General features: G+C 62.2%; 45 protein-coding genes and 1 pseudogene (2 of these 46 cut by a window edge). 9 read left to right on the forward strand and 37 right to left on the reverse strand.

Annotated features, from left to right (window positions below; all coding sequences use genetic code 11):
- The 3 genes from JMN22_RS08510 to JMN22_RS08520 all read left to right on the forward strand — a co-directional run.
- Positions 1–331: the end of an MFS transporter gene (locus tag JMN22_RS08510; protein ID WP_030140595.1), read on the forward strand. It extends 866 nt beyond the left edge of the window; only the last 331 of its 1,197 coding nucleotides appear in the window; its start codon lies off the left edge, out of view; the stop codon is at positions 329–331.
- A 75-nt stretch (positions 332–406) separates the two neighbouring features.
- Positions 407–1,108: a hypothetical protein gene (locus JMN22_RS08515; protein WP_030140594.1), complete on the forward strand. Its 702-nt coding sequence runs from the start codon at positions 407–409 to the stop codon at positions 1,106–1,108.
- A 98-nt stretch (positions 1,109–1,206) separates the two neighbouring features.
- On the forward strand, positions 1,207–1,479 hold the full coding sequence (locus tag JMN22_RS08520; RefSeq protein ID WP_198796796.1) for a YceK/YidQ family lipoprotein: 273 nt from the start codon (positions 1,207–1,209) through the stop codon (positions 1,477–1,479).
- Between the two features lie 134 nt (positions 1,480–1,613).
- Here JMN22_RS08520 and JMN22_RS08525 read toward each other — a convergent pair whose 3' ends face one another.
- The gene (locus JMN22_RS08525; RefSeq protein WP_198796795.1) at positions 1,614–2,468 is read right to left on the reverse strand and encodes a LysR family transcriptional regulator; all 855 of its coding nucleotides are present in this window, start codon (positions 2,466–2,468) and stop codon (positions 1,614–1,616) included.
- Between the two features lie 74 nt (positions 2,469–2,542).
- Here JMN22_RS08525 and JMN22_RS08530 point away from each other — a divergent pair, with 74 nt between their 5' ends.
- A complete protein-coding gene (locus JMN22_RS08530; RefSeq protein ID WP_198796794.1) occupies positions 2,543–3,514 on the forward strand; it encodes a DMT family transporter in 972 nt (323 codons plus the stop codon).
- On the opposite strand, the gene JMN22_RS08535 is transcribed toward JMN22_RS08530, so the two are convergent.
- Both JMN22_RS08535 and JMN22_RS08540 read right to left on the reverse strand, forming a co-directional pair.
- Complete coding sequence (locus JMN22_RS08535) at positions 3,478–4,032, reverse strand: DUF488 domain-containing protein (protein ID WP_030140591.1); 555 nt, start codon at positions 4,030–4,032, stop codon at positions 3,478–3,480. The genes JMN22_RS08530 and JMN22_RS08535 overlap by 37 nt on opposite strands.
- 348 nt (positions 4,033–4,380) lie before the next feature.
- Positions 4,381–4,728 carry a carboxymuconolactone decarboxylase family protein gene (locus JMN22_RS08540; RefSeq protein WP_030140590.1) on the reverse strand — a complete coding sequence of 116 codons (348 nt, stop codon included), beginning with the start codon at positions 4,726–4,728 and terminating at the stop codon, positions 4,381–4,383.
- Positions 4,729–4,838: 110 nt separating this feature from the next.
- On the opposite strand from JMN22_RS08540, the gene JMN22_RS08545 reads away from it, so the two are divergent.
- Entirely contained in the window at positions 4,839–5,744 is a 906-nt protein-coding gene (locus JMN22_RS08545; protein WP_198796793.1) for an AraC family transcriptional regulator, read from the forward strand.
- A gap of 19 nt (positions 5,745–5,763) precedes the next feature.
- Here JMN22_RS08545 and JMN22_RS08550 read toward each other — a convergent pair whose 3' ends face one another.
- Both JMN22_RS08550 and JMN22_RS08555 read right to left on the reverse strand, forming a co-directional pair.
- On the reverse strand, positions 5,764–7,818 hold the full coding sequence (locus JMN22_RS08550; protein WP_198796792.1) for a 2Fe-2S iron-sulfur cluster-binding protein: 2,055 nt from the start codon (positions 7,816–7,818) through the stop codon (positions 5,764–5,766).
- Positions 7,819–8,020: 202 nt separating this feature from the next.
- Positions 8,021–9,628 carry an ATP-binding response regulator gene (locus tag JMN22_RS08555; RefSeq protein ID WP_030140588.1) on the reverse strand — a complete coding sequence of 536 codons (1,608 nt, stop codon included), beginning with the start codon at positions 9,626–9,628 and terminating at the stop codon, positions 8,021–8,023.
- Positions 9,629–9,732: 104 nt separating this feature from the next.
- Between JMN22_RS08555 and JMN22_RS08560 the strand changes: the two genes are divergently transcribed.
- Positions 9,733–10,383, forward strand: a complete 651-nt coding sequence (locus tag JMN22_RS08560; RefSeq protein WP_030140587.1) for a response regulator — start codon at positions 9,733–9,735, stop codon at positions 10,381–10,383.
- Positions 10,384–10,726: 343 nt separating this feature from the next.
- A complete protein-coding gene (locus JMN22_RS08565; RefSeq protein WP_080628567.1) occupies positions 10,727–11,179 on the forward strand; it encodes a hypothetical protein in 453 nt (150 codons plus the stop codon).
- 68 nt (positions 11,180–11,247) lie between these two features.
- Here the strand turns inward: JMN22_RS08565 and JMN22_RS26810 are convergent, their stop codons facing one another.
- From JMN22_RS26810 to JMN22_RS08575, 3 genes and pseudogenes are all read right to left on the reverse strand, one after another.
- The gene (locus JMN22_RS26810) at positions 11,248–11,832 is read right to left on the reverse strand and encodes a methyl-accepting chemotaxis protein (RefSeq protein ID WP_408636545.1); all 585 of its coding nucleotides are present in this window, start codon (positions 11,830–11,832) and stop codon (positions 11,248–11,250) included.
- Positions 11,833–11,835: 3 nt separating this feature from the next.
- Positions 11,836–12,603, reverse strand: a pseudogene (locus tag JMN22_RS26815) (PAS domain-containing protein); the annotation flags it as partial.
- 179 nt (positions 12,604–12,782) lie between these two features.
- Positions 12,783–13,541, reverse strand: a complete 759-nt coding sequence (locus JMN22_RS08575) for a hypothetical protein (protein WP_309475695.1) — start codon at positions 13,539–13,541, stop codon at positions 12,783–12,785.
- 155 nt (positions 13,542–13,696) lie between these two features.
- Here JMN22_RS08575 and yghU point away from each other — a divergent pair, with 155 nt between their 5' ends.
- Positions 13,697–14,536, forward strand: coding sequence for a glutathione-dependent disulfide-bond oxidoreductase (yghU, locus tag JMN22_RS08580; protein WP_198796791.1), 840 nt, complete (start codon positions 13,697–13,699; stop codon positions 14,534–14,536).
- Positions 14,537–14,575: 39 nt separating this feature from the next.
- Here the strand turns inward: yghU and JMN22_RS08585 are convergent, their stop codons facing one another.
- From JMN22_RS08585 to JMN22_RS08630, 10 genes are all read right to left on the reverse strand, one after another.
- Positions 14,576–15,337: an ABC transporter ATP-binding protein gene (locus JMN22_RS08585; protein ID WP_030140582.1), complete on the reverse strand. Its 762-nt coding sequence runs from the start codon at positions 15,335–15,337 to the stop codon at positions 14,576–14,578.
- Positions 15,338–15,392: 55 nt separating this feature from the next.
- Positions 15,393–16,103 (reverse strand): ABC transporter permease, encoded by a 711-nt coding sequence (locus JMN22_RS08590; RefSeq protein WP_030140581.1) that lies wholly within the window; start codon positions 16,101–16,103, stop codon positions 15,393–15,395.
- Entirely contained in the window at positions 16,100–16,828 is a 729-nt protein-coding gene (locus JMN22_RS08595; RefSeq protein WP_198796790.1) for an ABC transporter permease, read from the reverse strand. The genes JMN22_RS08590 and JMN22_RS08595 overlap by 4 nt, the downstream gene beginning before the upstream one ends.
- Before the next feature lie 54 nt (positions 16,829–16,882).
- Positions 16,883–17,665 carry a transporter substrate-binding domain-containing protein gene (locus JMN22_RS08600; RefSeq protein WP_051065989.1) on the reverse strand — a complete coding sequence of 261 codons (783 nt, stop codon included), beginning with the start codon at positions 17,663–17,665 and terminating at the stop codon, positions 16,883–16,885.
- A 155-nt stretch (positions 17,666–17,820) separates the two neighbouring features.
- Positions 17,821–18,138, reverse strand: a complete 318-nt coding sequence (locus JMN22_RS08605; protein WP_030140578.1) for a DMT family transporter — start codon at positions 18,136–18,138, stop codon at positions 17,821–17,823.
- A 153-nt stretch (positions 18,139–18,291) separates the two neighbouring features.
- Positions 18,292–19,494 (reverse strand): trans-sulfuration enzyme family protein, encoded by a 1,203-nt coding sequence (locus tag JMN22_RS08610; RefSeq protein WP_198796789.1) that lies wholly within the window; start codon positions 19,492–19,494, stop codon positions 18,292–18,294.
- A gap of 10 nt (positions 19,495–19,504) precedes the next feature.
- Positions 19,505–20,962: an aldehyde dehydrogenase family protein gene (locus tag JMN22_RS08615; protein ID WP_198796788.1), complete on the reverse strand. Its 1,458-nt coding sequence runs from the start codon at positions 20,960–20,962 to the stop codon at positions 19,505–19,507.
- Positions 20,963–21,140: 178 nt separating this feature from the next.
- A complete protein-coding gene (locus JMN22_RS08620) occupies positions 21,141–21,578 on the reverse strand; it encodes an Lrp/AsnC family transcriptional regulator (RefSeq protein ID WP_030140575.1) in 438 nt (145 codons plus the stop codon).
- 14 nt (positions 21,579–21,592) lie between these two features.
- A complete protein-coding gene (thrC, locus tag JMN22_RS08625) occupies positions 21,593–22,954 on the reverse strand; it encodes a threonine synthase (protein WP_198796787.1) in 1,362 nt (453 codons plus the stop codon).
- 41 nt (positions 22,955–22,995) lie between these two features.
- Positions 22,996–23,691, reverse strand: a complete 696-nt coding sequence (locus JMN22_RS08630; RefSeq protein WP_030140573.1) for a B3/B4 domain-containing protein — start codon at positions 23,689–23,691, stop codon at positions 22,996–22,998.
- Between the two features lie 161 nt (positions 23,692–23,852).
- Between JMN22_RS08630 and JMN22_RS08635 the strand changes: the two genes are divergently transcribed.
- Positions 23,853–24,455, forward strand: coding sequence for a helix-turn-helix domain-containing protein (locus tag JMN22_RS08635; RefSeq protein ID WP_198796786.1), 603 nt, complete (start codon positions 23,853–23,855; stop codon positions 24,453–24,455).
- 48 nt (positions 24,456–24,503) lie between these two features.
- Here the strand turns inward: JMN22_RS08635 and JMN22_RS08640 are convergent, their stop codons facing one another.
- From JMN22_RS08640 to gspL, 19 genes are all read right to left on the reverse strand, one after another.
- Positions 24,504–25,430 (reverse strand): Gfo/Idh/MocA family protein, encoded by a 927-nt coding sequence (locus tag JMN22_RS08640; RefSeq protein ID WP_198796785.1) that lies wholly within the window; start codon positions 25,428–25,430, stop codon positions 24,504–24,506.
- A gap of 91 nt (positions 25,431–25,521) precedes the next feature.
- Positions 25,522–26,307, reverse strand: coding sequence for a DeoR/GlpR family DNA-binding transcription regulator (locus JMN22_RS08645; RefSeq protein ID WP_198796784.1), 786 nt, complete (start codon positions 26,305–26,307; stop codon positions 25,522–25,524).
- 114 nt (positions 26,308–26,421) lie between these two features.
- Positions 26,422–27,411: a LysR family transcriptional regulator gene (locus JMN22_RS08650; RefSeq protein ID WP_198796783.1), complete on the reverse strand. Its 990-nt coding sequence runs from the start codon at positions 27,409–27,411 to the stop codon at positions 26,422–26,424.
- 40 nt (positions 27,412–27,451) lie between these two features.
- Complete coding sequence (locus JMN22_RS08655; RefSeq protein ID WP_198796782.1) at positions 27,452–28,417, reverse strand: peptidylprolyl isomerase; 966 nt, start codon at positions 28,415–28,417, stop codon at positions 27,452–27,454.
- A 5-nt stretch (positions 28,418–28,422) separates the two neighbouring features.
- On the reverse strand, positions 28,423–28,905 hold the full coding sequence (locus tag JMN22_RS08660) for a YbjN domain-containing protein (protein ID WP_198796781.1): 483 nt from the start codon (positions 28,903–28,905) through the stop codon (positions 28,423–28,425).
- Positions 28,906–28,939: 34 nt separating this feature from the next.
- The gene (locus JMN22_RS08665; protein WP_198796780.1) at positions 28,940–29,587 is read right to left on the reverse strand and encodes a DNA repair protein; all 648 of its coding nucleotides are present in this window, start codon (positions 29,585–29,587) and stop codon (positions 28,940–28,942) included.
- Positions 29,588–29,603: 16 nt separating this feature from the next.
- Positions 29,604–31,295: a putative porin gene (locus tag JMN22_RS08670; RefSeq protein ID WP_198796779.1), complete on the reverse strand. Its 1,692-nt coding sequence runs from the start codon at positions 31,293–31,295 to the stop codon at positions 29,604–29,606.
- Between the two features lie 35 nt (positions 31,296–31,330).
- Positions 31,331–32,053, reverse strand: coding sequence for an energy transducer TonB family protein (locus tag JMN22_RS08675; RefSeq protein WP_198796778.1), 723 nt, complete (start codon positions 32,051–32,053; stop codon positions 31,331–31,333).
- A 3-nt stretch (positions 32,054–32,056) separates the two neighbouring features.
- A complete protein-coding gene (locus JMN22_RS08680) occupies positions 32,057–32,482 on the reverse strand; it encodes an ExbD/TolR family protein (protein ID WP_181289694.1) in 426 nt (141 codons plus the stop codon).
- Positions 32,483–32,492: 10 nt separating this feature from the next.
- Positions 32,493–34,319, reverse strand: coding sequence for a DUF2341 domain-containing protein (locus JMN22_RS08685; RefSeq protein WP_198796777.1), 1,827 nt, complete (start codon positions 34,317–34,319; stop codon positions 32,493–32,495).
- Positions 34,320–34,351: 32 nt separating this feature from the next.
- Entirely contained in the window at positions 34,352–36,013 is a 1,662-nt protein-coding gene (locus JMN22_RS08690; RefSeq protein ID WP_198796776.1) for a ShlB/FhaC/HecB family hemolysin secretion/activation protein, read from the reverse strand.
- Positions 36,014–36,094: 81 nt separating this feature from the next.
- Positions 36,095–36,685 (reverse strand): transposase, encoded by a 591-nt coding sequence (locus JMN22_RS26700; RefSeq protein ID WP_198796775.1) that lies wholly within the window; start codon positions 36,683–36,685, stop codon positions 36,095–36,097.
- Between the two features lie 253 nt (positions 36,686–36,938).
- The gene (locus JMN22_RS08700; protein ID WP_198796774.1) at positions 36,939–49,451 is read right to left on the reverse strand and encodes a filamentous haemagglutinin family protein; all 12,513 of its coding nucleotides are present in this window, start codon (positions 49,449–49,451) and stop codon (positions 36,939–36,941) included.
- Positions 49,452–49,653: 202 nt separating this feature from the next.
- Positions 49,654–50,886: a substrate-binding domain-containing protein gene (locus tag JMN22_RS08705; RefSeq protein ID WP_198796773.1), complete on the reverse strand. Its 1,233-nt coding sequence runs from the start codon at positions 50,884–50,886 to the stop codon at positions 49,654–49,656.
- Positions 50,887–51,225: 339 nt separating this feature from the next.
- On the reverse strand, positions 51,226–52,437 hold the full coding sequence (gene gspF, locus JMN22_RS08710) for a type II secretion system inner membrane protein GspF (protein WP_198796772.1): 1,212 nt from the start codon (positions 52,435–52,437) through the stop codon (positions 51,226–51,228).
- Positions 52,437–53,879, reverse strand: coding sequence for a type II secretion system ATPase GspE (gene gspE, locus JMN22_RS08715; protein ID WP_198796771.1), 1,443 nt, complete (start codon positions 53,877–53,879; stop codon positions 52,437–52,439). The genes gspF and gspE overlap by 1 nt, the downstream gene beginning before the upstream one ends.
- The gene (gene gspD / locus JMN22_RS08720; protein WP_198796770.1) at positions 53,876–56,242 is read right to left on the reverse strand and encodes a type II secretion system secretin GspD; all 2,367 of its coding nucleotides are present in this window, start codon (positions 56,240–56,242) and stop codon (positions 53,876–53,878) included. The genes gspE and gspD overlap by 4 nt, the downstream gene beginning before the upstream one ends.
- Complete coding sequence (gene gspM, locus JMN22_RS08725) at positions 56,239–56,793, reverse strand: type II secretion system protein GspM (protein ID WP_198796769.1); 555 nt, start codon at positions 56,791–56,793, stop codon at positions 56,239–56,241. The genes gspD and gspM overlap by 4 nt, the downstream gene beginning before the upstream one ends.
- Positions 56,786–57,671, reverse strand: the 3' portion of a protein-coding gene (gene gspL, locus JMN22_RS08730) for a type II secretion system protein GspL (RefSeq protein ID WP_198796768.1). Its footprint extends 278 nt past the window's final position; only the last 886 of its 1,164 coding nucleotides appear in the window; the start codon falls outside the window, past its right edge; the stop codon is at positions 56,786–56,788. The genes gspM and gspL overlap by 8 nt, the downstream gene beginning before the upstream one ends.

A 57,671-nucleotide genomic window follows, 5' to 3' on the forward strand; every position in this document is an offset into this window, starting at 1 on the left:
GCTCCTGGTGCTCGCATGGCTGCCCATCTCATTCGCCGAAAGCTCCCTGATCGCCCTGGTCTGCGGCGTGGTCCTGCTCGACTTCGCCGTGCAAGCCGTGCACGTCACCAACCAGAGCCTCCTTTTCGCCGCGCGCCCCGACGCGCAAAGCCGCATGGTCGGTGCCTACATGTGCTTCTACTCGATGGGCAGCGCCCTCGGAGCCGTCGCAGCGACCCAGGTCTATGCGCTCTGGGGCTGGGTCGCGGTCAGTTGGCTGGGTGGGTTGATCAGTGCGGTGGCGTTGTTGCTTTGGTGCGCTTCGACTCGTCTGGCAGCGTGCGGCGAATAAAAAACGGTATGAACAATTGGCCATACGGTAATCTTCACCGCCAATTTCAGTGTTGATCCAAGGAGCCCTCGATCAATGTCGCTTAGTTTTCGCAGCTACGCCCTGCTGACGTGCCTGTTGTCTGAGCTGTGCATGGCCAAGACGTTGCCTATAGACCCACGCGGTGAAACGCTTTATCAGCGGGCCGTCCCATATCTAGTAGAAGCGAACAGCAAGCTCGAGGCAGTTACAGCCGAGACGCCAACTACCGGAGCGCAGGAAAAGGAGCGCTCCCTGAACCTGGCCGGAGAAGCTGGGTTATTGCTCAAGCACGCAATGCCCCTCCTGGAACAAGCAGCAGCCCTTGATCATCCGGTCGCCCAATATCGTCTCGGGCTGATTTACGTGATGCTTTCTCCAAGCGAAGTGATAAAAGAAAAAGCCTGCCCTCTGTTTGAACAAAGCCTCGCTCAAGGCTTCGCTCCGCCGGCTTTGGAAATCTCATCCTGGTGCATCGCATTTACCGAAACGCCCGAGTACCAGGCTGCATTGCAAGCCATGGAAACCAGCATTCCGCTCTACGAACAATACTTTCCACAGCCTGTCGTCAGGCTTGAATGCAGGAAAGAGGAACCTGTGGGATTCGCCATGCAATGGGGCAGCGGTCGTGACTTCCAGGCGGAGATCTATCGAATACAGGGAAACATCAACCGCGCTCGACGCTTGGAGTATTACCAGAAAGCCATCGACGTCAACGACTGCTACAGGGCCAAGAAGCGCATGGAGATTTTTAAATAGTCGCAGGCGCGATGAGACTGCAAAGCACATTGTTCGATCTAGATGCAGGTCCGCCTGGTACAAATGCTACAGTCGCGCACCAACAACGAGGGAACGCCATGCGCATCATTGGAACAGCTCTGACCATCGCACTGCTGACAGGATGCGCGACGGCCAACGAAACCTTTGGCAACGGGGGGCTCTGCGGCGTCCAACCTTACTGCGGGGTGTACTTCGATTACCAGATCCTCAAGGAAGCGGTGACGGAGGATAACGCGACGTACGCCAGTGCGTTTGCGCCGTTGGCGGCCATCGACCTGCCCCTGAGTTTCGTCGCCGATACGCTGATCCTGCCCTACACCATTTTTCAGATAAGGCCGTCCGAAGAATAAACCCCGCGTCCACGGCCTGCGCCGCCTAGGCGTTGAAACGCTGCTCCAGCTCCTCGCCATGATCGACCCAAATTGTATGGGCGCGAAACGTTCGGTCGCCTGCCCCTCTCCGCCAGGAAATACCCGACCTCTGCCTACAGCCGAAAACGCTGTTGCATGGCCTCGCCAAGCAGATCAATCGCTTCTTCCGCGTATGACGTTTCGGATCGCATGAACACCACTTTGTGGTCGGCAATCACCGGCAGGCCATCAAGGATGCGCATGTTTTCGGTCACACGGGCGCGGTCGATCAGGCTGATCGCCAACCCGGCCTCGACACAGGCCTTGATGGCTTGGTTGGACGGGCTTTCCAGGACGATGCGCAAACGCCGGCCACTGTCCTTGAGCGCTTGCATCATCGCCTGGCGATACGGGCATTGGGTGGCATGCACCGCGAGCGCGAGCGGCGCTGTCGAGCTGGCTGTCGTGTGGATTGCCCCGACCCAAACGGGCGTCGTGGTAGTCAGGACCTGTGCGCCTGTCGAAGGCTGGTCCATCGGCTGGGTGAGCACGGCCGCGTGGAGCTTGCCGCGCTGCACCTGTTCGCGCAGGGCGTAGCTGGGTGCCGTCTTGAGTTCCAGGATCACGTTGGGCCAGGCAGCCGTGAAGGTCGGAAGGATGTCGCGGATGACATGGTCGGCGTATTCGTCCGGCACGCCCAAACTGATGCGCCCCGCCAGCCGTGTGCCTTGGAGGTCAGCCAGCACCCGGTCGTGGGTCGCGAGCAGCTCGGTGGTGGAAACGAGCAAACGCCTGCCCAGCGCAGTCAGGGCGACTGATTGATTGTCCCGGTCAAGCAGACGACCGCCGGCGACCGCTTCCAGGCGCTGGATGTGCACGCTCACCGCCGCCGGGCTTTTATGCAGCTGTTGCGCTGCCGCGCTGAACTTGCCGATTCGCGCAACCGCATGAAAGGTCCGGATCAGTTCGATATCCAGTATGGCTGTCATGATTCAATCTTCGTGAACGAGTACTGCAGGAAATTTTGATTTATTAGATTAGTCGGCTTTCGTAGCTTGTGACCATGAACTCGCCCAAATCGATCACTTGCGCCTCGTCCCCCAGTTGCTACTGGCTGATCCCTTTGCCGCTGCTCGAAGCGGCGTTGCTGGTGGCGTGGAGCTCCGGCTTCGTCGGTGCGCGATTCTCCATCGATTACGCGCCGCCGTTGCTCGTGGTGTTCTGGCGCTGCGTCCTGGTCACGCTCTTGCTGTTCCCATTTGTCGCCAGGCAACTGCGGCAGACTTCATGGGTCGCGCTGCTGAAAAATGCCGGTATCGGCTTGCTCGCCATGGCCGGCTATCTCGCCGGCATTACCCAAGGCATTGCCCTGGGCGTGCCGGCGGGGCTGGCGGCCTTGTTCGCCGACTTGTTGCCGTTGGGCCTCGCGCTGCTGGCCGCCGGTGTGCTCGGCCAACGTCTGACGTCGCGGATCTGGGCTGGCTTGCTCGTCGGCGTGGCCGGCGTCGCCCTCGGCACCCATGGCGCATTGGCGTGGGGCAGCGCGCCCTTGTGGGTTTACGGCCTGCCGTTGCTGGGCATGCTGTCGCTCGCCGCCGCGACGCTGTGGCAAAAGCAACTCCCGGCCTCGCAGTCCATGGACCTGTTGCCCAACCTCTGGCTGCAATGCTGCGTCTCGGGCCTGGCGTTCGCCCTGATCGAAGGCATGCAGGGCGGCCTGGCGCCGATAGCCAATACCGGGTTCGTATTGAGCGTCTTATGGACGGCGGGGTTGTCGACGATGGGCGGATACGGGCTCTACTGGTTGTGCCTGCGCCGAGCCTCGGCGACCCGTGTCGCCAGCATCCTGTACCTGAGTCCGCCCATTACGATGCTTTGGGCCTGGGCAATGTTCGATGAACCATTGTCATGGCAGATGGCGCTGGGGATGGCGCTGTCTGCGGTCGGGATCTGGCTGGTCGTGCGCGAGGAAACGCGTGACGCGCGACGTAAACAACCTCACGGAACGGCTGCCGGGTCGGAGACTGCCGGATAGGTCAGTTTCAGTCCGGACCGCCGTGCCGCCGGATTCAAGACCGCTTGGGTCGCCTTGTCTTTGTCCATGATATGGAAGACGTCGACGTCGCGAAGCAACAGGTAGTCGGTAATGATCCGGCGATGACAGCGCCACCAGACCGCTTCCGCGCACATGATGGCGCACCGTCGCGTCCGGCTGAGCGCCCGGAGGCGATCCAGGCCCGCCTCGAATTCGTCCGACAACGCGTAATCCGCGTAATTATGGAAGCTACGGTTTTCCCAGAATCCATTGACGTCATCGGGAACCGTCACGGACTTTTTTCGCAAGCCGCCCAGCTCTCGGATCTGCTCATGCTGCAACCCGAGGGGCGCCAGCAATCCAGGCAGCGTATCGAGGTTGTATTGAGGATTGGTCCGCGACCTTGGAACCGTCCTGACGTCGACGATCATCTCGACCTCGAAGCTTCTTACGATCTCCACGAATTGCTCGAGCGTCCGGGTCGAGTGACCGATCGTGTACAGGCTGGTTCTTTCCATGGGGGATCCGAATTCAACGATGTGCCTTCACTAGGAGCCACCCTGCGACGGGTTAGTTTCCTCATAATGTGTATTGCACATCGGCGTCTGGTTCTCCCGGTCGACCTCCGATCCAACTGTGGGAGATTGCTCGCAAAGACGGCGGTACAGCCAACATCCCCATCAACCGAACCATCGCTATCGCGAGCAAGCTCGCTCCCACACTGGATTTCGCTTCATCACGAGTCCGGCATACACACCGATCCCTGTGGGAGCGAGCTTGCTCGCGATGGCGGCCTTACAGTCGATGAAACAACCACAAAAAAGCCCGGCCACATTAACGTGCACCGGGCTTGGCAAAGCGCAGGATCAGGCTGGTTGCTTGAGCGTGTCGTACGCCTCCAGCGAGCGTAGCGAGTAGATATACGCCGCACCGGCATTCAACGAGATGGCGGTTGCCAAGGCGGCGGCGACTTCCTCGCGGCTGGCACCGGCCTTGATGGCGGCGTCGGTGTGGACCCCGATGCATCCGTCGCAGTGGGTGGTGATTGCCACCGCCAGGGAAATCAGCTCGCGGGTCTTGGCGTCGAGTACGTTGTTTTCGCTGGCGGCTTCTCCAAGGGCCATATAGGCCTTGACCATTTTCGGGTTGCTGCGGCCCAGGGCACCAAAGGCTTTCTGGATGGTGGGCAACAATTCGGACCAATTATTGAACATGGCATTAACTCCTGAGTGGGTTGGGTGTACTGTTTCAACGCCCTCAGTTTTCCACTTGGGTGCGGGTCAGGTTTGTTCGATCCGCTCAGCTTTTGTCGCGAAACGCTCAAATGAATGCCATCGATAAACTCATCAGCCTGGCCAACGTCCGCGGCAGCCTGGACCTGCGTTGTCAGTTCCAGGGTGACTGGGCCCTGGACCACGAACAGCAGACACTCGGCAACGCGCCCTACCACATCGTGCTGGCAGGGGAATGCCGTGTTGAGTTTCCCGACGGCCAGCGCTTGCCCATGCGTGCCGGCGACATCCTGTTATTACCTCGCGGCGCCCCGCATGTCATGCACAGCCCCGGAAAAACCGTGGCGCCGACCTCGCCGAAGGTCATCAGCGGCGCCACACTGCCGATCCATCGCATCGGCGGTGCCAGCCCGGAACTGGACATGCTCTGTGGTGGATTCCACTTCAATCGCGCCTCGCTGCTGTTTGCGTCGCTGCCTGAATACCTGGTGATCCCCAGCGGTGCGCTGCCGGCCAACGGGCCGTTGCCGGCACTGGTCGATGTGATTCGTGCCGAAGCGGACGCGAACAAAGTCGGCGCGCGCTTCCTCCTTGATGCGCTGTCCCAGGCGCTGTTCACCTTGATCCTGCGGGCCCACCTGGCGAACCACGGCCAGGACAGCGGATCGCTGGCGCTGCTGGGCGATAAACGCCTGGGCCGCGCCTGGCAATCCATGTTGGACGACCCGGCCCACGAATGGACCATTCAAAGCCTGGCGGACCTGGCGAGCATGTCCCGGGCCAACTTCATGCGGGCGTTCGTCAAAGTGGCCGGCGTCTCGCCGTGGGTGCTGCTGACGCAGGTGCGCATGGAGCTGGCGTTCAGCCTGCTGAGCCACTCCCATCTGGGCCTGAGTGATATTGCCGTGCAGGTTGGCTACCAATCCCAGGCGGCGTTCAGCAAGAAATTCAAGGAACTCTATGGCGAGGCGCCGGGACGCGTGAGGCGGACGATCTAATCCGCCTGCATCGCCGGTTTCAGGCCTCCAGCACCAAAGGCTCGCTGCCCTGGGCCGGTACCGCGCAACAGATCAGCACTTCGCCATCGGCCACCGGCTCGGCGGGTTGGGTCAGGTAATGCACCTGGCCTTGGGTCATGCGGGTTTTGCAGGTGCCGCAGGAACCGCCGCGACAACTGAACTCCGGGTTCAGCCCGCGGGCCTCGGCCAGCTCCAGCAACGTCCCGCTGCCCGGTTCCCAGCGCGCCTCCTTGGCCGAGCTGGAGAACAGCACTTTCACCGGCTCACTCGCCGCCGGCACCTGTTCGGCCGCCGGTACGCTGACCTCGATATCGCGCACCAACGTGGACGGGCCGAAGGTCTCCGCGTGGATGCGATCATCCGGGATGCGCAGCTTGCGCAGGCCGTCGTACAGCGCCTGGGTAAAGGTACCCGGGCCGCACAAGTAAAAATCGTAGTCGTCCAGGGGCAACAGTTGCTTGAGCAACGCCACATCGATCCGGCCGGCCACGTCATAGCCCTGCCCGGCCTTGCCGTCGGTAGGCGGTTGGCTGATCAGGCGCAGCACCTTCAGCTTGTCACCGGCCCGCGCCACCAACTCATCGATTTCTTCGCGAAAAGCCAGGTCGGCCACGTGCCGGGCACTCTGCACCAGCCAGACCGGGCGCATGCGGCTGATGCGTTTCCCTTGGTAGACGACCTCGCGCAGCATCGACAACAGCGGCGTGATACCGACCCCCGCCGCCAGCAGCACCAACGGGCGGCGCTCGGTGGGATTCACGGTGAAGTGCCCTTGTGGCGCCCGGGCCTCGATGTCATGGCTCGCCTGGATCTGCTCATGCAGATGCGACGACACCACGCCATCGCGCTTGACGCTGATGCGCAGGAAATCGTCCGATGGCGCGCTGGACACGCTGTAGGTGCGGATCGACGGTGCCTTCTGTCCTTCCAACAACACCCGCACAGGCAGATGCTGCCCGGCTTCGAACCGGGGCAAGCCGGCACCGTCGGTGGTCTGCAAGTAGAACGAGCGGATGTTGTGGCTTTCGTCCACCACGCGGGTGACCTGCAGCGCACGCCAGTGGGTCCGCAGCGCTTCGGCCTGCAAACGCTCGGCGGTCTGCTCCCAACTGCCGGTCATCAGTGAATTGGGCGAGTCGCCTTCGGCCTGATCCTTCCAGCGCAACGGTATCGCCGCCGGACGGTAGACAATGCGCTGCGGGGTAAACCGCAACAGCCGCTCGGCGCCCTGGAACGCGGCGATCTGCGGGTCGTCCAGCAACACCTGCGCCGAACCGCTCATTTGCAGCAGATCGCCGGTCTGGAAATCGACGAAGACCAAGCCTGCGCGAGGGTTCAGCAGGATATTGCCCAGGGTGTTGAAAAACAGGTTTCCGGAAAAATCCGGGACAGTCAGCGTCCCGTCCTCGTCCATGCGCACGAAACCGGGCTTGCCACCGCGATGGGAAGCATCGACCTGGCGCTCGCCGTCGCGCACCACGTAGGTGGCGACATAGAACGAATCGGCCGCCGTGACCAGCCGACGAACCAGCGGATCCGCCACCGCCAGTTCCCGGGACACGGCTGGCTGCTCATCGACAAAGCTGTATTGCCGCAGATTGATGTAGCGCGGGCAGTTGCCGTAGGCCTGGCTCACCGAAATCTCCAGGCCATGGTCGAGCTGGCGGCGCACCACGCCATTCATGCGATTGCGCCGACGGGTGTGCAACTCGATACCCAACATCCCGATGGCATCGCCCTCGCCCATGCCCGCCTGGGCCGGGTCCTCGGGCTGCGGATCGAAATGGATATCCAGCGTTTCAGGATCCGGCGAATTCATGAAACCGGGCTGGCCGGAGCGCAGGGTCGCCCAGACATCGCCCTGGCGATCTACGGCCCCCAGCACCACGAACGGCAGTTGCGCATAGAACTCACGGTGCTGGTCCGGCATCCAGGTGCGCGCCAGTTGCCGCTGACCGACACCGGCCATCATCTCCACCGCCCCGACGGAGCGCTGCAAGGTCAACTCACCTTCATGCCAGGGCGAAGGTTGTGCTTTCGTGGCTTCGTTCATCAGCTACTCCTTGCGCCCCCGGCTGTGCAACGGGGTGAATGCGCTGTGGTCAGGGAGGTCCAATCACACCGTTGGCGAACGGTGTGTGCGGTGGAGCCATCTTCTGCCCAAAGCGCCGGCGCAGGAATACGCACGGATTGAAATCCACTGTTGCACGAAATGGAATGACCAGCGGCGCTGGCGGCCTGGAAGTACGTTGACGCTAGACCCGCCAGGCAAAGTGCTTGGTCAGCTCCAGCAAGGTCGCCCGCAATTCCGGCGGCCGCACCGGTTTGGCCAGGATCGAAATGTTCATGTGGTGCAGCGCGTGGCGAATGCGCTCGATCTCATGCCCGGTCATGATCATCGCCGGCACCTCCCAGCCTCGCTGCTCACGGATCGCCGCAATGCATTCGGCGCCGGAGACCTTCGTGCCCAAGTCGAAATCGGCAATGATGATGTCGCAGTCGCTGGTCACGCCAACCCCGTCGCTGTGGGTCTCGACGACACATCCCCATTTCTCCAGCAGTGCCGACGTTGCCATCAGCACGTTGGAGTCGTCTTCCACCAGGCACACCCGCAATCCCTGAAGACGATTTTGAGCGGCGACCGGCCTGTCTACAGGGGTTCTCGGCGCGATCATTTCCAAGCCTTGGATCATCGCGCGGGTGCCTTTCCCAAGCCTGGAATCCAAACGGATATCCAGGTTGATCAGGTGGCTGATGCGCTTGACGATCGACAACCCCAGGCCCAACCCCTCGACATCCTTGTCCCGCACGTGACGCACCCGGTAGAACTCCTTGAACACCTCGGGCAGATGCTCGGCGGCAATGCCTCGTCCCTTGTCATAGATGACGATCGCCAGGCCATCGCCTTTCGGACGCACGCCAATCAGCACTGGTTGCCCGGAGGCGTATTTCAGCGTGTTGGAGACGAGGTTCTGCACCATGGTCGCCAGCAAGCCGGCATTGACCTGCACCCAATGCCGGCAGGGCCGCAAGCGCAACTCGACGCCGGCCCAACGGGCGGCCTCGGTGTTCTGCTTGACCACATCCTGCAGCAACGCCCCGAGGTTTACCGGTTCGGCCTGTGGTTCGAGCTGGCCGTTGTCGAGGGTGTAGATGTCGAGGATCGAACGAAACAGTTGCGACACGATGTGCAGCGAGCGGTCGATGTTGTCCACCAACCGTAGCTCCTCTCGACCGAGCCTGGCATCGCGCAGGCAGGCGGTGAACAGGCCGATGGAGTGGATCGGCTGGCGCAGGTCATGGCTGGCCTGGGCCAGGAACCGGGATTTTTCCTGATTTGCCGCAATCGCCTCCTCCGAAGCGATGCGGGTGCGTGTCAACAGGATGTGCGCGTAAGCGGGCACCACAATCGTCGTGACGATCAGGGTCAGGAACAGGAACGGCTGGCCGCGCCAGAACGGCGTTAACAGGAAAATCGCCACCAGTGTCGCCAACGCAATCAACGTCGCGATCATCAGGTAGCGCGTGCCGAAGCGCATGCCGTTGCCCAGCGTGACCCACAGCACCGCCGCGTAAAGCGGCAGTGCGCCCTCTCCGCCGACGATCAGGGCAAAGGCCAGGCTCACGTAGTCGAGCGTCATGGCGAACAGCCGACGCAGGAAAAAATGCCCCGGCCAACGCTTGATTGCCATGCGCAACGGAATCGCGACGCTGAAGAAAAAAGTCATGTACCACATGATCGGTACATAAGTCGCGAAGTCGCTGGTCGAGAGGCTCGCCACGACGAAGATATACAGCGAGGCACAGGCACCGACGGTCAATCGCAACGTGGCCTGGTCCAACTCGCTATTCTTTTCAGTCATATTCAAACGAATCTCCCGTCCTAAAAGTCTGTTTCAACATTGAAACCCAGCGCCATTGTTTAAGGTACGATGCCCAGGACTTGAAGATCAGGAGGATCTTTCGCATGACCTGCAGAGTAATCGTGGCGGATGACCATCCCTTGTTTCGCGAAGGTATGCTGAGAACGATTGAAAGGCTCTTGCCGACCGCCGTCATCGAACAAGCGGGTAATCTGGACGAAGTATTGGCGCTTGCCCGAACAGGCGCGGAAATTGATTCACTGGTACTCGATTTGCGTTTCCCGGGCATCAAGTCCCTGGACGTCATCAGCCAATTGCGCAATGAATTCAAACGCACTTCCATCATCGTGGTGTCCATGGTCGAGGACATCGACGTCATCGACCAGGTCATTGCGTTGGGCGCAGACGGTTTCATCGGCAAGAACATCGACCCGGCCGGCATCGCCGAAGCCTTCATGGCGATTCGCGAAGGCGAAGTGGTGGTGAGATACCATGCGGAGAACTCGATCCTGGGCGATGTCGAAACAACGGCGTTGTCCCAATTGACGACACGGCAACGGGAAGTACTTGGCCTGGTCGCCGCCGGCAAGACCAATAAGGAAATCGCCAAGGCATTGGGGATTTCACCCTTTACGGTTCGTATCCATGTTTCAAGCTTGCTCAAGGCGCTGGATGTCCCTACCCGCGCGGCGGCTGCCGCTCAATTTTCCAATTATCCGACCGCAAGCCAATGGCCTGGCAAACAGCAGACTTGAAGCATCGGATAACCATAAGTTTCCCTTAGTGTTTATCCGTCCTGCGCCCCATCGAAGCCATAGCACACTTGTACTATAGCTTGCGTCATTGCCCTCCCCCTAAGCTGTCAGCGCGCCATTAAAGGCCAACACCCCGGTATATAACTTTTCACGCAACACGGCGTGCAGCCCTGCACGTTCCGACGTTTCGTGGATGGCGCTGCGTGCGGCATTGAATTGAATGATTCGCTGGCGTGCGCTGTTGGGTCAACTTCGCGCCTGGCTGGGTGAAATGGAACGGTCCTGAACATTACTCAAGGTGAGTCTTATGTCTTTCAAGTATGGAAAAACACTTAAAAACGGAATGGCACTGTGCTTGCTGGCGGGCGTCCTGGGGGGTTGTACAAACACGGGGGACTTGATGAATTCGCTGAACGCCGGCGCACAGAAATACAACGTCGGTTACCTGAAGCAAACCATCATTCCGGGCAAGACCACCAAGAGCCAGATCACCCAGATGTTTGGCGCACCGGCGAGCGAGGAGCTCAATTCGACCAGCACCAGCAATGAGTCGAACTGGACTTATGACAAAAGGGAAGAAGGCCTGGATAAATACATGAAGCTGGCTCACAAGTATGTCTCCACCGAGACGAGCCTGAAGATGTACGACACCTCCGCGCAAATTTCCAAAGCCCAGGGTGTTGCCAATGACGTCGGTAGCGTCACCGGCCAGAAAACCGGCCAGAGCCAGACCCAGGGCACCGTCTTGACCATTTATTTCGTGGATGACGTGGTGAAATATTACCGGGTCTATTGAGGCACCCGTTTTATTGAACCGTCTGGGGAGCGGTCCCTCTTGGACTCCCCCCAGACGCAGCCGTCAACCTAGCCGACCCAGCCAATCGCCGTTTTAGGAATCACTTCCGACTCGTCGAGCTTGGACGCAAACATGCTCACCGCCTCCAGCGCATCGGTGGTCCCGGCCCTGATCTGCACGATGACCGATCCCGCCTGGTCCGCCAGGGTAACGCCGCGCAGCGCGCCCTCGTGGGTCACGCTCATGCTGGCCACCGCATCGCGGGTTTCGGAGAGAATCATGCCGATCATCTCGGCGATTTCCGAGGTCGAGCGGCTGGTGCGCCCGGCCAGTTGCCGGACTTCATCGGCCACGACCGCAAAGCCCCTGCCCTGGTCGCCGGCCCGCGCGGCCTCGATGGCGGCGTTGAGCGCCAGCAGGTTGGTCTGGTCGGCGATACCGCGAATGGTGTTGACGATGGCGGTGATCTCTTCCGAACGCGCGCCCAGTTGCCCGACCAGGCGCGCGGAGGCGCCGATGTTTTCGGCGATCTGGCGCATCTCCTTGGCGGTTTGCTGGATCACCTGGGCGCCCTGTTCGGCGACTCTCTCTGTCTCGGAAGAAATGTGGTACGCACGGGAAGCACCGCGTGAATCTTCTTCGAACTTTTCCACCCGTTCGGTGATGTCACTGGCGAACTTGACGACCTTGCTCAGTTTGCCTTCCGCGTCATAGACCGGGTTATAGCTGGCTTCCAGCCAAACCACCTTGCCATGTTTGCCGAGGCGCTTGAATTGACCGCTGAAGAACTCGCCGGCATTGAGACGACGCCAGAAGTCGCTGTATTCGGAAGAGTTGACCAGGCTCGTCTCGCAGAACAAGCGATGGTGCTTGCCCTTGATCTCCGCCAGCGAGTAATTCATGGTCTGGAGGAAGTTTTCATTGGCGGTCAGGATATTGCCGCCCAAGTCAAATTCGATCACCGCCATGGCCCGATCCAGTGCCACCAGCCGGCCACGGATTTCCGCATCGCTGGCCACCCGAGCGGTGACGTCCAGTGCGTACTTGACCACTTTCGCGACTTTGCCCTGCTCATCCAGGACGGGGTTGTAACTGGCCTCCAGCCAGACATTGCGGCCTTGGCCACTGATCCGCTGGAACGTCCCGGAAACGAATTGACCGGACCGTAGCCGGTCCCAGAACTCGCGGTATTCGGCACTGCCGGCCAATGCAGGGGTACAGAAATTGCGGTGCGACAAGCCCGCCAATTGATCTTCGCGATAACCCATGGTGTTGAGAAAGTTCTGGTTGGCCCGAAGCACTTTTCCATCCGGGCTGAACTCGATCACGGCCATGGACCGTTCCAGCGCACCGACCAGTCCCTTATAGGTTGCCAAGTCGGCCGTCCTGGCCGTCAGTTCATTTTTTAGTGTTGTGTTAAACATGACGTACCCTCGACGAACCCAAGAAATTCACCGGACCTCAAAGGGCTATCGGCGAATAACTCAAGGACTGAAATGGTTCGAAGGAATTATCTTTTGACGTCAAGAAAGACTATATCGGCGCACTTACTGGACTATCGCCAAAGGAAATATAGCGACCGTACCCAGGTCTGAAAAAACGCTTATCGCGTGGAATATTTCATATTGATGATTTCACTGATTCTTTCCGGGACACCGTTGAACGCAGGCGTGACCGAGCGAATCGACTGGCCACGATAAGGCCCGTCCACCGGGAACCAGTTATGCACCACGACGACCTGCCTGGCGGCGCCGCCCGTGGTGATTTCGTTGGTGAACTTGCAGGTATCGAATGTTCCTAGCGCGGTCGTGAGGGTTTCCCGGCCGTTGTAGGTCAGCTTCTCGGAAATATCGAACTCCACCGTCCCGCCGGCACTCTGCGCCTTGTTCTTGTAGTTGACGGTGACCGTCTGGCCAGGCTGCAGATCGATCGGCGTGGCGGGCGGCGGGCTGTATGTCGAAGTCACCAGCGACGCCCCATCGCCATGCCGGTCGCCGTAGCGAATCAGTTGGCCATCCTTGATTTCCGCATAGGTCTTGGTGAGGTAAAACGGCACTTTGTTCAGATACGACGTGTGCAGTGATACCACCGGATCGGCGCCGGCAAAGGTTTCACGGGCCAGGGTCTCGGTTTTACTGCGACTGGTGGTTGGCGAAAGATTGTCGCGACTTTCCGACATCACCACGGTGCCGGGCTGGAAATCGGTCTCGCGGGTGCAGGGAGCGGACGACACGTCTGCCGCGTATGCCGCCGACACAGCGGTCATGACGGTCCATGTGCAGGCGGCAAGGGCGAGCCCCCCGGCGACACGCTTGCGATCATCGGTGTTCACGTCTGGATGGCTTGACGGTGTGTTATTCAAAAGCAGCTCCCTGTCGATTCGACTCATTTGCCCACTGCCCTTGTCTGCCTGACAGAGCGCCCATAGATTAGAGTCCATGTCTCGACGCGTGCCATAGCGCAAATGTGCTATGGCTTCGTCCCGGAACACATGCATTCAACGATAAGGTACGTTTCATGAGCCAAGCGTCTTACGTTCCACCCAAAGTCTGGAAACATGAGGCCCCCTCGGGTGGCCAGTTCGCCAGCATCAACCGGCCTGTCGCCGGGCCGACCCATGAGAAGCCGTTGCCGGTGGGCAAGCACCCGCTGCAACTCTATTCATTGGCAACGCCCAATGGCGTGAAAGTCACGATCATGCTCGAAGAGCTGATGGCCCTCGGGCATGCCGGCGCGGAATACGACGCCTGGCTGATTCGCATCGGCGAAGGCGACCAGTTCTCCAGCGGCTTCGTCGAGGTCAATCCGAACTCCAAGATCCCGGCCCTGCTGGATCGCAGCGTCGAGCCGCCGCTCCGTGTGTTCGAGTCCGGTTCGATCCTGCTGTACCTGGCGGAAAAATTCGGCGCCTTGCTGCCCAGCGATCCGGCCGGCCGTACTGAAACCCTGAACTGGCTGTTCTGGCAGATGGGCTCGGCGCCTTACCTGGGCGGCGGTTTCGGCCATTTCTACGCCTACGCGCCAGAAAAAATGGAATACCCCATCAACCGCTTCACCATGGAAGCCAAGCGCCAACTGGATGTACTGGACCGTCGCCTGGCCGAAAACAGGTACCTGGCCGGCGACCAGTACACCATCGCCGACATCGCGGTCTGGCCCTGGTACGGCCAACTGGTGCGGAACAACGTGTACTCGGCGGCCGAGTTCCTGTCGGCCCACGAATACACCCACGTGCAGCGCTGGGCCGAGGAAATCGCCAATCGGCCCGCGGTCAAGCGAGGACAGCGTGTCAACCGGACCTGGGGCGATGAGGCGAGTCAGGTGCCGGAGCGGCATCGGGCTGAGGATCTGGAGTAGCCGTGACCTGACGCGTCGTCATCGGCTCCCCCGGCTGCTTCACTTCAACCCATTGGACAGGAATTGCTGCAGGCGCTCGCTGCGCGGGTTGTCGAGGATCTCGGCCCCGCCCTGCTCCTCGACCTGACCCTGATGAAGAAACAGTAGTTGGCTCGATACCTTGCGGGCGAAGCTCATTTCATGCGTCACCATGATCATGGTCCGACCTTCCTCCGCAAGTCCCTGAATGACCTTGAGTACCTCTCCCACCAACTCAGGGTCCAAGGCAGAGGTCGGCTCGTCGAAGAGCATGACTTCGGGCTCCATTGCCAGCGCGCGGGCAATGGCGACCCGTTGCTGCTGGCCACCCGACAGAAAGGCCGGAAATTGCTCGGCCACCCGCGCCGGCAACCCGACCTTTTCCAGGTAATGCCGGGCCCGCTCCTCAGCTTCTTTCTTACCGACACCCAGCACCCGGCGCGGCGCAAGGCTGATGTTGTCGAGCACCGTCATGTGCCCCCACAGATTGAAATGCTGGAATACCATCGCCAAGCGCGTGCGCAGGCGCTGCAACTCACTGGCGTCGGCCACGTGCAACCCCAGATGATCCTTGACCATGCGAATCGGCTTGCCGTCCAGGCTCATGGCGCCATCGTTGGGGGTTTCGAGAAAATTGATACAGCGCAGGAAGGTACTTTTACCGGAGCCGCTGGCCCCAATCAGGCTGATGACATCGCCGGTACAGGCTTTGAGCGACACGCCCTTGAGCACTTCGTGGTTGCCGTAGCTTTTGTGCAAATCTTCAACGGTCAGTTTGTACATGTCGCAATCTTCTTCTTTAAGCGGATCGGGATGGACAACGTTCAGGCAGGCATGACTAATGAGCCGGGCCGAGGAAAGCCAGCCAGCGACGCTCGGCGAGGCGGAACAGGCCGACGAGTGCGAACGTCACCGCCAGGTAGATCAGCGCTGCTATGCCAAACGATTGGAAGGTCAGGAAGGTCGCGGAGTTGGCGTCCCGGGCCACTTTCAAGATGTCCGGTACCGTCGCGGTGAAGGCCACCGTCGTGGAATGCAGCATCAGGATGACTTCGTTGCTGTAGTACGGCAGCGAACGGCGCAGCGCGGAAGGCATTATCACGAAGGCGTAGAGCTTCCAACCGGACAGGCCATAGGCTTTGGCCGCCTCGACTTCACCATGGGCCATGCTGCGAATGGCCCCGGCGAAAATCTCTGTGGTGTAGGCGCAAGTGTTGAGGGCAAACGCCAGGATCGTGCAGTTCATCGCATCGCGAAAGAACGCATCCAGCAACGGCTGCGCCCGTACCGCCGCCAGGCTGTAGATGCCGGTGTAACAGATCAGCAACTGGATATAGAGCGGCGTCCCGCGAAACAGGTAGGTGTAGAACTGCACCGGCCAGCGCACCAGGCAACGGGACGAGACACGGGCAATGGACAGCGGGATCGACACGATGAAGCCGACGAAAAGGGAGGCGCTGAGCAGCCAAAGCGTCATCGCCAGGCCCGTGATCTGCTGCCCATCGCTGTAGAAAAACGGCTCCCCGTACATCTTCAGGAGTTCGATCATCGCACGGCCTCCCGGCAACCCGTTGCATAACGCCGTTCCAGGTGACGCAGGGCAACGTTGGAGACGCTGGTGATGACCAGATAGGCCAACGCCGCCAGCATCAGGAAAAAGAACAGTTGGTAGGTACTCTTGCCCGCGTCCTGGGCGGCCTTTACCAGGTCAGCCAGCCCGATGATCGAGACCAGCGCAGTGGCCTTGAGGATGACCATCCAGTTGTTGCCCAGCCCCGGCAGGGCAAAGCGCATCATCTGCGGAAAAACCACCAGGCGAAAGCGTTGCGCCCGGCTCAAGCCATACGCAGTGGCGGCTTCCAATTGCCCACGGGGAACGGCGAGCATCGCGCCGCGAAAGGTCTCGGTGAAATAGGCACCATAGATGAATCCGAGGGTGAGGATCCCGGCCGCGAACGGGTTGATCTCGATGTAGTCCCATCCCAGCGCGATCGTGATCATCGTCAGCCAGGTTTGCAGGCTGTAGAAAATCAGCAGCATCAGCACCAGGTCCGGTACGCCGCGAATAAGCGTGGTGTAGAGCTGCGCCGGCATGCGAAGCCAGTGCTTGCCGGAGAGCTTGGCGCTGGCCCCGGCAAGTCCCAACAGCACACTGAGCAGCAGCGAAGCGACGGACAATTTGACGGTCATCCAGGCACCGTTCAGCAACAGCGGCCCGAAGCCCTTCAGGCTGAACCCTGCGAGCTCCAACGCGTTTGATAGTGTGTCGATCATGGTCAGCAACCTCAGGCGAAAAGATGCCCATCCCCGCGGACGAGCGTCGGAGGGTCATTTGCCGCTGTAGAGATTCAGATCGCCGAAATATTGCTTCTGGATCGAATCGTAGGTGCCATCGTCATGGAGCGCCTGGATGGCCTTGTTCAACAGGGCCTTCAAGTCGGCGTTGCCCTTGGCAATGCCGATGGCCGTCTTGGCCGGCAGGTAGGGGCTGTCCACGGTGTTGCTGAGTTCATAACCGGCACTTTGAGGCGACGCCATGAAACCCAGTTTCGCTTGCAGCGTGTCCTGGATGGAGGCGTCCAGGCGCCCCGCCACCAGGTCGTAATAAACCTGATCCTGATTCTGGTAGGACTGGGTTTTCACACCCGCTTTCTCCAGGACAGATTTTGCGTAGGCCTCCTGGATGCTGCCCTGGAAATAACCGACGGTCTTGCCCTTGAGCGAAGCCACCTCCTCGCTCAGCCCCGAGCCTTTCTTGAACACGTAGGAGGTAGGACCGGAAAAGAGTTCGTCCGAAAAGTCGATGGCTTTTTCGCGTGTGGGGGTCACGGTCATGGAAGACAGGATGCCGTCGAACTTGCCAGCCCTCAGACCAGGAATAAGACCGTCGAAATCGCTCTCGACCCAGACGCACTTGACTTGCAGCCTGGCGCAAATAGCGTTGCCCAGATCGATATCAAACCCTTTGAGGCTGCCATCGGCCGATTTGGATTCGAAGGGCGCGTAGTTGGCATCGACACCAAAGCGCAGTGTCGTGTAGTCCTTGGCCGAAGCCACGCCCACACATAACGGTAACAGCAGGACCGCACACAACTTTCTCAACGAAATCATAAATACATCCCTAACTATTGTAATTGGATTAAGGGCAATCGATGTCGGGCACTGGTGTTCCACGAGCGCAACGATTTCGACTTGAACATTACCGGAGCGTCGCGGTTTTACGAATATGGCAAAGTGAACGATATTACGAGCAAACCGCTCGCCTTTCAGGCAGAAACCAACTTCATCATCAACAAACCACTGACAATCAGGACCGCAGCCACGACCCGCGACAGGCTGGCCGGCTCGCCCAGGAAAATGATGCCTGCCGCGAACGCTCCCACCGCGCCAATGCCTGTCCAGATGGTATAGGCGGTGCCGAGCGGCAAACTTTTCATTGAATAGGACAGCAAGGCAAAACTGGCAATGACCGTTATCAGGGTAATCACCGTCGGGCCGACCCGAGTTAATCCATCGGACTGTTTCATCGAAAACGCCCAAACCACTTCAAGTAATCCAGCAATTATTAAACTCAGCCAAGCCACAATCCAACTCCATTAAATACATGGGCAATTATCCAGGGGCACTCAGCAATGACTGAATGAGATAATTGCTCATAATCTTATTAAAAGAACCCCCGCTGGTACGGGGGCAAAGACGGGTTGACCAAACCCTGTTGCGCGACCTGATCAGCCAAGTTACTTGAATGTTTCATCCAGCGCGGCGGTGATGTCGCTGATCAGATCTTCGGGATCTTCCAAACCGACCGAAAAGCGCAAATGCCCGTACTGGCGGAATTCTTCAGGGTACTTGTCGAAACCGCCCCGGCCCTCCGCGCCGACGTGCACGATCAGCGACTCATCATGCCCCAGTGATACCGCTGACGTGATGATGCGCAGGTTCGAGACAAAGCGGTTTTGCGTGTCCGGATCGCCTTTCACCGCAAACGCCATCATGGCTCCGTACCCCTTGCCGGCGAACTGTCGGCGCGCCAATTCATGCTGGGGATGAGACGCCAGCCCGGGGTAATAGACGTAGGCGATGCGATCGTCGGAGTCGAGAAATTCAGCGATTTTCCCGGCGCTGCTCAATAGCTGGTTCAGGCGCAGCGGCAGCGTGACCGAGCCGCGCATGATCATCCAGGCGTTGAACGGCGAGATGGTCGCGCCGAGGTCGACGAGCGCATCGTTCTTGATCTTGTCGATCATCCGTTGGGTGCCGATCACCACGCCCCCCATGGCATCGCCGTGGCCGTTGATGTATTTGGTCAACGAGTGCACGACAAAATCGACGCCCTGTTGGCTGGCGCGGAAAAATGGCGGGGGCGTGAACGTCGCGTCCACGCTGATCAACGCGCCATGGGCATGGGCAATTTCAGTCAGCGCTCCGATGTCCGCCACCTTGGTGGTCGGGTTGGCGATCACTTCGGTGTGGATCAGCCGGGTATTGGGCCGTAGGGCCTGGCGCACCGAATCCAGGTCACCCACGTCGACGAACGTCGCTTCGATGCCGTAGCGCTCAGGCAGCAGTTCCGCAAAGAGCCGCCAGACCGCCTGATAGGTAATATCGCTGACGATGACGTGATCGCCGCTTTTCAGGAATGAGAAAAACACCGAATGCAACGCCGCCACGCCGGTGGCGAATACCACAGCCGCTTCACAACCTTCGAGTGCGGCGAGTTTTTTCTCCAGGCACACCTGGTTATGACCTTGGTTGCGCGTGTACACCAGCCCGTCCGGACTCGACCAGTCCATGGTGGCCGGGTCTTCAGGCAGCAGATAAGAGTTGGCCATCACCAGGGGCGTGCGAACCGCGCCACTGGTGGCGTCGGCAACGTTGCCGCCATGCACCGCCAGGGTGGCCGCAGACAGCGAGGACAGGTTCTTTTTATCAGGACGCATGGGTATTTCCTCAGAAGGATGTTGTTGTCTTGCCGGGTGAAATCACGCTTGCACCGGTGCCTGTATGGTTAAGGCAGACGACCTTGGGCTGGGTCATCTCCTCGTAGGCAAAACGCACGCCTTCGCGGCCCATGCTTCCGTATTTGAAGCCGCCGAAAGGCATCGCATCAAAACGGAAATCCGACGAATCGTTGATCATCACACCACCCGCCTCCAGCCGTTTGGCGGCGCTCAGGGCAACGTTCAGGTCTCGGGTGAAAATGCCGGCGTGCAGGCTGTATTGCAGCTCATTGGCCAGCGTCAACGCCTCTTCCAGCGAGCCCACCGATTGCAGCATCACCACCGGGCTGAAGACTTCCTCGTACCAGAGCGGACAATCGCAGCCGACGTTTTCCAGGACCGTTGGCGAATACAGCGAGCCCACGCGCAGGTTGCCGAACAGCAACGTGGCGCCGTGATCAACCGCTTCGTTGACCAACGCTTCAGCGCGCTTGGCCGCCGCTTCGCTGATCATGGGGCCGACGTCCGTGCGCTCGTCCGCAGGATCGCCGACGACCAGTGCGCGGGTCTTTTCGACAAAGCCTTTTTTGAAGGCGTCAAAGGCCGGCGCCTCGATCAAGATGCGTTGAGTGCCAATGCAGTTCTGCCCCGCTGCCCAGAACGCACCCGACACGCAGGCGTCAATGGCAGCGGCAAGGTCGCTGTCGGCCATGACGATTACCGGCGCATTGCCGCCCAAGTCCATTGCCAGCTTCTTCAGGCCGGCGATACGGGAAATCTGCTCACCGGTGACGAAGCCCCCGGTGAACGAAACCATGCGCACCGCGCGGTGCGCGACCAGGGCCTTGCCCAACGCAGCGCCACCTGTCGCAACGCTGACCACGCCGGGCGGCAAGCCGGCGTCGATCAGACAACCCACCAGTTTGATCGCCGACAGCGGCGTCAACTCGGAAGGCTTGAGCACGACCGCGTTGCCACCTGCGATGGCCGGTCCGAGCTTATGGGCCACCAGATTCAGCGGATCGTTATAAGGCGTGATGGCGACAATGACGCCGAGCGGCTCGCGGGTGTACCAGCCCTGGCGGGACTCCGACCCGGCGTAGGCATCGAACGGGATCATCTCGCCGGCATTGCGCCTGGCTTCCTCAGCGGAGAGTTTCAAGGTGTTGATGCAGCGCGAGACTTCCTTCCTTGCTTGCTTCAAGGTTTTCCCGGACTCGGCCACGATAAGCCGGGCAAACGCATCCCTGTCGGCTTCGACACCTGACGCGGTGGCTTCCAATATCCGCGCCCGTTCATGTCGCGGCAGCTCCCTGGCAACCAGGGCCCCCAGCAGTGCCGTGTCAATCAGCGGGGTCGCTGATGAAGCGGGCATGTCCATCACCTCACCCACTGGAGAACCGTCAAAGGGGTTGCTAACAACCATCGCCTTATAATCAGCCGCGAGCGAGAGACTCAAATTATTCATAATGATGGACCTGTTGTTTCAATACCAAACAGGTAACTGCACAGTCAGCCACGGCACGTTCTCGTTGTTATAGTTAGGTACTGACGATGATAATTCCGCCATTGATGTTTACGAAGATGGCAAACAGCGCGTTATTACGAGCAATTTGCTCGCGCATCGGCACACTTCGCTTTTCGGTTTACTTAGTGCAAGACAAGACGAAAGACGTGACGGTATTCAATACACCCGGCAACGCCGAGATCTCGCTCCAGACTTTGTGGATGCGATCCGAATTCAGCGCCTCTACGGTCAAGACGATGTCGAGATCACCGCTCATCACGTTGCAGGACGTGACTTCGGGAATGGTGGCCACTGACCGGACCACCTCGGCATCGCGCATCCGGTCCTTTCGATAGACAAAGACCAGCGCCCTGATAGGCCCTGCTTCCGCCGCCGGCGTGCCCTTGACGATGGTATATCCCCGGATATAACCATCGCGTTCCAATCGCTCAATCCTGAGTCGCACGGCATTGCGCGACAAATTGACTTTCAATCCGATTTCATTATGGGCAAGCCGTGCATGACGGGTCAGCTCATCCAGTATTTTTTCATCAACTTTATCGAGAACACGTTTCATCGCTGACTCCGGTTTTATAACGAGCGAGACTCCGTGTCTTTGGACAAGTCATCAATAAACTGCACCAGCGCGGCTATATCATTGGGTATTGAAATACAACTTCGGTCGGACAAACGCTGCAGCCCGGCATCACTGATCGATGGATGGGTGGTCGCCAGGCAAATCATCGGAATCAGCAAGCTGCGCCGGCTGACACGCGCCGCACGCAAGCCTATGGCCGTGGGTGGACTGATCAGGTAACCGCTCTGCACGAAAACCTCATGGATGCTATTGAAGGCATCCGCATCCTCCACAGCGAGGGAGTCGAACAATTTGCGCGCTTGCAGCCATTCGTCCTGTTCCAATTGGATCCGCCCGTCTTCCTCCAGCCGCTCCATGTTCCTGGCGACTTTGTTCCCGCAACCATTGAGCACACTCCATTGCAACCGCTCGAAGTTCGAAGCCACGGAGACGTTCATGCACGGCGTCTGGGTGGCGCGGATTTCATGGCGGCGGTAGAGGTTGTTCTGCAGGAATTCGTGCAGGCCCGCATTGGCGTTCGTGGCCACGATCAATTGCCTGATGGGCAAGCCCATTTCCCTGGCCACATACCCTGCGTACAGCGCACCGAAGTTGCCGGTGGGCACGCTGAAGGCCACCTCCCTCTTTGGTGCCCCGAGTTGAAGCGCCGAATAGAAAAAGAACGACAGGTGCGCCAGTACCCTTACCCAATTCACCGAATTGAAGGAGATGAGCGATTTGCGGGTTCGGTGGCTGCCCTTGAGGAACTTCTCGCATAACCGATGGCAATCGGCGTAGTCCCCGTCGACTTCGATGTTGATGACGTTGGCTTGCCCGGTGCTCAACAAACGCCGTCGATGCGCCTGCGTCATGCCCCGTGACGGGTGCAGTACGACCAGTGTCACGCCTTGCACGCCGTTAAAAGCCTTGATCGCCGCCGCACCGGTGTCGCCGCCGGTGCAGCCCACCACCAAGGCCTCCTTGCCACTCTTGGACAACGTGTACTCAATCAGACGGGCCATCAGCTGTAGGCCGAAGTCCTGATAGACGTTGGCAGGCCCGTGAAACAACTCCAGCACCCACTCGTTAGTCGCCGTCTGGTAAAGCGGCGCGACCGCCCTGCTCTTGAAGCCGCAATAAGCCTGCTCGACGATTCGGAACAACTGCTCCCGAGGTATCCAGTCGCCCAGGAAAGGACCGATCACCTCGCAGGCCAGCTCATGGAAAGGCAGCCACTCCAGCCGGGAAAGCGCCTGATCCGTAAACCGAGGCACCTTGCCAGGAACGAACAATCCGCCATCCGGGGCATACGCGCCCATGAGCACTTCGCTGAATGCGTAGGTCTTGCCGGGTGTCCGCGTGCTGACGTAGTTCATGAATGAGACACCCTCTTGCCCTCTGCGGGACAACCTGTTGTTCAGTGAGCGCCAGGACCGACCAATGCACTCTCGATCTGTACACCCGGCATCATCGCCTGCAACCCTTCGATCAGCCTGTCGCCCGCCTCGGTCAACGCTTCGAGCGGCATCGCCGGCAGGCTTTCGAGGATGAACCACATGTGCCTGGCGTCCGCATCGAGGCGTGTCCTGACGCCCTGACGCCAGTTCCAGCGACGGCACGTCACGCCCTGGTCGTCGCGCCAGACCACTTCGCCGGCGTCTGGAAATTCATGGGCGGGCGCGCCTTCTTTCATGGTGTCGAACGGTTCGGAGCCGTCGGCGATCACGAGCCGCGGCGAGCCCACGTAGGCTTCGATGTTTTCGCCGCCGACGGGGATCGCGTACTCGATGCTGATGGCGTTGTAGAGATCGACGACGGGATCCAGGCTCGGCAAGCCGCCGTCCCGCAGCACGCGCTTGCGCAGGGCCTCTGCCGAGCATGGCGTGCGTTGTGGCTTGGCGCCGAACTGTCGAAACGTGTCGGCCCATTGCTGCAGGTGGGCCTCACCCCAGGCGGGACCGCCGGCGAGCACCGATTGGCAGGCACGATCCAGGGCCGTGCGGGCGACGTCCGGTTGGGTCAGCGGCGCAGCCTGCACCACGATGCTCAGGGCCCTGAACCCGGGCGCCAGCTCGGCAACGGCTTGGTCGATCAACGGCAGTACTGACAGCATCAAGGTTCTCCAGCGATCCAAATTGGCTTTCATGCTAGTCATCGCCGACAGCCAAAGTCAATATATCGACTTTTCTGGTCGATAAACTCCGACGAGCTGATTGACGACGCCACCGGCAACCGTCGAGAATCCTGGCCTATCTTCCTCACGACTCTTTGGTGATGACCCTGAATACCACTCTATCGACCACGCCTGGCGCGGATGCCCACGCGGTGAGCCTGGCCGTTGCCCGCACGCTCAAGCAGACGCGCAAGGCTCAGAAAATCACCTTGGACGAGCTGTCCCGGCGCTCGGGCGTCAGCAAAGGGATGGTGGTCGAGATCGAGAAATGCACGGCGAACCCGAGCATCGGCATCTTGTGCAAGATTGCTGCGGCGCTGGGCCTTTCAGTGGCGGATATCGTCAACGTGGCGGAGCCACCGTCGGCCCACATCATCGACAGCCAGGACATCCCGACGCTGTGGACCGGGGAATTGGGAGGCACTGCACGCCTGCTCGCCGGGACGACCGGCCCGAACATGATCGAGTTGTGGCGCTGGGAGATGTTCCCGGGCGAATCCTTTTCTTCAGCCGGACACCCTCAAGGCACGCTTGAGCTGTTCCATGTCGAGAAAGGCACGTTGAAGTGCGTAGTGGGGGAAACAGAACTGGTGATTCCCGCCGGAAGCTCGGCGGTGGCGAAAACCGATGTCGCCCACGCCTATTCCAACGCGGGCAAATCGAAGCTGGTCTTCACCATGTCGGTTGCCGAAATACATCAATAGGCATGCGGCGCGCCGATCGTCGCCAGGACGATCGGCGCGTGGGCAAGATCAATCGTAGAACGGCTCGACCAACGTCCGGCTACCGACGAAAAAGCTGTCCGCAACCAGGCGTAGCGGTTGCAGGTCCATGTCGTTGGCCTTGGCACCGATCAGTTGCTGGAAATGCCGGTACACCGCCGCGTATTCGCCCTCCTCCGACACCGCCTGGCGTACACCGTCGATGCTTAACAGCGCGCCGCCGTTGTCCAGGCGCAAGGTGCCTTCGGCGCAACGAATCTCGATGCTCCAGAGCTCGTCATGACCATGGTCGAAATCGAACTCCGCGCGGATGTCGAGATGGCCGGCGTCGGACATCTTGATGCTGGCGGCAATCGGCGACTGGCAGTTATCGGGGACGCGCAGCTCGGCGGACTCGACGAACAGAGCGCGGGGCAGCAAGTGGGTAGCGATGGACAAGGCATTGATGCCCGGATCGAACACACCGAGGCCGCCGGGTTGCCAGATCCACGCCTGGCCCGGGTGCCATTTGCGCACGTCTTCCTTCCAGTCGATCTGGACACTTTGCAGCGTGCGGCTGGCGAGCCAGTCGCGGGCCGCCTCGATGCCGGGCGCATAACGCGAATGCCAGGCGAACAGGCCGCTGACCCCCTTTTCACGCGCCTGCTCGACCAATTCCATCGCTTCGCCCAAGGTGGCGCACGGCGGCTTTTCCACGAGCACATGCTTGCCCGCTTCCAGCGCCTGGCGAACCAGGCCGAAGCGCCCTTGCGGCGGCGTGCAGAAGGCAATCGCATCGACGTGCGGACCGTTTTCCAGCAATTCGCCCAAGGACTGGAAGTTCTCCACGCCGGCGCACGGCTGCCCTTGCGTGGCGACCGCCACCAGCTCGAACGCAGGGTTGGCGCGGATGGCGGGGACGTGTTGATCCTGGGCGATCTTGCCGTAGCCCACCAGGCCGAGACGAATCGGTTGCATCGATGACTCCTGACTTTTGTAGTTGTGATGGGGCAGCAAACTAGACGTAAATCGGCTGGCGGACAATGGGCTTGTATCCCATCGTTTCACCTCAGGCCTTGGCGGGCGCCTTCATGACTTTGGATATCCGCGCCAAAAAAGGATCGAGTCGTTCGTGCGGCGCATCGTGCTCCACCACCAGCGCGGTGACTTCTTCGCAGGATGCGACCTGGTAATGCGCAACGCTGGATAGCTTTTGGTTGGTGACCGCCACCACCACCTGACCGCTCGCAGCGACCACCGCGCGCTTGAATTCGGCGTCGTCCAGGCCAAACGCCGTGACGCCGTTGTCCGGGTCGATGGCGCAGGCACCCACGAAACACACATCGAAATTGAACTGGCGCAATTGCTGGACAGCCGCCAACCCGATCGCGCCGCCCGCAACAGGGTTCAGGCGACCACCCAGCAGGATGACTTCGGCGCTGGGCAGCTTCATCAGCTCCACCGCGATCAACGGCGAGTTGGTGGTGAGGGTCAAGCGCAGGCCTGGATCGATGGCGCGGGCGATAGCCAGGTTGGTCGACCCGGCATCGAGGAAGACGTGCTGCCCCGCGCTGAGCAGCGAAGCCGCAGCGCGGGCAAGATTGTCCTTGCGGGCCGAGTCCTGATGGATTCGGACGTCTATCGGCGCTTCGGCCGCCGGCAAGCGAATCGCACCGCCATAGACGCGCTTGCACAGACCGGCCGCAGCCAAAGCGCCCAGGTCGCGACGTATCGAGTGTTCGGAAACGTTGAATTCACTCGCCAGATCAGCCGCGATGACCCGGCCATACAGGGCTAGCCGCTCGCTGATCAATCGTTGGCGTTCGCCGGGGAATACTTCGAGAGGGGTACTCATGGATCCACAACCTGCATAAACGAGCACAAATAGACACAACCGAGCGCAATATGCCTCGTCTCCATCGGTTCGTCAAACCGGCTCGGCACCCAAGCCAATCCGCCGCCCGGCGTGTCAACGCTCGTTCTGGAACCACTCCCTGAGCTGTTCAAACGCCGCGCGAACCAGCGCTGCCAGCCGGGCAACCTCTTCCCTGTGAGCTTCATCGCGGTGTACGGCCATCCAGACCTGCATCGGCATTCCTCGGTCGAACAAGTCGGGCAAAGGCTGCAGCGTCTTGTCGAGTGCGCAGACGTAATGCGGCAGCAGGCCGACGCAGGCGCTCCATTGGATCATCTGGCGCATCAGTTCATAGGAGTTGACCTGGGTCACGCCGGAGCGACGCGTGCCGACAGTGCTGTTCCAAGGTTGCAGGGAAGGCATTTTCGCGTAGTCGTGCAGGCTCACCAGCATGTAGTCCTGCAGCTCGGCCAGACTGCGTGGGCGGCTCGCTTCCCGTGAATAACGCTTGGCAATGTGCGGGATGTACTCCAGTTCGGCGAGGCAACTGAGCTCAGCCACCGGAAACGATAGCCGCGGCGCTTGCGCCTGCGGGTCGGTAAGCCAGACGACAACGTCCGCCTCGGCCGGCTCCTGGTCGGGGTTACTGTCGAGACGCAGCAAGTTCAGGCGCACGTTGGCGTGTTGACGTACGAAACCGAGCAGCTCGCGATTGAGGATGTCGTGCAGCAGGGGCTCCGCCACGGCCACGCGAACCAGTGCCTGATCCTCGACGAAAGCATCAGGCAAAGCCAGCAAGGCTCGGTGAGCCAACAATTGGTTGCGCAGGCGCCGACCGTCCTGGCTGAGCACCAGTGCATTGCCTCGGTGCTCGAACAAGGGACTGCCGTAATGGATCGACAACCGCGAGAGCTTTTTTCGCAGCAACGACGCTTTGACGTTCAAGCTCCGCGCCGCCTGCATGAAGCAGCTGCAGCGCGCCGTCACCAGGAAAAACTCCAACGCCTGGAGATCCTTGAGGTTATCCAGATGCCGATCATCGCTATTGATCGAGGGTGGCAACCGCGCACAATCGTGAATCTGGCCAACGTCCTCCAAAGCCATACGCCCTCCTCCCTAAGGTGTCCCCACGCGACCGCGCCGCTTAACGAACAGACTCCAATGCCTGATTCAGTTGCGCGCCATCGATGCTCAGCGTTGCCTTGCTCACCAGCCCTTCCATATAGGCCCTGGCCACTTGTTCCTGGCGCTGATTGCGCAGCGCCTCGCGCAGTTGTTCGCGAACTTCATCCAGGCTGGCGGCGCGTGCTGGCTGCATATCGGTCAGTTTGAGAATGTGAAAGCCCGCCTGGCTCCGCAAAGCGTCGGAAACGCTGCCGACCCGTTGTCGGCTCAAGACCTGGCGCATCTCCGGCACATATTGCTGCAACGGTTGCAAGCCGCTGTCACCGCCCCGTTGGGCCGTCGCCTGGTCCTCGGAAAACTGCCGGGCGAGCTCGGCGAAATCGGCGTTGGGAGCCTGGGCACGACGGGCCAGCTCGGTGGCTTTCTTGCGGAGCAGTTCTTCGTTGGCTCCCGGCTCAACCGCGATGAAGATCTGGCTGACGCGGTACAACGCCGGGCTCTGCAGCTTGTCCTTGGCACTCTCGTAAGCCTGTTGCAGGGCTTGCTCATCCGGATAGTCGGCGGGGACCTGGCTGACGGATTGCAAGTAAGTGCGCAGCAAAATCTGCTCGGTGGCCGCGCGGGTCATCTGTTGGATGTCCGGACGCTCCTGCCAACCCTGGGCGTCGGCCTGCTGCAACAGGGCTTTCTCTGCCAGGCGCGCACGGATCCAGCCCTCCAGTGCGCCACGATTGCCGCGCAGTTGCTCGCGCACCTGCGGTGTGAGCGAGCTCAACACAGCGTTGAGCTCGACGCTGCTCAGTTGCAGTTCGCCCAGGCTGGCCACGGCCGGCGCCGCCTCGGCCGGGGTTCTGGCGGGTTTCGGTTGTGCGGCGGGCACCGAGGCTTGGGATACGCCGTCAGGGTTGGAGATCACCGTCAGTACAATGCCGCCGAGCACCAGGACAGCCGCACTGATGCCAGCCAGTTTGCTAAACCTGTTCATCGTAATCAGGCCTCTTCGACCGCAGCTTCCTGCGTTGCATCCGCACCGTCCTTTTGCTGCTCGCGTGCGTGCTGGCTGTAGTCGCGCAGGTACACCACGAATTCTTGCAACAGCCGGTCCCAGAGTTCCAGCACGCCACGCACGTGGTCTTCACTGACACCGGCGGCAACGATGGCGTCCATTTCCATCACCAGGAAATCACCCTGGCGACTCAGGCGGGCAAAGCGGCGGCTGGCATTCCATACCTGGACCAGGCCTTCAGGCAATTCGCCCTCGATGCGCAGCGCGCAACTGAACGTGAAATCCAGAAAGCTGCCCTCGGTGGCGGCCGGGTTGCCGAAACGCACGGCAAAGCCAATGCCCTGGCTGGCGCTCAACAACTGCACCACGGCGCCTTGTTCGGTACGATTGACGCGGTAGCCGGCGGCTTGCAGCAGTTCGCCCAGTTGTTCGGGAGTGATGCTCAGGATCAGTGTTTGTGCGGTCATGACTGGATTTCCCTTGTGGTCATTTGATCAATGGTTATTTGCCGGCGGTGGTCTTGGTGGCATCGAACTGGGTCTGGTACAGCGCATCGCCATAGCGCTGCGCCAATTCTTCGAACTTCACCCGCGCGCCACTGGCGAAGGGTTGGCGGATCTTCAATACGTCGCTGACCTCGATGTTTTCGTAGGCAGTCAGGATCTCTTTGGCGATGCCGTACATCTCTTGGTTTTTCGCCACGCACTGCTGCACTTCACTGTCCCGACTGGTCAGGCTGGCTTGCAGCGTGGCACGCGCCGCCTCTATACCCCGCGCACGGCCCAGCAGTTCTTCGTAGGCCTGCTTGAACTTGCCGACCTGCTCGGTACTGGCGGCTATCTGCGCCTGGGCGCTGCTGCGGACAGCGTCTTGCTGTGCGCCCAGTTGTTCGCTCTGGCTGCGCGCCTTGGCGAGTTCGGCGGTCAGTTGCTTGATTTGCGCTTGTGCCGCACTCAGCTCGGTTTGCGCCGCCTGGCGCGCGGCGGTGCCTTGCGCCTGTTCGCTCTGCAAGGCTTGCAGCTGTTGGGTGGTGCTGCGCAACTGGGCGCGCAAGCGTTCCTCCATGGTCTCTGCCGAAGCGCCGAGGGCTGCACCGAGCCCCAACAGCAGCACCACGGCGTGGATCGCGGGATGAAATGACTTTTTCATGCTGTCTCTCCCGGCGCTAGAAGCGCGTGTTGAGCTCAAGTTGCAGGACGTCGATATCGAACGGCGCGCCGTAGACTTCTTCGCTGCTCAACCAGCGCGCGGTCGCGAAGACGTTGTCTTCGATGCCGTAGTTGCCGCCGAGGAAATAACCCTTGGCGTTGGTGCCGCCGAGGTGGAACGAGGAGTCGTTGAAGCCGTCCGGCAAGGCGTCCGGCTCGATGTATTTGTAGCCGGCGAACAGGTTCCAATCGCCGCGCTTCTTCAGGTCCAGGGAACTGCCCAGGGTGAACTGCAGCATCCAGGCGGTATCGCCGCTTTCGATGTCACCGTTTTCGTCCACGTTGTTGACCAGCGCACCGGCCGAGCGCTTGCGCATCTTGCCTTCGTCGTAGCCAAGGTTGACCAGGTAGTTGCCCTGGCTGCGCAACTTGAGATCGTCGAACAGCAAGGTGTCCCAGGCCAGATTGAGGTCAAGCACGTTGAACTCCGAGGCCAGGCCCACGAATTGTGGTTGCGGCGACGTGGTCGGTGCGGACGGGTCCGGCACCAGGTTGCGCAACTCCATCAAGGTGTTGCCCTTCTGCATGAACGCCGGACGCGTTTCGTCGCTGTCACAAGCCGGCGCGCCGTCATAGATGGCGCAGGGATTGGAGCGTCGTCCTTCGATGTCCTCAAATTGGTAGTAGGCCAGCGCGCCCTTGATGCTGTTGTCCGGCGCAAACGCCCAGGTCGCACCGAGTTGCGCGCCGTAGAGCCATTTGTTCTCGCTGTCTTCTTTGTTCAAACCATCGCTCGACGCGCTGTCGGAGCTGTATTCCACCGGGAACGCGCCCAAGGTGCCGAATACCGCCAGGTCGCGGTTCAACGGGTGATTGAACGAGCCGGCGATACCGTCGAAATTGAGATCGTTGGAATACAACAGATCGGTAGACATGAATGGATTGGGCATGCGTCCCCCGGTGAAGCTCCACTCCTTCGTCGGGCGGTAATTGAGGTAGCCCTGATCGAGCCACAGGTCCTTTTTGTCGAAGCCGCCGCCCAGCGTCTGGGTGGTGGACACAGGACTGCTGTCCGAGCCCGTGCCCAGCCGGATGGCGGCGGTCCATTGAGGGGAAAGCGCGGCCCGCAAGCCCATCCGGGCACGCAAGCGCAGCATGTTCTCGCGATCTTCGCGGGTGTTGAGCAGCGGTGGGTATTGCGTACCGCTTCTAGGGTTGACGTCATAGGGCCCGCTGTTATTGAGCTCGGCGAAATCGACGATCTCGTTGCTGTTGCTGCCCGAGTAATAGCGCGACTCGTTGCGCAAACGCACGTCGCCTTCAAACGTGATGCGCGACACCCAGTCGGGAAAGGTATTGGGCTGTGCCCAGTTTTCCTGTTTGGCCTGGGCGATCACCTCGGCCTTCACCTGGTCGCGAATCTGTTCCCGCACGATCGCCGGCACGTATTGCACCCGCACCTCCCCCGGCGCGCCGGGTGCTGGCACCGGCGCGGCAGTCGCGGCGGCCTGCCGGGCTTGCACGGCCTCGGCTTCGGCCTGGTCGATCAGCGCTTGCGCCTGGTCCTGCTTGAGCACGCCTTGTTGAACCAACAGGCGGATCAGGTTGACCGTAGCGTTCTGCGACGGCGTCTGCGCCAAGGCACTGCCCGTCAGGCTGGCGATCACCAGGCCGACACCCAGCGCCAATCGATTGATTTTGCAGATCATGAACACAACTCCTAATGGTCTCTTGGCGACCCGGCTCAGCCCGGTCGGCGTCCTTGTAGGCGGATACGCACCGGCACCTGCAACGAGGCGGGTGGACGTTCCAGATGGGGTGAAGCGCGCAAGGTCGCCAGGACCTTGGCGTCGAGTTCGGCATCGCCACTGCTGCGTCCCAGCTCCACGCGCGTCACGCGACCGGCCTGGTCCAGCCAGACGTCAGCCTCCAGGCGAAACGCCAGGTTGCGCAGCTCGGGCGACTCGCGCAGCAAGCGCTGGAAGCTGTAGGCCAGGAACTGGCTGTAGGTGCCGTTGCCGAGGCGCCCGCCGCCGGTGCCGGCCATGCCGCCGCCCTTGCCCGCGCCAATGTTGAAAGCGTCGGAACCCGCCTGGGCGTCACTGTCCATTTGCATCGGGTCGGCCAGGTCTTCGGCGGGCGAAGGCGGCGCCTCTTCCTCTGGCTTGACTTCCTCGGGCTCTGGCGTGGGCTCGGGCTCGACGATTTTTTCTTCCACCGGTTTTTCCGGCTCCGGCGGTTTTTCCGGTGGCGGAGGCGGAGGTGGCGGCAACGGAATGATCGCCGGGATCTTTGGCGCCTCGCGGCGAATGCCGCTCATGTCATTGGCCCATGTCCACAGCAGCCAGGCCAGGCCCGCGCCCGCCAGCAGGCCAACGCTCCACAGCAGTACTCGACGCACCGTCCTGGTGACGTCGCGCTGTTGCTCCAGATGGCCGTTCTGCGGCTGTTCAGGAAAAGACGTCATGGCTCAGCCCTGGCTCGGTTTGCCGGTGACCAGGCCGACCTGGGACAGCTCCAGGCGACGCAACAGGTCCAGCACTTCAATGACTTTCTGGTACTGCACGGTGGAATCACCGCGCACGATCACCGGAAAATCCGGGCTCTGCGCCTTCTCGATGCGCAAGCGGTCTTCCAGCTCGTTGAGGGTGACCGGGTAGGCATCGAGGAATACCTGGCCGCCATCATTGATGGAAATCGCCTTGGTCTTGGGCTGCGAAAGCGAGATGGTCGAGCTGGCCTTCGGCAGGTTGATCTGGATGCCGGAGACCTGGGCGGTGGCGGTGAGGATGAACATCACCAGCACCACCATGAGCACGTCCACCAGTGGCGTGATGTTGATGGTGTCGACGGCGGCATCTTCGTCATCGTCCAGGGCGCTGTTGAGGTTGGCCATGGTCGTCCCCTCACACCGTCAACGACGGACTGGCGACGTGGTTGCCCCGTCGATGCGCCGCTTCGCTGGATTGGCTTTCACCGTGGACCTCGGCCAGGCGGGTGATGAACTCATCCACGAAGACCCGCATGTCGGCGCTGACTTCCTTGTTGCGCGTGGTCAGGCGGTTGTAGCCAAACAGCGCCGGGATCGCGACGAACAATCCCATGGCTGTTGCCAACAGGGCCGCCGCCATGCCCGGCGCGATAGCGTTGATGTTCACGTCACCGGCCATGGCGGTGCCGAGGAAGACCACCATGATCCCCAGCACCGTGCCCAGCAGGCCGATGTAGGGTCCACCGGCGATGGCATTGGACAGGGTCGACAGCTTGGCGCTGAGCTGCTGGTTTTCACGCGTCCGGACGCCGTCCATGGAGCAACGGATGGCTTCGATGGTGGCGGCGGAAATCGACGACGTATCGGCGCCCTGGTCGCGGCGGGTGCGGATCTCGGCCACCGCCACCGTATACAGGCGCCACAGCGACGAGTCCGCCAGGCGCTGCGCCAGGTCGCGTTCATCGGCAAGCATTTCCAGCCGTGTCCCGACCTTGGCGAAGTGACTGCGGAATAATTCGTTGGCACGGCTGACACGGGCGACATTGCGACTCTTGCGAACCATGATCACCCACGACTGCAGCATCATCAGCACCAGGACGGCGATGATCACCCAGGCGTCCAGCGGCACCGCGTTGAGCAGGAAACCCAGGCTGCCGAAGCCGAAGCCGGATTGTTCTTCGTCCACGCCATAGACCACCAGGCGTGACTCGGCGCCCTGTGCGGTGGCGTCGGCCAGGATCAGCTCGGGCGAGCGAGCGATGCGGGACACGCGCAGTTCATCGAGGGCGCCGGTGAAGGCCTGATAGGTCGCGGTCGGCGCGCCGACAGCCACCGCTGCCGGTGCATCGCCACCGATCGCGATTGCACTCTGCAAGGCCGGCAGCGGCTGCGCCAGGTTGGCCGCCGCTCTGCCGTTGACGTACAAACGCAACCCACTGGCATCGGCTGTCAACGCCAGGTGTTGCCATTGCCCAAGGGCCACGGCCTGGTTCGCCACCGCGCGCTGGCCGTTCACCTCGACGAAAGGAACGCCCTGGTTCATGCCCACCAAGAGCGAGTTGCCGGCGTCACGACGGGCCAGCAGCAGTTGTTCCCCTGCCCCCTGCTCCATGCGCAACCAGGTACTGAACGTCATCGCGCCCCCCGCGTTGACGCCCAGGGACGCGCTGGCTGGCAACAACAGCGGTTGGCCGTTGAATTGCGCCGCGCGGCCGATCACGCCGTCAAGGATGCCTGCCGGTGCGTTCTGCGCGTGGTTGGCAAAGGCGCTGGCATCACGCGGTGGGGCGCCAACGGCACCATCGAAGTGATAGACCAGGCTGTAATCGGCATCGAACGCCAACTGGGGATTGCTGGTGGCCGGTGCTTTCGGGTTGCCGTAGTACATCCAGATGTCCGAGCGCTTGCCCCCCTCCACCATGGGCACGTCCACCCAGATCAAGGCCATGCCCATCAGCGGATCGAAGCTTTCAATCTGGTGGTTGAGCACGGTGTGGTCGTCGGCGGCGACAAAGCGAATGTCCGAGCCGTTTTCGTTGACACCGTCAAAGGTGAAATTGCCGGTGTGCAAACGCACCAGCAGCGCAGTGCGCCCCACCGCCTCGTTGATCGCCGCGCCCTGGGGGGTGGTGTCGATGCTGATCTGTTTGCGGTAATGCCAGTCGTCCTGCCACCAGGCGTTGGCCGTTGCCGGCAGCGCAAGGCCCAGGCAAGCGAGAAGAATGAAAATCAAGCGATGCATAACGGGTTGCTCCAAGGTCTGTTGCCTGCCGGTCAAAAAGTTGCCTGCACGTTGAAGTGCACGCGTGAGTCGTGTTTGCGGGTATTGGGGCCGTCCTTGAGCGGCAGGCCCCAGTCGAGGCTGCCGGACAACCACTCACGCAAGGTCGCGCGAGTGCCAAAGCCAACGCTTGCCAGGCTGTAATCGGCTTCCTGGTCGGGTAATGCGTCTTGCAGCGCCATCTGCGCGCCCTCGGCGAAGACATACCAACGCCAACTGTCGACGTAGCTGCCAAGGCCTTCGCCCAGGTGTTTGCTCAACGACGGCGTGCGCAGTTCCTGGGAAAACAGCAGCCCGTCATCGCCCGTGCGTTCCGCAGCCAGGTAACCGCGCACGCTGGTGGCGCCACCGGCGGAAAACTGCTCGTTGGAAACCAGCGGCCCGGAAGCCAGCTGGAAGCTCAACTTGCTCGCCGCTTGCCAGTCACCGGCAAACGTCTGGGTAAAGGTGCTGTCGCCCTTGAACACCGCGAAGCTGGGATTGGATTCATAGCGCTTGGCGCGAAATTCATCGGCGTCGCTGCCATAACCGAAGAAGCTGCGAGTGCCGGCGACGATGCTCAGGCCCAGGCCGAACTGCGAGGTTTCGGTGTAGCGAAAGCCGTTGTAGGCAAGGGTGATGGGCGCGTACTTGATCGGCACTTCATCGCTCGAACCGCCGAACTGCAGGGCCTCATCGAAATCCTTGAAATCGACGCCCACCGACAGCGAGTTGGCCCAGACGCCTTGCGGGGGCACGCTGTAGATCAGTGACACGCCGTAGGAATGGCCCTTGCCCAACACGTTGCTACCGCCGATGGTTGCGACGTTGCTGTCGGATTGATAGCCGGCGAACTGCACGTTCCAGCGCTCACTCAAGGGGGCGTTATAGGAACCCGACCAGACCTGCGCGTTGTCCCGGTCCTCGGGGGCGGTGAAATAGGTCAGCGAAGCCGTATGGCCGCGTTGCCAGAGATTGTTGTGGCCGAGCGTGACCACCGAACGCAGCTTTTCGGTGTCGGCGCTGTAGTCGTTGTTCAGGCCGACGCTCGCCTGCCAGGGATTTTTATCCTCGACTTGCAAGTCGACATCCATCGTTCCCGGGCGCTGCCCTTCGCGCACGACCGGCACCACCTGGCGTCCCGGGTTACGGTTGGCAACCGCCAGCTGGGTTTGCACCGCCGCGAAATCGGCCACCTTGCCTTCTGTCAGCGCCGGAACTTCTTCGCGCACATTGACGGGAGAGTAGTGCTGGGTGCCAACCACGCGCACCCGGCCGATCCGGGTTTCGCTGACTTGCAGGTACACCACGCCGCCTTCGACCTGCTGCTCCGGCAGTTCGACGAATACCGACTGGTAACCCTTGGCCTGGTAGCGCTGTTGCAGCGCGTCGCGGGCACCTTCGATATCGGTGAGGCTGCGTTGCGGCCCGAGGAATGCGTACACCGCTTCTTCGATGTCGCGCGCGTCGAGCACGGTATTGCCGCGCACGACGTATTCGTTCACATCCACCAGCCGCGCAGGCGTTCCGGCGTCAGCCTCGATCGGCGTGCCGGCCTCTTCGGCGAATGCCGGCGCCTCGAAGGCCAGAGCGAGCATCAGTGCCGTGGGCAGGAAAGGCCACGGCCTGCGCTTGCTGTTGAAATCCCAATGATCCACACATCCCCCTCGATTCATTTGCGCCACCCGTGCAGCGCCTGCTGCCAAGCCGCGCGCTGCCAGGCCCGCAGCGTTGGCAGCGTGTTGTCCTGTGACGGTTTATTTGTGTTTCGAATGCCTGGACAGCCAGGTGTGCAACAAGGCGAAGTTCAACGAGAATTCCGGCATGTGCATCAAGTCGCCGCAGAACACTTCGCTGACGATGCGCTCGAGCAATTTCGCCGCGTGAGGGCTATCCAGCAGTTCGCCGATATCCCGCACGAAGACGGCGAACGTCCAGACCCGCTGGTTCAGCTCGAGGCCGACAAACCAGCGGAACAGCAAGTTGTAATTGAGCTGCTCGTACAGCTGCTTTTCGCTGGGCAGCGAGTACAACAGTTGGAGCAACAAGGCGAGCATCAACGCCGGCACCGGCACCTGAATCTGATGTTCCCGTGCCCATTGCTGCAGGGGTTCGGAGGAGGCCTCCAGCAGTTCTTCGATTTGTGGGCGCAACATGACCAGGGAATGGCCAGGCGGCACGTAGCTGGACAACTCCTTCAAGGCGCTCTGCCAGTCGTCCTGGGACACGATCCACACCCAGGGTGCGCCGTAGCGATAAACCGAAACCGGCTTCTTGCGTGCAGCCTCGACGATCTTCGACAGGCGCTGGTCCAGCTCCTGCATGCCCACTTTCGAGTAACTTTCCATAGACCCCATAGCCCCTGTCACACCTGGCATCCAGCGCGAAATAGCGCAAAAAAAGTTGTCCGGGCGTCCCTGCCAAAAGCTTCTTTTATGAACGGCAATCCAGTGCCGTTGCCCTTTCACACAACCTTGACCGAGGCAACCGGCCACTACCGAACTTTTGTCATCGAATCTTCATGAACGGCTACGGACAGCGCCCCGCGCCCATGAAAAAGGGCGACAGTTGCCTGTCGCCCTCGGGCCTTGATGACGATGCTTACAACGTCAGGTTGCGTTGCTCCTCGGGGGTCAATTGATTGCGCGCCTGGTCGTCCAACCGTCCAGCCCCCAATACCCGCACGCTGTTGCTCGGTTCCTGGGCCGGCGCACGGCTGGCGCCTTCCTGGGACGGCGCCAGACGTTCGTTGCCGAAGCCCAGGACCTGCACGCTGAACACCGATGGCATACGGTTGCGCGAGGCGGCCTGTTGTTCGCGCGCGACGCCTTCCGCGGCATCGCTCGCCGACGCTGCGGCGGAGCTGGCGTTGGTCAGTGCGCCAGTGTTGACCACCGCGCTGACCGGCACGCCGTTGGACTTGCCTTGCACCTGGATGTTGGCGGCGTTCACTACATGCAACGCGGCAATGTTGATGTTGCCCGAGACCCGGATGCCCGCCTCTCCCGCGTCGATGGTGCCGAGCGGCGCGAGCAGGTCGATGTCCCCCGGCGCGACCTCGGCGATGGGGTTGAGGGTGGCAATGCCGGCGCCAGTGCTCGGCACCGACGGCGACAGGGTGACGTTGCCCCAGTCGTCGTAGACGCGCTTGGGCGGCGTGTACACCAGGGTGGTTTTCGAGCCGCGACCGGCGTTGATATCCCCGGTCGCCGACCAGGCGAGAATGTCGCCGCCGAAGGTGGTCATGATCCGGCTTTGTCCCAGCAACACGCTGCCGTTGCTGAACAACTGGATGTCACCGGTGCCTTGGGTGATGACCCCGGCACTGGACGGCGGGGCCTCGCCTTCGATACCAAACACCTGCTGCCCGCCGGGGGTCAGCATCTGGATATCGCCACCGAAGTTGGTGTGCACCCCGGCGCCGCCGAACATCGTGATGTCGCCCTGGTAAGCCAAGGCATTGCCGGCCACGTCGTGGGTGGGGAACAACGCGGCGATGGCGTTGCGACCGCGCAGGTAGCTGCCGGAACGCGGGCTGCTGGCATCGTTGTACTCGCGGCCACCGGCACGCAGTTCGGCGAAATACACCTGACGAGCAAACACCCGCTGTTGTTCGGACGGCAATGCCGCGAAGTAGGCCAGCGCCTGCTCGGTATCGCCGTTGAAGCCATACCGCAATGCCAGCCACGCCGCCAACTCGACCTCATAAGTCTTCGCCACCTTGCCCGGCTGTTGGGCCAGGCCGGCACCGGCGTCCGCCAGGTTGGCCGGGTCGAGGTACTGCCGCACGAAGCCCAGGTAATCCGGCCCGGCGGCGCCTACACCGGCTTGCATCACGATGCTTGCGCCGGGGCGATTGTCACCGGCTTTCACCGGACCGAGGCTGGTCACGGCAGCCTGGTCTTCCATCAGGATATTGCGCCCGGCGCTGATCTCCAGCGTACCGGGGCCGGCGACATTGAAGGTGCTGTAGAGGATGTCGCGGCCGGCGGAGACAATGGAGATGTCGGTGGGGTCGTCGTGGACGAACAGGTTGCCGGTGCTGGTGGGCCCGGTTTCGAACTGCGTCAGTAAAGTGCCCGCAATGTCACCACTGTTGACGATATCCCGCCCCGCCATGATCCATACGGGGCTGGCGGCCTCGTACCAGGTCTCGCCGCCCCTGCGACCGGCACTGAAGGCAATCAGCTCGCCCGTGCGCAACCCAACGATATCGCCCCTGACGGCGTAGAAGCGTACCGGCTGGTCCGCGCCTCGATAATCTCCGCCAGACCCTGTACCGCCGAACGCGAACAAGCCCATTCCGATGCTGCTGAGTAGCGAAGGGTTCGCACTCGCTCCTTCCAGGTCGCCGTGTAGCACACCCGATCGGTCCTTGTAATAGAACGCAGGATGGTCCGGAGTTGCCAGGCTGCTTGCTGAAGCATTGGTCGGTGATATTGCGTAGCCTCCCGCATAAATCGAATCCCCAGCGAGAAACTCCAGCTGCGCCTGGTTTCCAGGCGCCAGGATCAAGGAATAGGGGGTCACAAAGCCCCCTACCCCACGTGATGAGGGCCCGTAATACAGGCTGCCTGAGGGCGCGGCTACCCGCAAAATCGACGGATAGACGAAACGCCCGTCGGTCGGTGAATAGTCCATACCGCCACGAGGCGTGGCGATATTGACGCCAGTCGAAAGCTCTGCGCCTTGGGTCGAAGGCGTAAGGTTCCCTCCAGCGGCAAACAGATCGATAGACGTATGGTCAGTCCACAGGCTGAACCAGGAATATCCGGGGCCTCTGGCCCCGCCGCCCAGGTCCACCGACTGGGCGGCTCGTGTCGGCGCACGGCCCGGGTCCACTGCGGCGCCAAGCACGAGATCGCCACGGGCACCCAGACTGGCGGTGGCATCGCCGGGTACCAGCAACAGTCCACCGGTCGCGCTGGCCATCGTTGCATCGTATGGGTTGTAGGCACGGATCTCTCGGGGGTCCTGCGAAACCTTGTCCGGACCGTTGATCAATTCCATGCCGCCGAACGAACCGGCACTGGCCCTCAGCGAACCCCGCAAGTTCGTCAGGCTGCCATTCATGTCATGGCGCGAATCAACCGGCTGGCCGGCTAAGTCGAGAAACGCCCTAGCCTCCAGTGAAGGGTTGAGCGCGCCGCCGATTGCCAGCGACAGGTCACCGCCACCCGTGAACTTCAATTGACCGTCCACCATGCGCCCGGTCGAGCCGACCGCCAGGACTATCCCCTGACTGCGACTGGCGCCCTGCTCGCCTCGCTCTCCACGGGGGGCCAACATACCCGCGTCGCCTGCGACTCGCACATCCACGTTGCCGCCACCCAAGGTGCCGATACCGGTAAAACCGTTCAATACCGGATCGGTGCCATGGGGCACATAGGTGCCGAAATTGATCCACCAGGCCGTAGGCGTACCGTCACCATCGCCTTGGCGCCACAACCAATTCCCAACCCCCGAGCTCTCTATCTGCGGTGCGTCTTCGGTCACGAGAGTACTTTGTTTTCTGCCGACTATGTCACCGGCCAAATCGCCGCCCACCGACAGCAGCAGGTTGCCGCCATGGTCTGGATACCATGCGCGATATCGGCTGTCTGCGCCGCCATCCACCAAGCGTTCATAAGGGCTGTCACCGTTCCCCAGGATCGAGTCAGTCGGCAGGCCGGCGTTGTTCACCGAGACGCCTCGCGCAAGGTTGTACGCCGCCGAGTCGGCCAGCCTCAAGGACGACGTGCCCGCGGTATAAATGCCAAACAGCGATTGCATGCTGAAATCACCTGCGCTGACCAGGTCCAGATCGCCTGTACCGGTACGAAGCACACTGAAGCTGCTGGTGCCCACCACGTAGGTGTAAACGCTCCCACCGACGCATAACCCCGGCGCCTGGGCACAGAATTCGTCCTCCGACATACCGTACAGGTCCGCCAACTCCGCCACTGGCCGACCGGCATAGGTCAGGTCACCGAAATAGTCGAGCGAGGCTTGCTCGGTCAACGTCCGCCCCGCCGCGACGCAGAGCCCTGGCGCCTGCCCGCAGAACTCGTCGACGCTCATGCCGTAAAGGTCAGCCAACTCCGCCACGGGTCGCCCGGAGTAGCTCAAGTCACCAAAATAGTCGAGCGAGGCTTGATCGGTCAGCACCTGGCCTCCCGCCTTCGCCAGCATTCCATAGTGAGTATCGGCCACGGTAAAGCGCCCATGCTCGGCATACGGATTGACCAGGCGGGTATCAGCGGCTTGCAAATCAGCGCCCGCCACGGCACGTAGCGACCAGGACTGCGAACCCTCGGCCAACATGGGCGCGATTGCCCAGTTGTGGCCCTTGCCATCGCCGCCGCGCAGATTGATCTTGTCCACGCCTTCGGCCAGCTTCACGTCGGTGCCTGCGGGTATCAGCGCGCCCAAGGGCAACAGCAACGCGCCCGCCTGAACCACGGTGCTTGGGCTATGAACTGTCACCGAACTTGCCGGGCGGCTGGGCAAAGCCACGCCTTTTGGCCAGACCAATCCGGTCAAGGCGGTATCGCCGATCAACACCGAACCACTCCCGAGGATCATCCCTTGCGCCACGGTCAGGTCGGCGGTCAGGCGCGTACCGGCGGCATACGCCACACGGCCGTCGCGGTAACGGATATTGGCCGCCAACACCGTGCCGGCAGGCAGTGAAATCGCCTCGGCCAACTCACCGTCCACCGGCAGGCGCGTGCCTGCGGCCAGAGTGATGGCTTGCAACGGCAGGTCGTAGTTGAGGATGACGCCGGAGAGGAACGTCGTGCCGTCCTGCAATTCAATGCCCGCGCGGGGCACGATCACATCGCCGTTGAACATTTGCTTGCCGGGCGTCAGCACCCAGCCATCGTCGTCCGGTGTTTCTGGCGGCGGCGCGAAACCATCGTTGATGCTGCCAAGCACGGTCAGGTCGCCCCCGGCGCGCAGTACCAGGCTGCCGACTTCGCCGGAACCGTATACAGACGTTTGGGGTGTCAGCGGATTGAGGCTGGCGTAGCGATAGCCGGACAGGTCCAGGTCGCCCTGCACCACCAGGTCACCGTCGGCGGTGGCACTGACGATTTCGACGCCGGGGCGCAGGTGGAACGCGTTGCGGTACGTCGCATTGTTCAGCCCGGCCAGCTTACCGTCGCGCAAGGCGTCGTTTTTCAAGGCGTTGTCGATGAAGTCCCGGTTTTCGCGGTCGATGTCGTTGAGGTAGTCCTGATTGATGATCTGATACGGCCTGCCGCTGGCCGCCGGATCGCTGCCGTAGTGGGCATTGTCGTAACGCTGCACACCATTGAGCGCTATCAGCTTGGCGCCCTGGATATTCAGGTTGCCGCTGGCGTCGATGGCGATATCGCCGGCAGTCGCCCCGCCCAGGCGAGGAGCGTTCAGTTCCAGGGTGCCGCGGGCCTTGCCGTCGTGGCCGGTCTTGGCGGCAGTGCCGTGACGCAAATCGATCCGAGCGCCGTCGGCCAAGGTCAGCAGGCCATCACCGGAACTGAGCTCGACCATGGCGCGGTTCGGCGAATCGATAATCTGGCCGTAGCTGTCGACCCGGAGCACGCTGCCATGGGCGTCGAGCATGGCGTTGCCGCCAACGGTCAAGCCTTGCTTGCCCGCCAGGCGAATGGACCCCACGCGCTCGCCACTGGCGTCCACGGTGCCGTTGACTGTCAGCTTGCCGCCGTCCACCGACACGCTGATCACGCCGGCCTTGAGCCCATCGCCGATCACCAGGTCACCCTGCTTGAGCTGGAAGCTGCGGCCGCCGAAGACCTGGCCCTGGTTCAGGCGTTGGTTGAGGGCGGCGAACTCATCGCTCAGGCTACCATCGCCCAGGCGCTGCGCACGGATGTCCAAGCTCCCGGCCTTGTAGGGCACGGCGGTGCCGCCCGCATCGTAGTAGCCGCTGCTGCTGCCCAGCACGCTGCCCGCCAGGTCGACCTTGCCGGCGGCCGCCGCCAATGCGGTGGCCTTGAGGCTCCCGGCCTGGTTGTTCACGGCGGAGAGATCGATCACCGAGCCGGCGGCCTGGCGGATATTGCCGTTGCGGCTTTCGAGGATCAGGTCACCGCCCCAGCTGTACTTGTTGACATCGTTGAAGGTGACTTTGCGTCCGGCCAGGTCGAGGCGCGCGGCATCGGTGAGGGTCAATTCATCCTCGGCGCTGAGGGTCAGCTTGCCGCTGGGCAGCACCACGTTGCCTTCGACCCGCACATTCTTGCCGTTCAACGCCAGCTCGGCGCCCAAGCTGTCGGCGCTGGCCACCGGCAGGCGACTGCCCGCCGGCGCGCTGACGCGGATATTGCCGCCTGCGGTGATCCGGTTGACCGACCCGGCCTCGCCGGTCATCAACGGCGTGAGGATGTTCAGGTTGCCGCCGCTGTACTGGAAACCTTTACCGGTGATGTATTCGCCCTGGCTCTGGTAAACCGACAAGCCTCCCTTGTGGTTGGCGGTGATGCGTTCGCTGGCGTTGAGATTGACGTTGGCGAATCCCAGGGCCAGGCGGTCATAGGCCTTGGCCACCTTGGACTCGGTGGCTGGGGCATAACCAAACTCGATGCGTTGGGCATCGATCTGCAGGTTGCCCGTGCCGGTGCCCGCGCCGCCGGCCACGATGCTGCCAGCCTCGTTTTGCACGCCATTCCAGATCAGGTTACCGGTGCGAATCAGCGCCGTTTCATTGGCATTGCCTTTGCCGTAGATCGCTGGAGTGCCAAGCACCAATTCCTTGAGCCGCGACTTGCCAGTCACCGCGTCAAAGGTATCGAGGCTGGCGTTGCCATAGAAATTCAGTGAATCGCGCGCGCCCAGCACCAGGGTTTCGAGCGCCGGCGCGCCAGCGCTGGTATCGCCCAGCAACAGGCGGTCGAGCACCTGCTGGTTGAGTGTCAGGCCGCTGGGCAACAGATTGCGTGACGCCAGGTCGGCCAGGGTCTCGGCGCTGCCAACGTTGATGCCGCCAACCGCCAGGGTCAGGTTACGGGTACCGAAGCGTACGGCATCCGTCAGCTCGAAGCGATTGTCCGTGGCCGAGGCGATGGTGCCTTCGGAATACAGGCGAGTGGTGCCGGTGCAAACGCCGTCGCACACGCCGATGCGGATACTGCCTGGTGCGCTGTCCGGACTTTGCGGGTTGGGTGCGGAAGGCGCCAACATGTTCACGTAGCCATTAGAGACGGCGAGCACGCTGTTGCGACCGGGGTTGTAGAGATAGCCATCGCGCGAGTCACGCGCCACGGCGCCCATGCCCAGCGTATTGATCGACGCGCCCTGCTCCACGGTGATGCCGCCATTGGGACTCGACGTCACCAGGAACACTTCCGGCGCCCGCAGGGTCGCACCGCTGCGCAGGGTGATATTTTGGGTTCGGGAGGCGCTGCCGTTGCCATCACTGAATTCAAGGAAGTTACCGCCCTGGCCATAGCGGGCCAAGGCGTAACCGCCAATGAACAGGCTGCTGGCGCCGATGGCATTCACCGCATCGTCGGTCAGGGTTACAACGTCCAATCCAGAACTGACCGCCTCTCCTGCCTTGATGATCTCCAGGTTCCCGGCCCTGACCAACGTGAGTGCGGTGGTGCTGCCGCGACCCTCTTTGGCTGCTTTGCTCAGCAGTTTCCCGGCAAAACTGAAGCTCGGTTGGTCACTCTGGTTGCGCTCGAACGTGACGTTGAACGCCTTGGCATCCCGGGGCAGCAGGACGGCGGGCACGCCCAGGCGCGCCGCGTCGGCCAGGGCAAACTGATTGAAGCTGGTCTCGTTGTACTGCGAATAGCGGCGCAACGTATCCGCCGCGGTGACGATGACCTGGCTCGCCAGGCTGTCGCGTACGCCGGTGCCGGCAATACCCAGCGTGCCGGCCGTTGCCCAGGAGCCGTTACGCATGGCCTGGGTCGGCACCACCCCACCCTGCCCGGCCAGGCCGTTGACCTCGATGCGAAACGCACCCGGCAGCAGCGCGTAGGTCGAGGGCAGCAAGGTATAGGTGCCGGCCGGCAAGCCGGGTACGCCGGCACCGAGGGTAATCTGTTGGCCGACCAAGGGGGCGACGGCGCCGGCTTCACCACCCGCGGGCGCATAGCCGGTCTGTACGCCAGGAACGATAGCGTAGACCGGGTTGCTGCTCAGTGCCGGTAACAGGAAACCGTCCGGACCGAACTGCACCAAGGGGTTGAAGCGCGCGTCAGTGGAGCCGCCACGCCCCGAGATGAACCCGGCGCCGGTCAATTCACCCCCACCGGACACGTCCACAACGGCTCCCGCCGCAACGTCGATGGTCTCGCCCACCAGATCGATCTTTCCCGGCACGCCATTGAGGGCTGGCCGCAGCAGGCTCTTGTCGAGCGTCACGCCATCGAACACGTAGGACTTGCCATCCGCTGTTCCGCCATAGGGCATGACGAGCCCCGCGCCGCTGACGGAGGTCAGGCTGCCGGGCAGCATGTTCACATCGCTGCCGGGACGGGACGCGGTCTCCAGTGCCGTCTGGCCAATGATCAGGTTGCCCAATGGCGCTCGCAGAATGCCGCCCTGGTTGATGACATCCGCTTCAAGCCGCAACTCGCCGAACGCGGAATAAGGCACCGAGGGAATCGCCGAGCCGTTGCGGCCTATGTCCATGCGCTTGGCGGTCAGCGTCCCTTGCACGCCGGTGCCGGGATAGATCTGCGCGGCGGTGAGGCCCAGGACGCCGGGGGTGCGAAGTAACATTTTATGATCGGCCTGGCTGCTCGCCATCCGAATGTCACCCTGGCTGTTCAACTGCAAATCCGCAAAACCACGACGATCGACGTTTCGAACTTCGCCCTGGGCCATCGTCAGCGTTCCGCTGCCGCCGATCCTCACCGCGTCGCGAACCTCAAGCAACCCGGTCGCTGACACCAACAACTGCCCCGCGGCAGGTCGTGCCGAAGGCGCCAGCCCTATGCCGGTGCTGCTGTTGTCAGCCCCGGCGGTCGTATTATCTTGCGCGCCGGCCAAGCGCACATAGTTACCGCGCAGTTTGACCACCGAGTCCGCCGCCGCTGTCTCCGCCATGCCGTACGCACCCGCGTAGAGCTGAAGCGCATTGGCCATCGTCAGGTTGACATTGCCATCGAAGGTCAGCAGACCGGTACTGAAGAGGGACAACGTATCAAAGCCGCCGGCCTCGACCTGATCCACCGCAAGCCGTGCATAGCCGTGCTCCAGCAGGGAGGCGCCCTGCTCTGGCGCGCTCCCGGCCGTGATACCCGTCGCGGAATGGTGCTGCTCGATAATCAGTTCGCGAGTCTTGCGCTGGTTGTCCGGCAAATCCGAGCTGTTCAAATAAACCGTCGCCCCGAGCCCGACCGACAAGCTTCCGCCCGCCGCTCCGGCACCGCCGGCGGCAGCCTTGAATTGACCGTCCAGGTAAAGCCCACTGGTCGAGCCAAAACTGATGTCGCCGCCGTGGCTGGCAACCACTCGGCGTTGCCCCGCGTCATCCAGCACCGCCTGGGCACCCGAAGCATCGAGTAACGCGCCTTCGCGCACCACGATGAATTTGCCGATACCGCCGCCGTCGCCCGTCGCATGATCGATTTCACCACCGATGACGATACTTCCGCCGTTACGCACGAACCCGTATTGGGTCCCCCTGGTACCCGTGGCGGTGGCGGCGCGAGCGGCTACGTCCAGGACCGCGTTCTCGCCGATCCAGATCGACTTGAAGTTGTCACTGGGCGGTATGACCGCCGCTTGCGGCCCAGGCGCGGAGCCGACAGTGATCGAGCCGCCCCAGGCATTCAAGGTGCCGTCCACGGTGATCTGGCCGATGCCCGTCAAGCGGATCGCTTGTCCGGGGTCGACATTCAACACTGCCGACTTGCCCACCAGCAGGTCAGCCGTGGCGACATTCGCCGCGCCGGTTTGCTGGCTGCCGGCTTGCAAGGACAGGCTGGCACCCTGGCGTTGGGTCAGCACGCCCTTGCTGGCGTCTTCGAGGTACAGCGGTGGCGTCCAGGTCTCCAGCGCGCTGCCCAATGCACCACCGGTGGCGACCCCAGGCGCGCCAGCGCCTTGGCGATAAACCGGCAGGGTGACATCGACCCGGGTGCCCTCGGCAACCTCAAGGCCGTCGTTGCCGATGATGTCGTAGGCGGAAAAGCCTTTTTTGAAGAAGCCGCCATCGAGCAGCAAGGTACCGGCCGCCGCGGAGGTCGCGGTGTCGCTGATCAGGACTTTACCGGCCTGCAATTGCAAGGTGCCGCCGCCCTTCACACCCTGGCCCCGCAATTCGCCCCCCAGGCTCAATCCGCCGTTCAGGCTACTCAGGGTTACATCGCCCCCTTTGCCGCCCTGCACCTTGCCCGAGTTGAGCAACACCGCTCCGGAAGAAACGTCCAGCACGCTGCCGGCGCCCAGCGCGATGGCGCCGCCGGTTTTCAGGGCGATGCTGCCGCCGTTCTGGTACGGCAAGGCGCTGATATCGCCAGGGTCCAGTTGTAGATTGCTCCACAGCCCGCTGGCATCCAGACGCACCCCGTCAGCCACCCTGACCGAGGACGCGCCGACAACCGGCATCGTGCCGTCGACCTGGACGAAATCCCTGCCTACCTGAATGGCACCAGCGTGGGCAGTAAGATTGGCATTCACGGCCACCTTCGGGCCAAACAGGCTGATGGAACCGGCCGGAGCCACCTGCAACGCACCGTTGACTGTGATGCCTTCGCTCGCAGCGACCTTGACGGCACCGAGCTTGAAGCCGTTGAGCTGGTTGCTGTCCAGGTACAACGTGCCCTCGCGATCCGTCGGCAAGGCTCCGTCCAGGCCGACGCTACCGGCAACGCCCGCCGCGCCTTGGCCGAAAATCACGCTCTTCAAAGTATTGGCCGTGGCGCCAAGGGCATATTCCACAGTGCCGCTTTCCTTCACGTAGAACGGCACGTACGAGCCGACCACCAACTGCCCGCCACGGGCCACGGCTTTCTGCGACTGCTGGTAGCCATCCAGGCCGGCCTGGGCGGCGCGGGTCTGGCGGTCACCCTGGAAGGTATCGCTGGCGAGCGTGCCTTCGAGCACCGCGTTTTTAGTCCCGATCACCAGGGTGCCGGCATCGCGGCCGACCGTGTAGCCGGCCTCCTGGCGCGAACGTGGAGCAATCAAGGGATTGTAGTAATACTTCGTTTGCCCCCAGCGCTGGGTGTGGTCTTCGTATCCCTTGTAGATCCCGGTGTAGAGCATGTCCCCAGGCGCACTGTTGAGTTCATACAAGCGGCCATCGGCGCCCTTGAGCCAGGTCTGCTTGACGGTGCCGCTCTGCACATCCAGCGTGCCGCCGGACAGATTGATCTGCGAGCCGGCCTGGGTCACCACATCATTACCGGTAAAACTCACGGTGCCGCCCTGGGCCATCCATTCGCCAGCGCTGTGGCCCTGGGTGCCGCGGTAGCCGCTGACTTCCAGCAGACCACCGGCGGTGTACCAGCGATCAGTGGCGTAGCCGTTGGTGCCGGCGGGTACGAACACCAGCTCACGCGCATCCACCCACACGTCGTTGTTGTTCAACGTACCTTCATCCCGGTTGCCGGCGGCATCGCGCTGCTCGTTGCCCTGGATGTTGACCTTGATGCTGTTGGCTTCCATCGCGACCTTGACGCCGGTGGCGCCGGAGACGTCGATCACCGCACCGTCGCGCACCAGGCTGCGGGTGCCGGCGTTCACCGCCACCTGACCGCCCGTGGCGAGGGTGATCGATCCCTTCTGGAAATCGACGCTGCCAGCGCTGTCGATCTGCACCAGGGACAGGTCTCGGCGATAGGTGTCCGCTGGAATGACTTTGCCGTCCTGGCTGACGATCGGTTTCAAGGCACTGTCGCGTTGGCTGTCCAGGGCCATCGCGCTGGCATCCACCAGAATCGCCGTGGTACTGCCCTCGCCCAGGGTCACGTTGGCATCGCTGCCTCGCGCCGTGAGGTGCAGCGTGCCACGGGTGTCCGCCGAGGTGCTGGCCAGGGCCACGCCGTTCTGCCGCACCTGGTTGCCGGTCAGGGTCACGTCGCCGCTGGCGGCCATCAACAATCCTGTGTTGCTCACCCGGCCGGCGCCCGTGCCGCCATTCTGGTGGGCGATGACTTCATTGCCGCGCGTGGTCGACGTCGAGTTGCCGTCACTGGCGAAGCCCTTCTTGATGGTGAAGCTGTCGCCCGCCGCCAGCACGGTCTGTCCACGCGGGGTACTGATGGTGCCTGCGTTGTCGACGTTTTTGCCCAGCAACAAGACATAGCCACCGCCGGCGGTCGATTTGCTCGGGGCGGTCGTGGAAATCTGCGCGCCCTTCTCCATCCGGATCGCGCCTTGGGCGTTGGTAAAGCTCGCCGCGTTGGCGTTGTAGAGGCCACCGGTCTTGAACTGTTCGTCGCTGAAATCCGTAGCGGCGGCCACCAGGTTACGCACGTTGACCTGGCTGCTGCCGCTGAACACCACGCCGTTGCTGTTGAGGATCATCACCGTGCCGTCGGCCTTGATCTGGCCCTGGATCTGGCTCGGCGCGGTGCTGTTGTTGACCTTGTTCAGCGCGGCCCAACTGGCGTCCTGTTGAAACGCCAGGGTGGTGTCACGGCCAATGTTGAACGTGTCCCAGTTAAGGATCGCCTTGTCGGCGGTCTGCTTGATCGTCACGATAACCTTGCCATTGGCGTCGGTCTGTACCGGACCGTTGGCGTTGAGAAACAACGGCTTGCCATCCGGCCCGATCACTGCGTTCAAGCCATTGCCGCCCAAACCGTTATGAATGGTTTGCGGCGCGCCGAAACTGGCCGCACGCCCTGCCGCCTGGGCAGCCTGGCTGGCCGCAATCGCCGCCACCGTGCTGTTCATGTTCGCCAGCGAACGGCCCAACTGCTGCTGCACCCGTTGCTGCTGCGCCAGCGGTGGAGGCGTTCCAGGGCGAGGCGCGCTGGGGCTGGCCGGGCCTGCGACAGGTGCCGCGCCCTTGGCCGCGAACCAGGCCGAACTGAAACTGGTCGCTGCGTAGGCGGGATTGGCCAGCAGCAGCAAGGCGATGGCCTGGGCCAAGGGTTTGAGGCACAGCACAGCAGCGGAATCAGTGTTACGGCGAGTGACTTTCTGGGGGCGGCAACGCATCACTACGGATCCTTTTTACGCAGGGCGAATTCGATAGCGCCCTCTGGACGAGGCGCGCAAATGACTAATCCCAAGGCAGGTTGAAGCCGTCGCGACCGAACTTTTGTCACGCAATGTTCATCTGCCGGGCGGTTGCCTGAAACGAAAAACCGGCAACAGCGCGAGGCTGTTGCCGGTTCATGAAGCAGACCCTAATCAGGGCTTATTGCGGACGACCAATGCCGTTGCAGGCGGTGGTGTTACCCACCGACAGCGAGTTGGTAGCGGTCCAGAAAGTGCTGCGAATGGCGGTTTTCCAAGTGTCGGTGATTGGAATCAGCTTGGCGGCGATGATTTCATCGTCGTTGTTGTTGGCATCGGACAGGGTGTAGTGGCGGCTGATGAAGTCACGTACGGCCGCGGTGTCGGTGCTGTCCTTGTAGCATTGGTTGAACACCAGGAAGGTGTAGCCCACGATGCTGTAGCCCGTCGCCGGGTTAGGCAGGACCTTGGCCCAGTTTTCCGGCAGGCCACGATCAGCGGTGGCGGGCGGCGCAATGGTGCTCAGCGCGGTCGTCACGTTGCCGACGGTAGGCAGGTTGCCGTTGACGCGAGCGACCACGGCGTTGCTGGTGGCGTTGACATCTTCCGGCCCGACGTAGCCGATGGCGCCTTCGGTGGACAACACGGTGCTGGCCATCGCGGCGCTGCCAGTCACGGCAGTGGCGTTCGCCGGAACGGTGCCGACCGCCGTGGTGAAGGTACCGTTGGTGGTGAACTTGGTCGGGCACTGACTGTTCAGGTGACGGGTGAAGATCTCGCTGGTGCCGCTGCTGCCAGCACGGTAGTAGACCTTGATCGGGGTGGTCGGGTAGGTGCTGTTGACCTGGTTCCAAGTGGTGACGGTGCCCGAGAAAATGTCGCACAGCTGGGCGCTGGTCAGGTTCAGGTTGTTGACCGCGGTACCGTTGGCCAGCGTCAACTTGTACGGAACGGTCACCGAAGTGGCTTCGGCAGGAATCTGGATGATCGGACCCCAGTTGGCAGCGTTGCCGGTTGGCACGGCTGGCGACTGGTGAGCGGCGCGATAGGTGGTCAGTTCGGCAGTGGACAGAATCGAATCACTGCCGGCGTAGTCAACGGTCACGGCCGGAACGTAGACCTTTTCCAGGGCAGTTGCGGAGTTGCCGTCGAGGTTCCAGACCAGCACGTCCGAGTTGTTGGTCAGGAAAGCAGTCTTGCCGCCACCGCTGCCCACACCCACGTAGTTGTCGAAGGCCGGTTGTGGCGCTGGACCGTTGAGGATGCCGACGGGGGCCGCGACACCACCGGTCGGAGGCACGCCGTACAGGTTTTGCGGCAGGGTGGCACCGCCACCGACGACAGCGGCCATGGCCTGGGCAGAGCAAAGGCCGGCGACGGCCATGGAAACGGCGAGAACGTTGCGCTTGAACATGAAGAATCTCCTTTCATCGTGTCTGGACGTTGGTAGTTCGCTTGTGCTTCTCATCGCGACCGCTGCCCCGAGCGGACTTCCGGCGCTCGTTCGAAGGGGTGGCCACGGCGTAGAAACTCTCAATTTCCAGTGACAGAGAAAGGAAAAAATCTCGGGTGTTCGGCCTTGTTTTTCCTAAATATTCTCGGGAGTTACCGACACCTTCCTGACATTTTGCTCAGTTTTCCCAGCGTGAGCGTAAGTCCGTCGCATGCCCTCCCCCGTGCGCCGTAGCCTGGCGCAGCGTAGATGTCGAACGGATGAACCCGAGTGGCGCTCAGGAGTGGGATCGCGCAGGTGTCATTGCACCAGCTGATTGATCTCGATGATCGGTAGCAACACGGCCATGACGATGGTCAGCACCACCCCGCCCATGATCACGATCATCAGCGGCTCCAGGAGTGCCGTCATGCCCATGGCCCGGCGCTCGATGTCGCGCGACAAGGTTTGCGCGGCGCGCTCGAGCATGGGCGGCAAGGCCCCGGTTTTTTCACCGCTGGCGATCAGGTGAATCAGGATGGGCGGGAACACCTTGCCGACCCGCAGTGCATTGGCGAGGCCCACGCCTTCGCGCACCCGCAAGGTGGCGTCGGCCACGCAATGGGCCAGGCGATCATTGGCCAGGGTCTGCCCGGCGGCATCCAGGGCGCGCAACAGCGGCACGCCAGCGCTGCCAAGAATCGCCAGGGTCGAGGCGAAACGCGCGGTATTGACCCCCAGCACGAAGCGGCCGATCAGCGGCAGCCGCAGCACCCGGCTATGCCAGGCCAGGCGTGCGTCGGCGTTACGCAAATAGCGCCGCCATCCCCACCAGCATCCGGCAAGCCCGGCAAAGCAGGCCCAACCCCAGGCGCGCAGGAAGTCGCTGGCCTGCAACATCACCCGGGTCAGGGTGGGCAAGTCCTGGCGCGCCTGGGAAAAAGCGCTGACCACCTGTGGCACCACGAAACCCAGCAGGAAGATGACGATGACAATCGACACCACCCCCACCACCGCTGGGTAGATGAAGGCCGTGAGGATCTTGCCCCGCAGGTTGTTGCGCTCTTCGATGTAGTCGGCCAGGCGCTCCATCACCTGGGCGAGATCGCCAGACTCCTCGCCAGCGGCAATCATCGCCCGGTAGATCTCGGGAAAATCCCTCGGTCGCGCGGCCAACGCATCGGCCAGGCGCATGCCGTTGCGCACATCGCCGCGCACCGCGCCGAGGGTTTCGGCGATGTGGCGTTTCTCGGCCTGGTCGACGGTGGCCGACAGGGCCGCTTCCAGCGGCAGACTGGCGCCCAACAGGCTCGCCAATTGACGGGTAGCCCAGGCCAGGTCGCTGTCCGACAATTTTGCGCTGAACAGGCCCGAGGCACCGGCGCTGCTGACGTGTAACTGCTCGTCGATGCGCAACGGCGTCAGCCCACGGCCGCGCAGTTCGCCCATGGCACTGCGCTGGCTATCGGCCTCAAGCACGCCTTGCTCGATGTTCCCCGAGGCATCGGCGGCCTCGAAACGGTAGCGGTTCATCAGGCGTCCCGGGTCACGCGCAGGATTTCTTCGCGGGCGGTGGAGCCACTGCTCACCCAGCGTTCGCCGTCCTCGCGCATGCTCAACATGCCGGCCTGTCGCGCACAGGTGCGCAAGGCCTGCTCGCCTTCACCCTGATGGATCAACCGCCGCACTTCATCGTCCACCACGAAGAGTTCGTGGATACCGGTACGGCCGCTGTAACCGGTATGGTTGCAGCGCGGGCAACCATGAGGACGCCATTGGCCCGGCGCGGCTTCGTCAGGCTGTTTGCACGCCGGACACAGGCGACGCACCAGGCGTTGCGCCAGGACGCCGAGCAATGACGACGCCAACAGGAACGGCTCGACGCCGATGTCGGTCAGCCGCGTCACCGCCGACACCGCATCGTTGGTATGCAAGGTCGCCAACACCAGATGTCCGGTCAGCGAGGCCTGGACCGCGATCTGCGCGGTCTCCTGGTCGCGGATTTCACCGATCATGATCACGTCCGGGTCCTGGCGCAGGATTGCCCGCAGCGCCAGGCCGAAGCTCATGTCGATCCGCGTGTTGACCTGGATCTGGCTGATGCCCGGCAAGTCGTATTCCACCGGGTCTTCCACCGTCAGGATATTGCTGGTGCTGGCATCCAGGCGGGCCAGGGCGGCATACAGCGTGGTGGTCTTGCCGCTGCCGGTGGGGCCGGTGACCAGCACGATGCCGTGGGGTTGGCGGATAAGTTGATCCAGTTGGCTCAGCACCGCGGGCGCCATGCCCAGGGTTTCCAATTGCAGGCGCCCGGCCTGTTTGTCCAGCAGGCGCATCACCACCCGCTCGCCGTGGCCGGTGGGCACGGTGGACACCCGCACATCGATGGGCCGTCCGGCAACACGCAGGGCGATGCGGCCGTCCTGGGGCAAGCGTTTTTCGGCGATGTCCAATTGCGCCATGATCTTGATCCGCGACACCAGCGCCGCGTGCAGGGCCTTGCGCGGCGCGACCACATCGCGCAGGGCTCCGTCGACGCGATAACGCACCACGGAATGGCTTTCGAACGGTTCGATATGAATATCGCTGGCCTCATCCCGTGCGGCCTGCGTCAGCAATGCGTTGATCATGCGGATGACCGGGGCGCCACCTTCGCTGTCCAGCAAATCGGTGACTTCCGGGATGTCCTGCATCAGGCGATCAAGGTCGACTTCGTTTTCCGCCGCGCCGACGATCGCCGCGGCGCTGCCGGTGTCGGCATAAGCGCTGGTCAACAGCGCTTCGAGCTCTTCGTCGCGTATCCGTTGCAACGCAGTGGGACCATAACGCCGGCGTACCTCGTTGATGGCCCAGCCCGGCGTCGCGGCACTGACCAGCAATACGTTGCCCTCCTCGCCGGCCTTGAGGAGGAGCCGCTGCGCCTTGGCCCACGCATAGGGCAACGCGCCCGCACCGGTTTGCAGGGAGGGGCTCATGGCTGCCCACCTGGTTCCAGCGGCACGGCGCGCATCGCTCGGGGTGGCTGATTGAGCGGTATCGGCTGGCGGGGTGACGGATTGAGCGGCATCGCCTGGGCGGCCGGCGGCAACTGCGGTGCTTGCATATCGGTGAGCGGCCATTTGTGCGCTGGCTGCAGATTGCCCTGGGCACGGCGGATAAAATCGTAGCGATTGAGGGTAATGCTGCGGCCGACGTTACTGTCGCGAATGATGTAGGGCCGCAGGAAGACCATCAGGTTGGTCTTGGTCCGCGAGCGGCTGTCGCTGCGAAACAGCGCGCCAATGCCCGGGATGCTGCCCAGCCCCGGAATCGCGTCGGAGCTTTCGGTAAAGCCATCTTGCAACAAGCCACCCAACACCATGATTTGTCCGTCGTCGAGCAGGATGCTGGTGTCGATGGCGCGCTTGTTGGTCACCGTGCCGGCGTCGCTGGAGGCGCGCGGGTCCACGCTGCTGACTTCCTGGTAGATGTCCAGCTTGACCGTGCCACCCTCGGAAATCTGCGGGCGCACGTTCAGGCGCAGCCCGACTTCCTCCCGCTCGATGGTCTGGAACGGGTTGTTGCTGTTGCCGCCGCCGTTGGTCACGTAGTTGCCGGTGACGAAGGGGATGGTCTGGCCCACGAAAATGCTCGCCGCTTCGTTGTCCAGCGTCAGCAGGTTGGGCGTGGACAACACGTTGGTTCCGCCCTTGCTTTTCAGGGCGCGGGCCAGCACCTTCAAATCGAGCACCTGGCCGATGCCGGGAATATTCACCGTGCCCGAGACCTTGCCGATGCTCAAGCCACCGGGCAATGCATCAATGCTGTTCTTGGCCGAGGTATTGATGCCTGCACCGCCCAGGTTGGCGCCGCCGATCCAGCCGTTGCCCGCCAGATCACCAGCTTGCCATTGAATGCCGAAGGCACTCGCATCGTCTTCGCTGACCTCGACGATCAGGCTTTCGATCACCACCTGGGCGCGGCGCTGGTCGAGCAGATCGATGACTTCGCGCAGGTTGCGATACAGCGGGTCGGGCGCGGAAATCAACAAGGTGTTGGTGGTGGTATCGGCCTGCACGGTGACGCCGTTGGCGGAAAACGCCACTGCGCCTTCGCCTGCCTGATGGCTGCCCTGGCCGCTCGACATCTGCAGGCCTGCACTCTGCCCATTGTTGGTTTGCGAACTGCTGCCGGTAGTGCTCGACGAATTATTGCCGTTTCCGCTCGTACTGCTGCCCGCCGGGCCACCCAGGCCACCGCCGTTCAACAGGTTCCGTGCGCTGTCGGTGGACGCACCGGCCATTTCCCCTTCACCGGTGAGCAAGCCGCGCAAGGCTTGCGCCAGCTTGTTGGCCTGGGCGTTGCGCAGGTACACCACGTGGAGATTGCTCGGGTTGTTCTGGGCATTGTCGAGCTTGTAGATCAGCTGCCGGGCCAGCTCGGTGCGTTCGGGGCTGCCGGTGCGCAGGATGATGCTGTTGGATCGAGGGTCGCCGATCACCGACACCTTTTGCGTCGCATCGGCGCCCTGCACGTCGAGCAACTCGGACACCATCGTCGCAATGTCGACGGCAATGCCGTTCTGCACGGGGACGACATCGGTGTCGATGGCGCCGGGTATGTCGATGTTGGCGATGATCTGCGCCACCCGGTTGAGGTTTTCCGCATAGTCGGTGACCACCACCGTGTTATTGCCGGGGTAGGCATTGATGGGGTTGTTGGCCGATACGATGGGCCGCAGTGCCGGGATCAGGTTGACGGCGTTTTCGTATTGCAAGCGAAAGGTCCGGGTGATCATGCCGTTGCCTGCCGCACGATCGGCGTCCCCCACCGGCCCGCCCAGCAACTTGGCGTCGGCTTCCGGGACCACCTGGCTGACGCCTTCCACTTCGACCACGGCAAAACCCTGCATGCGCAGGGCCGCGAGCAACATGTCATAGGCCGTGCGGGCCGGCACCTCGCCTTCGGACACCAGGGTCAATTGGCCTTTGACACGTGGATCCACCAGGAACTGGCGACCGGTGGCGCGGGACAGCGCACGCACCACGGCGGGAATATCGGCCTCGACGAAATTCAACTGCACCGGTTGATTGCCCAGTCCGTTGCCAGTCGGGCCGGCATCGAGCGGACGGAGGGTCGGGCGCGACGATGCCTTGCGCGTGACCTGGCGTCGTTGCTCTGCCTGCGCTTGCACGCGCTGGCGCTCGACCAGCGCGTCACCGCTGCCGGTCTGTGCGAGCGGCTGGCCCAGCTCACTTTGAGCGGGAATGGGCTGCGCCTGCTCGCTGCCCAATTGGCTGCAGGCACTGAGCAACAGCGCCAAGGGAATTGTTGACGCATACGTACCAAACCGCTTCATGAGGATTCCTTAGCGCCGGGCGCCTGTTCCATGCCAACGACCCCGGAAATCCGCGCGGCCGTCTCAGTGCTTTGCGAGGTTGCCCGTTGCAAATGAGCGTCGCGCACCTGCAGGCCGAGCCTCGGTGCGTCGTCCAATAACCAGTTCAACAAGGCATCGGCGGGCGCGTTGTCGAGGGTCAGCCGCCAGGTTGTGGCGTCGGCCTCGACCCGGTGTTCCAAGTCGTAGGCGCCGGCCAGGCCGATGCCATCCAAACGCTCTTTCACAAGCTGTGGCGTGATCGCGCCGGGCACCACACCGGCGCCCTGCACCTCGGCCAGCACCCCATCCAGCGCTACCGCCTGGGAACGCAGGCGCGGCAGTTCGGCTTGCCAATGGTCGATGCGTTGCAGTGGCGGCTGGATCAGGCCGTACCACAGCACCACCACGGGCAACACCAGCGCGGCAATCCGCAGGATGCGTTTATCCCGGGCGCTACTGCGTTGCCAGAACTGCTGAGCGCTGGCTCGCTGCGCCTGCCAGCGGGCGCGGTAACGTGCCAGGCTATTCATCCGTGCCTCCCGCAACGGGCGCTGCCCTGGCGTCCGCGGGCAAACGCTTCAGCGTCCATTGCCCATTTGCAAGATCGGCCGCTATGCCCGCTTGCGCCAGGCTGGTTTGCCAGTTGCTATCGGCGGGTGGTTTGCGGGCAGGCGTGCGCGGGGTCAGGTGCAATTCGCTGCCGTCGAAGTCGAGTTTGTCGACCGCGCCCGCCATGAACGGCAACTGCCCAGCCGCCTGCTGCACCAAGGCGGCGAAGCTGACCGGACCTTCGGCCAGCGCCCCATTGCGCCGGGCATCGCGTTGCTGGCGAGCCTGCTGCAAGGGATTGAGGATCACCGGCAGTTCAGGAAAAGCCTGCTGGACCCGGCTGGTCATCTGTCCCTTGATTGCCTGGCCCTCGCCGGCCAACCGCACCGCGTACAGGTTGAGGCCCAGGGTCCAGATCAACGCCGCCACCGCGCAACAGCCGACCGCGCGGCCCCAGCGCTGATTGCCCCGGACGCTTTGTTCGATCCCGCTCAGTAAGTTCCACGCCGGGGCCGGACCGATCCAGCGTTGGTTTTCCGGCCATGGATCGACGGATTCCGCTTCCGCGCCGACCCAACGCACCGTCCGTTCGCGCAACTGTTCGGCGCCTTCTTGCATCATGGGATGCACCCAGGCGCGCTGGAGATCCTCACGGACCAGCAAATGACCTTCCACGCTTGCCGCCGTGCATGTGCCCGGCTCAGCCAGCGGCAGAAAACAAGGCGCCGCGTACACACCACGCGGCTGCAACTTGAGCCCCTGCAATAATTGCAAAAGACGCAACAGGGCCGCACGCTCGAACCAAGCCAGTTGAACCTGGCCGCCCGCATCACGAGGCCCGTGCACCAGGTGCACGGTA

Origin of the sequence: Pseudomonas sp. HB05 (genome assembly GCF_016756915.1) — a bacterium.
Taxonomy (GTDB): Bacteria; Pseudomonadota; Gammaproteobacteria; order Pseudomonadales; family Pseudomonadaceae; genus Aquipseudomonas; species Aquipseudomonas alvandae.

Coding starts and splice junctions, on each gene's coding strand:
- JMN22_RS08515 (WP_030140594.1), top strand. CDS start 407: ATGTCGCTTAGTTTTCGCAGCTACGCCCTGCTGACGTGCCTGTTGTCT.
- JMN22_RS08520 (WP_198796796.1), top strand. CDS start 1,207: ATGCGCATCATTGGAACAGCTCTGACCATCGCACTGCTGACAGGATGC.
- JMN22_RS08525 (WP_198796795.1), bottom strand. CDS start 2,468: ATGACAGCCATACTGGATATCGAACTGATCCGGACCTTTCATGCGGTT.
- JMN22_RS08530 (WP_198796794.1), top strand. CDS start 2,543: ATGAACTCGCCCAAATCGATCACTTGCGCCTCGTCCCCCAGTTGCTAC.
- JMN22_RS08535 (WP_030140591.1), bottom strand. CDS start 4,032: ATGGAAAGAACCAGCCTGTACACGATCGGTCACTCGACCCGGACGCTC.
- JMN22_RS08540 (WP_030140590.1), bottom strand. CDS start 4,728: ATGTTCAATAATTGGTCCGAATTGTTGCCCACCATCCAGAAAGCCTTT.
- JMN22_RS08545 (WP_198796793.1), top strand. CDS start 4,839: ATGAATGCCATCGATAAACTCATCAGCCTGGCCAACGTCCGCGGCAGC.
- JMN22_RS08550 (WP_198796792.1), bottom strand. CDS start 7,818: ATGAACGAAGCCACGAAAGCACAACCTTCGCCCTGGCATGAAGGTGAG.
- JMN22_RS08555 (WP_030140588.1), bottom strand. CDS start 9,628: ATGACTGAAAAGAATAGCGAGTTGGACCAGGCCACGTTGCGATTGACC.
- JMN22_RS08560 (WP_030140587.1), top strand. CDS start 9,733: ATGACCTGCAGAGTAATCGTGGCGGATGACCATCCCTTGTTTCGCGAA.
- JMN22_RS08565 (WP_080628567.1), top strand. CDS start 10,727: ATGGCACTGTGCTTGCTGGCGGGCGTCCTGGGGGGTTGTACAAACACG.
- yghU (WP_198796791.1), top strand. CDS start 13,697: ATGAGCCAAGCGTCTTACGTTCCACCCAAAGTCTGGAAACATGAGGCC.
- JMN22_RS08585 (WP_030140582.1), bottom strand. CDS start 15,337: ATGTACAAACTGACCGTTGAAGATTTGCACAAAAGCTACGGCAACCAC.
- JMN22_RS08590 (WP_030140581.1), bottom strand. CDS start 16,103: ATGATCGAACTCCTGAAGATGTACGGGGAGCCGTTTTTCTACAGCGAT.
- JMN22_RS08595 (WP_198796790.1), bottom strand. CDS start 16,828: ATGATCGACACACTATCAAACGCGTTGGAGCTCGCAGGGTTCAGCCTG.
- JMN22_RS08600 (WP_051065989.1), bottom strand. CDS start 17,665: ATGATTTCGTTGAGAAAGTTGTGTGCGGTCCTGCTGTTACCGTTATGT.
- JMN22_RS08610 (WP_198796789.1), bottom strand. CDS start 19,494: ATGCGTCCTGATAAAAAGAACCTGTCCTCGCTGTCTGCGGCCACCCTG.
- JMN22_RS08615 (WP_198796788.1), bottom strand. CDS start 20,962: ATGAATAATTTGAGTCTCTCGCTCGCGGCTGATTATAAGGCGATGGTT.
- JMN22_RS08620 (WP_030140575.1), bottom strand. CDS start 21,578: ATGAAACGTGTTCTCGATAAAGTTGATGAAAAAATACTGGATGAGCTG.
- thrC (WP_198796787.1), bottom strand. CDS start 22,954: ATGAACTACGTCAGCACGCGGACACCCGGCAAGACCTACGCATTCAGC.
- JMN22_RS08630 (WP_030140573.1), bottom strand. CDS start 23,691: ATGCTGTCAGTACTGCCGTTGATCGACCAAGCCGTTGCCGAGCTGGCG.
- JMN22_RS08635 (WP_198796786.1), top strand. CDS start 23,853: ATGACCCTGAATACCACTCTATCGACCACGCCTGGCGCGGATGCCCAC.
- JMN22_RS08640 (WP_198796785.1), bottom strand. CDS start 25,430: ATGCAACCGATTCGTCTCGGCCTGGTGGGCTACGGCAAGATCGCCCAG.
- JMN22_RS08645 (WP_198796784.1), bottom strand. CDS start 26,307: ATGAGTACCCCTCTCGAAGTATTCCCCGGCGAACGCCAACGATTGATC.
- JMN22_RS08650 (WP_198796783.1), bottom strand. CDS start 27,411: ATGGCTTTGGAGGACGTTGGCCAGATTCACGATTGTGCGCGGTTGCCA.
- JMN22_RS08655 (WP_198796782.1), bottom strand. CDS start 28,417: ATGAACAGGTTTAGCAAACTGGCTGGCATCAGTGCGGCTGTCCTGGTG.
- JMN22_RS08660 (WP_198796781.1), bottom strand. CDS start 28,905: ATGACCGCACAAACACTGATCCTGAGCATCACTCCCGAACAACTGGGC.
- JMN22_RS08665 (WP_198796780.1), bottom strand. CDS start 29,587: ATGAAAAAGTCATTTCATCCCGCGATCCACGCCGTGGTGCTGCTGTTG.
- JMN22_RS08670 (WP_198796779.1), bottom strand. CDS start 31,295: ATGATCTGCAAAATCAATCGATTGGCGCTGGGTGTCGGCCTGGTGATC.
- JMN22_RS08675 (WP_198796778.1), bottom strand. CDS start 32,053: ATGACGTCTTTTCCTGAACAGCCGCAGAACGGCCATCTGGAGCAACAG.
- JMN22_RS08680 (WP_181289694.1), bottom strand. CDS start 32,482: ATGGCCAACCTCAACAGCGCCCTGGACGATGACGAAGATGCCGCCGTC.
- JMN22_RS08685 (WP_198796777.1), bottom strand. CDS start 34,319: ATGCATCGCTTGATTTTCATTCTTCTCGCTTGCCTGGGCCTTGCGCTG.
- JMN22_RS08690 (WP_198796776.1), bottom strand. CDS start 36,013: ATGAATCGAGGGGGATGTGTGGATCATTGGGATTTCAACAGCAAGCGC.
- JMN22_RS26700 (WP_198796775.1), bottom strand. CDS start 36,685: ATGGAAAGTTACTCGAAAGTGGGCATGCAGGAGCTGGACCAGCGCCTG.
- JMN22_RS08700 (WP_198796774.1), bottom strand. CDS start 49,451: ATGCGTTGCCGCCCCCAGAAAGTCACTCGCCGTAACACTGATTCCGCT.
- JMN22_RS08705 (WP_198796773.1), bottom strand. CDS start 50,886: ATGTTCAAGCGCAACGTTCTCGCCGTTTCCATGGCCGTCGCCGGCCTT.
- gspF (WP_198796772.1), bottom strand. CDS start 52,437: ATGAACCGCTACCGTTTCGAGGCCGCCGATGCCTCGGGGAACATCGAG.
- gspE (WP_198796771.1), bottom strand. CDS start 53,879: ATGAGCCCCTCCCTGCAAACCGGTGCGGGCGCGTTGCCCTATGCGTGG.
- gspD (WP_198796770.1), bottom strand. CDS start 56,242: ATGAAGCGGTTTGGTACGTATGCGTCAACAATTCCCTTGGCGCTGTTG.
- gspM (WP_198796769.1), bottom strand. CDS start 56,793: ATGAATAGCCTGGCACGTTACCGCGCCCGCTGGCAGGCGCAGCGAGCC.